Raw genomic sequence first — 56,081 nt, 5'->3', positions numbered from 1 at the left:
CGGCTCTCATGGAGGTGCCCAGCGAATCTCCGATGTCCCCGATTCCGATCGTGTTAAGACCGCATACATGAAACAGCATCAATTTGTCCGAGAAAGGCGGCTCCGTCGAAGCGGTCACGTCACCGTCCCAAGTCATCGGAGCAGGCAGCCGGTTTTCAGCCAAAAACCGGTGCAATATTTCCATCTCTTTGTTCGCCAGCTCAATTCCCTTTGCCAGATATTGACGGACTTCGGCCGACCTGGCGACTTGACTGAATCCCGTGAGCAAGGCGCTGCCCATCCCGTTCGTCTGCATATTTCCATAAATGTTGGCAATTTCGATAGCGGTAAGCGGTCTGTCCTTTTCCTTCAGCAAATTGGACAGAAAACTCATCTTCCGCACAAAATCGACTTTTTGCGGAACGGGAATATAAGGCGCTCTAATATATAACCCTTTGGATAAAAGCATACCCGTCGCTTTATTGCACAGCTCCGCCGAATCCGTAAGGGCCATATTATAAAACCTGATCACATCATCGCGGGCGGCAAGGCTGAGTCCGAGGCTGTTCGCTTTCAACCCCGCCCTGGACATCTGCTTCAAATACTGAAGAAAAAACGTATCCGAGTACAATCTCGGGCAGTTCGGATTCACGTCTTCATCCGTAAATCCTTGCGGGACTGCGGCATTTTCGCTTTCCATGATTTTCTTAACCGTTTGAATATGCTTCTGGGCGACGCTCAGCGCGTAGTCGATGACAGGCTTGATTTCGGAATCTTCGACTTTTTGCGCAAAATATTTCAAAATGCAAACCGCCATCGTATCGTTCGTATATGAAATCCATAAATGGGCGATTTCCGCTGAAGTAAGCCGATTGTTATGTTCAGCTTCCATATGTACCTCCGGTAGTTCATGCTTGTCAAGCAAAGTATTCCCACCGGCTCCCCGGCGTATCCGGCCCCGTGGAAAAAAGCAAAAGACTCTCCGTCGGAGAGTCTGATTTCAGGGAAACAACTAAAAGTTACTTCCTCCCGTAATCCGCCTTGATTTCGCCCCACTTCCGCGTATCCCACTTCAGCACCTTGTTCGGATACGAGTTCGTTTGCAGCCATTGGACCGCCCTGTCGACGAGGGACCAAATTTGCTCTGTGGAGGCGTCGCGCACAAGCGTGCTGGCGACCGCTTTGTTTTTCACCCAGCTCAGCGCGGTGCGGGAATCGCTGTACACGGTCATGGAGCTGCCTTTTTTCTTGAGGTAGGCCAGCGCATGCACAATAGCCAGGAACTCGCCCATGTTGTTCGTTCCTTTCGGGATCGGATCGTGGGAAAAAAGCACCTCTCCCGTGCGCGTGCACACTCCCTTGTACTCCACAATGCCCGGGTTGCCGCTGCAGCCGACGTCGACGGAGATGCTGTCAAGCTCCACTTCCTGCGGCTCGCTTTCCGCCGAGGAAGCTTTCCTCCTGAGGCCGGCGCCGCCGGAACCCGGTTTTGCTGCGGTTTGAGCTGCAGCGAACGCCGCCTTCCAGCCCTTGGCATACATCGCCTTGGCTTCCGCTTCGCTTTCGAAAGATTTGAATTTCGCCTGCGGGTATCCGTTCGTTTGCGCCTGGCACTCCGCCCATGTCGTATAAATGCCCGGCCGCCTGCCTTCCCAGACGACGTAATATTTCGATTTGGCCACGATTTACGTCAACTTCCTTCCGCTTTCGCTTTTTTGAAAAAATCGATCAGCACCGCTCCGTATTTCATGAACTTCGCTTCCCCGATTCCCTTGATCTTCAGCATCGCGGCCGGATTCGTCGGTCGTACGTCCGCCAGCTCGCGCAGTGTGCTGTCGGAGAATACGACGTACGGCGGCACCTTCTCGCGCCGCGCGATGTCGAGCCGCAGCTGCCGCAGTTCTTCGAACATGCCGTCCTGCGCGGCCGGACGCTCTTCCACGCGACGCACCCGCTGCACGACCTTCGCCTGCCCGGTCAGCACGTCCATCGCCGCCTGCGTCAGCTTCAGCACCGGGTACTGGCCGTCGGTCAGCGCCAGGTACCCTTCGGCGGCGAGCATATTGATCATATCCGCGATGTCCTTTTCCGTGTACTGCTTCATCAAGCCGTACGTCGGCAGGCTGTCGAAACCGAGCTCCAGCACGCGTTTGTTCTTCGACCCTTTCAGCACCGAGGCGACCGTCGTCACCCCGAACCGCTCCCGCATCCGGCGGACGCAGGAGAAAATCATTTGTGCCGCCACCGTAATGTCGGTCAGCTCCGTGTCGCCGCTGCAGTTGCTGCATTTGCCGCACTCCTCTTCGGACATGTCGCCGAAGTAGCGGACGATGTATTTTTGCAGGCACATCGTCGTGTGACAGTAATCGATCATCTGGCGCAGCTTGCGCTGCTCATGCGTCTTCCGCTCGGGGTCCAGCGTCGACTGCTCGATGAGAAACTTCTGAATATGAATATCCTGCGGGCTGAACAGCAATATGCAGTCGCTCGGCTCGCCGTCCCGCCCGGCGCGCCCCGCTTCCTGGTAATAAGCCTCCATATTTTTCGGCATATTAAAATGAATCACATACCGCACGTTCGACTTGTCGATCCCCATTCCGAACGCGTTGCTTGCGACCATCACCTGCACCTCGTCGTACAGGAACGCATCCTGGCTTTCCTTGCGCTCCTTGTCCGTCATGCCGGCGTGGTAGCGTCCGACGGAGATGCGCTTTTTGCGCAGCAGCTCGTACAGCCCGTCGACCTCCTTGCGCGTGGCGGCATAAATGATGCCGGCCTCGCCCTTGCGCGCGCCGATGTAGCCGGTGACGAAATCGCGTTTGTTCTCGCCCTTCACGATGCCGAACGTCAGGTTGGCCCGGCCGAAGCCGGTCATAAATTGGTTCGGCTCGTGCAGCCGCAGCAGCTCGACGATGTCGCGGCTCACCTCGGGCGTCGCCGTTGCCGTAAATGCGGCCACGATCGGCCGCTTCGGCAACTGGCGGATGAACTGGTGAATCGCCAGATAGCTCTGGCGGAAATCATGCCCCCACTGCGATACGCAGTGAGCCTCGTCGATCGCGACGAGCGGAATTTCGAGCTCGCCCATCAGCTCGAGAAAGCGCTCCGTCTCGAGCCGCTCCGGCGCGATGTACAGCAGCTTGTATTCGCCGCGCGCCGCCTTGCGGATACGGGTTTCCGCCTGCGCATACGTCAGCGAGCTGTTGATGTAAGCGGCCGGGATGCCGTAGCTTTCCAGCCCGTCGACCTGGTCTTTCATCAGCGAGATGAGCGGCGAAATGACGATTGTCGTGCCGGGAAAAATCAGCGCCGGAATCTGGTAGCAGATCGATTTGCCGCCGCCCGTCGGCATAATGCCGAGCGTATCCTGGCCGCTGATGATGCTGCGGATAATATTTTTCTGCCCTTCGCGAAACGAGGGATAGCCGAAATACTGCTGCAGCAGAGATTCCGCCCGGGTAAGGCTTACTTGCTCGATTCCCATCCGTTCCATCCTTTCCTATAGTTCGCCGCGGCGGCGCCGCGATACGACCGGTTCGCCGTCCCACAGCACCTGCGTGGACGCCTTCCGGCTTTTCACTTCGGGCTCCTCCAGCAGCAGGAAAAAGTTTTTCGTCGGCAAATATCCGAGATCGTGCTTGGCCGACAGCTTGTCAAGATAAGGTCTCATGTCCTCGAGATTGCCCGACATGTTGTCTCCCTGATTCGAGAACGCGTACAAGGCGCTGGCGACCGGCACTCGTTTGACGCGATACCTCTCCACCGCCCGCAAAAAGAAATCCCAATCCCAATAATGGTACATCTCCGTATCAAAAGGGCCTAAAACGTCGTGCAGCTCCCTACGGTACAGGCATCCCGACGACACGAACGTCGAAAACCGGCGCATCGCCTCCACATCGTGCTCGTACGCGAACACAAACCGGTTTGTCGCCCGGCGCACGCCGTTCTCCACCACGTAGTCGAAAATCTCGACGTCCGAGTAAACGAGATCGCTGTCCTGAAGCTCCTTAAGCATCCGTTCGACATGGCCGGGCAGCAGCAGATCATCGTCGTCGCACAGCATGATGATCTCCCCCGACACCTCCATGAGGCCGCGGTTGCGGGCGTGAACGTGTTTCCGGTTGGAAGGCATGTCCACCACGCGCAGGTTCATCTCCGGATACAGCTCCCGCACAAAATCGACCCGCTCCCCGCCGTCGTTCACAACGATCACTTCCAGCCGCGAGTATGTTTGGCGCGACAGCGACTCGATCAGCTCACATAAAAAATCGGGCCGGTTATAGGTGGGAATGATGACCGAAACAAGCGGATTTTCCAACAGGACTCCCTCCCTGTATCCCACATCCGGCACATAGCCGGCCGATGGGAACTCATTTTGTTCCTATTATATATAAAAATGACCGGGAATCCCACCCGCAGTTATGCGAAGAGATCAAACCGGCCTTTTGATTTTTTGCAATTATTTCCATTTATTTGTAACACAATTGAAATGTGTATTTCATCTTGCTTTAATGTTCGTCGCCTATACTCATAAGTGACCCCCCTTTTTTAATATATATTCCTTAAGACCCGCGGGCCCGCTGCTTGTGGGTCTCTTTTTTTACCCTTTTTGGGATGTCAGAAAAATTTACATTGGTTTCCATAAATCGGGACATCCGTCCGCCGCCTATGGTAATATCGTTATATACCGCGCTATTACAACAGCTTGAAAGAGGTGCCCGCATGTATATCCTCCTCGTTGACGACATCCCTTTAATCGGCAGAATTATCCGTCAGGAGATCGAAGCGTTGGACCGAAAGCTGCTTCATGCGTTAGACGGAATCGAAGCGAAGGATTTATTGGTCCGTCACGCCTCCCAAATCGAGCTTATTTTACTCGACTGGAACTTGCCGGAAATCGATGGCCTGCAGTTTTTGAAAATGCTGAAAAGCCATCCCTCATATAAGAACATCCCGGTTATTATGCTTACGGCCGAAGATAAGAGGCCGAACGTGATTCAAGCGTTTAAAGCCGGGGCTTCCGATTATTTGGTCAAGCCTTTTTCACGGGAAGATTTAGGTCAAAAGATCATGAAAGCGTTAAACCTGCCCCGGCAGCCCCAATAAGGCGGCTCGTTACCGTCCGGCATCGCACCGAATCGACAATTGGGCAGCATATGAAGCAAGCCGGCCGCTCCCGCTAAGGGACGGCCGGCTATGTTCGATTCCGCTCCTCTCTCCATTTCCGTCCCCAGCCGCGCATTTCGCGAAGAACGCGGCGAAAGTCTTCGTTGGAAAGGGCATTGGTAGCGGTCCAATGAATTTTCATGATTTTGTTTTAAGCCTTGCGAGAGAGGTATATTACAGCAAAAGAGACAACAAGTTCTGGTAATGTAAGATTGTATGTCATGCCCTTAGATAGATATGATCAACTCTTTGAACTTAAGGATAAGCATATAGGAAAAATCTACGAAATAGCTGAGGAGTACATCATCCTTAATTCTAGAATAAGACAGGGAACTAGGGAATCTGCTTTTGCTTTCACCATTTCAAGATCATACTAATTCATCGTCTCTACTTCATTGCATATAGGGCCCCTGTGGCGCAAACGCCTGATCAACTTCATCGGTTGATAATACACCTGATGCTTTCGTCTGCAGTAAAAAAGGCTGCAGATCTGCAGCCTTGCTTAATTATTGGTATACGTTACCAGCCCCATAAACACCATTGGTTGAGCTAGGATTTGTAATTTTCAAATACACGCCCGATTCTTTTTCAAATGTACTGATAGTTTCATAATACCAAGTACCTTTTTTTCTGTAGAAATCTTGAATTATCTTTTCACCTTTTACATCATCAGAGAATACACCTTTTTTAACAATTTGGTAAACCACTGTTACCTTGGTGTTAGTAGATGGGAGCTCTTGCCAGCCATTAATTCCTACTGAATAGCCTGTCATATCAAAAGATGAATCACTGTAAGCTGTATGAGTGCAACAACTACCTTGTTTAGCAAGATCGAACTCATAATAAGCAACAGCTGTGGATAAAGTACTCATATTTGGATTTGAAGATTTTTTTTCAGATGTATCATACACAATGGATTTCTCATCTCTCGTACTTACATCACCTATAACTAACTTCCATGTACTATCCATGTCTTTAACTACAGGAAGTTCAACCGACTCCACTCTTCCATCGTTCTTTCTTTTTAAAGATATAGTGGCCTTAATTGTTTCACCGGTTTTTTTAATATTTTCCAACTTTGCATCATTAAATTCGTTATTGCGAAGAATCACATTGTATTCACTTTTTTGTTGTTCTGACGAAGTAAAACGTTTGTCAATTACCCATTTTACCATTTCTTCCGGATCTTGTTTTTCAACAGCTTTAATGTAACTATTGACCGTTGATTTTGCTAGTTGTACATCTGTCTCAGAAGCATTGGTTTTCTGAGGGGAGATAACTAATGTTGAAAAAATAAGAGCTAGTGTTGCAATTCCTGTAAAACCACGCTTTACAATTTTCATATTTTCAATAACCTCCTAAAATTTTATTCAATTAACATTATAAACCATTTCTATAAAATGTAAATATATTCTTTTATATCAAATTTATTGCTATAGGATAAATTCTTGGGTACTATAAAATTATTAAATCTAGGCGGTGATGAATTAAGTGGCGCTTTTAAAAGATAGTGAGGAGAAGGAAAAAATGTATGCTCTTCATATGAATATCTGGGAAAAACTTCTTGAATTTGACGAGTCAGATGCCGAAACATACCTCGAGAATTTTTTCAACTCCCTTGACAAACCAATATTAAGCTTCTTTGATAAATTAAAGAATTTACTTCGAAAGCGGACATTTTGGATCTCTATCATTCTAGGTATTACTATTCCGCCCCTATTATTTATATTTTTTGTTTACATTGCTTTATGGATTGAATGAATGGATGAAGATTATCGACCGATCTCTAGCCCAACTTTCCGCGGAATTTTTGCGAAAAAATATTTTTTTCGCTCATTTTTGCCCTAATCGAGAACAAAAATCCTTGATTTCAGCGGGTTCATAACTTAAGAAATCAGCGATTTGCAAAAGTAGTGACCTACCGTTTATTTCCATCGACTCTTTCGTAAATAATGAAATACTGAATGCATCAGAATTGCTCGGAAATTAATAGGTTGTAGTGACCAATAAAAAAATGAAAATCCAGTCGAATCAAGGATTAGCGCCGATAGTGACGGAAAGTTGGGCTAGAATTCATTAAGATGGTTCTAGCCGGTCAGGGAAAGGCCGCGGTAGAAGCGGCGAGATTTGCCGGGTTGACGTAGGCCGTAGCGTAGCAGTGACGGAACAGAAGGGGAAGCTGCGCGGTCCAAGGTGGCTTGCCGCGGTGGGGCAGATGTCCGGGTTTACGGAGGTCCAGAGCCGGTAACTCTTTATACCAGGGCCCCGGAATCGAAGGTGCAGATGATCGCGGTGCGGGATATCAGCGCGCTCGCTTCTCTCGTTTTTGCCGATTCTGGAACGTATATCGGAAAAAATCTGGAAATTGCCGGCGATGAGCTGACGATTGCTGAGGCTTTAGAGGCGATTCAGCGCGTTTACGGCGTCCCCGTTAGCTACAAGGCGCCAAATGTGCGGCAGGACGGCGGCGATGAACACGACGGCGTCAAAGCGGCCGCTTTTTTCGACAGAGAAGGCTACCTTGCGGACTTGCCCGCCCTTCGCCAAATATATCCGGAGCTGCTGGATTTCCCCTCATGGCTGGCGCTGTTGAAAGACGGAAAGTTATACAGCAGTTAAGTTAAACGGAGCGTGCCTCACAAGAGGACACGCTCCGCGTGCGTATAGACGTTCAACTTCCGGCCGCGGACAAAACCGACGACGGTGATGCCCAAATCGTGAGCGAGCTTCAGCCCAAGATCGGTTGGCGCCGATTTGGACAGCAGGATGCCCGCACCGATTTTGGCCGTCTTGAGCAGCACCTCGGACGAAATCCGGCCGCTGAACGCGATCACCTTGTCGCCGGTCGGGATCCGCTCGCGCAGGCAGTGGCCGTACAGCTTGTCGAGCGTATTGTGCCGGCCGATATCGGTCCGCACGGCAAGCACCCGGTCCGGCGTGCAGAGCGCCGCATTATGCACGCCGCCGGTGCGGAGAAAATCGCCGGAGCTCGTCTGCAGCGCCGCCATCAGAGCGAAAATTTGCTCCGGCGCAATACGGGTCCGCGATGTCACGGTTTTCGCCGTACGGACGTCGCCCGCGAGGTAAAACTGCCGGCTTTTGCCGCAGCACGACCCGATAAACCGCTTCGAGGCCAGCTCCATCGCCGCCTTGGCCGCTTCCGGCTGCGCGTGCTCGGCGTATACGAAGCCTTTGCCCGCGTCGAGCGTGAGCCGAGCCAGGTCGCCTGCGGTGCGGATGACGCCCTCGGAGGCGAGAAAGCCGACCGCAAGGTCTTCGAGGTCGCTCGGCGTGCAAACGATCGTCGCAAACTCCGTCCCGTCCACCTTAAGGGTGAGCGGAAATTCGGCCGCGACCTCGTCCTCCGCTTCCAGCCAGCCGCCGGGCTCCCCTCTCCCGCCTACATCTCCTTCCGCTTCGGCCGGCGCTTCGTATTTGCGGACCGGCCACGCCGCGGATGCGGCTGTCCTTGCGGCGGCGTACGGCTCGGAGCAGATGCTGCCCGGTTCGCATGGTCCCGGCTGCTTTTTTACGGTTGTTTCAGCTGCGTCATACTCCCCTTCCACCGCACTCACTCCGTTTCCGTCTCCAATTCTTCGATGCGCCGCTCCACATATTTCGTATCCTTGTGAGCATGATATGTCTCCGCCTTCTCCACGACCACCGCCGTATTGTACTCGGGGATGCCGGCATACTGCTCGTACACGCCCTTCGGGATGAGGGCGTTGCCCTCCGGCCAATGCACCTCGATGTTGCCCGGCCGCACATCGTCCAGCTTCACGCGTCCGTGGAACGTGCCGTGCGCGTTGTAAACGACGATGGCTTCGCCGGCGGCCAGCGACAGCGTGCGGGCATCGTCCGGATGCATGAGCACATCGTAGCGGTCCGCCGCGTTGAAAGGATCGCGCTCACTGTAAATCATCGAGTTGAACTGCTTGCCCCGCCGCGTCGTCACGTAAAAATGCCCCTCCGGCTTGCGCAGCTCCGGCAGCTCGATCGGCAGCAGCCGGCCCCGCCCGTCATCCGTCGGACAGACGCCGTCCTCGCACAGCCAGGCGCCGCCCCACTGGAATACGTCACCGCGCTTCGACAGGTGCTGGATGCCGTCATAGCTCGGCGCCGCTCTCGCGATCTCCCGGCGTATATCCGCCGCACTTGCAAAAGCGATGAGCTCCTTGCGCTCCGGCTTCACCCGGGAGGCAAGATCGATATAAATCTGCCATTCGGCGCGCGCTTCCCCGATTCGCGGCCCTTCGATCTCCGGCGAAAAATAGACCATCCGCTCCGTCGACGTCGATGTACCGCCGCCCGGCTGCTCGTAGCGCGTCATCGCAGGCAGCACGACGACCGCTTCGCGTGCGTCGACAAGCGTCGACGTGTTGAAAATGATGTCCTGGTGCACCCGGACATCGACTGCTTCGAGGCAGCGCCGGACGAACTCGGGATCCGGCATCGTTTCGAGGAAGTTGCCGCCGGACGTGTAAAACAGCTTCAGCTTCCGCTCGTGCTCTTCCGGCAGCAGCGCATTCTCCAGCGACACGCCGACGATGTCGCCCTGCCATGCCGGCAGCTTGAAGCCCCATACGCCTTCGATGCGCGCGATGTCGGCGCCTTTAAACTCGCCACCCGGCAGGCTGAACGGGTCGGCGCCCATCTCGCCCGAGCCCTGCACGCCGCTGTGGCCGCGGATCGGCATCAGGCCGCAGTACTCGCGGCCGAGAAACCCGCGCAGCAGCGCGAGATTCGCGACCTGCGAAATGTTGTCGGTGCCGAAGCGGTGCTGCGTCAGCCCCATCGACCACACAAACACCGCCGACTTCGCCCCGGCGAGCAGCTTCGCAAACCCGGCGATCCGCTCCCGGCCGAGGCCGCTCGATCGCTCCAGCGCCGCCCAATCCTGCGCGAGCACATGCGCGCGCAGCTCCTCCAGCCCGCTCGTATGCTCGCGGACGAACGTCCAGTCGATCGCGGAGCCCGGCCCCCGCTCCTCCATCTCGAACCACACCTTCATGACTCCGTTCATGAAGGCGATATCCCCGCCGATGTTCACCTGCACCACATCGTCGGCCAGCTTCGTGCCGAACAGCGCGGACTCCGGCACGGACGGGATCCAGTACCGGTCCATCGACGGCTCGCGGTACGGGTTGATCACAACGATCTTCGTCCCCCGGCGCTTCGCGGCGTACATATATTTTGTCGATACCGGCTGGTTGTTCGCCGCCACGCTGCCCCAAAACACGAGCACGTCGGTGCCGATCCAGTCCTTGTAGCTGCACGTCGACGCACCGACGCCGACCGACCGCTTGAGGGCCGTCTTCGACGGCGAGTGGCAGATGCGCGACGCGTTGTCGATATTGTTCGTCCCGAGAAACCGCGCCGCCTTGGCCGCGACGTAATACGACTCGTTCGTAATGCCGCGCGCGGTCAAATAAAACGCGAGCTGCTTCGGATCGATCGCGCGGATTTTCGCGGCGATGAAATCGAGCGCCTCGTCCCACCTGACGCGGCGGAACCGCCTCTCCCCGCGCCCGCGCATGAGCGGATACGGGATGCGGCCGAGCTTCCGCAGCGCGGTGCTGTCCATCCGCCGCAGGTCGTCGATGTCGGCGTGCAGCGTCTCCGGCTTCATCGCCGACATCGTGCTGAGCCGCAGCACGTTCAGCCGCGTCGTGCATACGTGCGGCCCGGCGAGCGTCTGATCGTACAGGCCGGACACCCCGAGCGCGCAGCCGTCGCACACGCCCTGCGTCAAAATACGGAACGCGTACGGCAGGTTGTCGCGGTTGTCCCAGACGATTTTCGCCGTCTCGCGGATATGGTGCGGCTTCACCTTGCCAAGCCCGAACGGCACCGCGCTCACCCAGAGCGACGGGTCCGGCGTTTTCGGCAGCTTGATCGGCCCGGTATGCTTCGTTTTCCCCATAACGTTTCCTCCCGCTTGTGCACCGGCCCTCCGGACAGGGAAGCCCCGGCTAACAAAAAACCGCCGCAAAACAGTCCTCTGGCTTCATCGCAAAAAGACGGTTTGTACGGCGGTTAGTCTGTAACAGGTTCGCTGTCCGAGTGCCAACTGCACTATTATTCGATTGGTTTGAACTTCATCTCGATGTCCCGGTCGAATACAAAAATCGACATGCCGAGATCTTTATCGATGTCGATATCCACGAACAGATCGACGAACTTTGCGCCGAGCAGTTCCTCCATCTCCACCGGATGGTGCTGGCGGTACATCATCTTCACCATCTCCGTGCGGGCGGCGCGGACCATCTGCTTGCCGTCGCTGGCGGAGGCGATAAATTTTTCCACGGGAGACAAGTTGCCTTCCATCTCGCAAATCGCCCAGCACTTGCAAAAGGTCGTCGTAATCTTGGCCGGCCCTTTGCCCATGTGCCGCTTGCGGAACGCCTTGACCAGATTGCTGAACTCGGCTTCCATTTTGTTCATGCTTTTGCATCACCCAAACTTGAGCCATTACGGATACGTCCATCTTATCAAGAAAGCGCCGTCATGACAATATTTCACGCAACTTCCGCGCCCGTTTCGGGAGCTCCGCCGGAATCCAAACCCGCTTCAGGGCCCATTTACCACTTACCCTGGCTCTTCGGCCACCTATATAATAGAGTTACTAGTTTTGCAGAATCCCGATCGAGACGCAACGATTGCATCGCTTTAAACTACGATAAAAAGGTGGTGAACCCGCCATGAATCGCCGTTTTGTAACGATCCCCTTGACGGTGCTGACGGTTGGCCTGACTTTTCTGTTGGCCGCCCGCACCGATGTCGACGCCATCAAACCGTCTGCAGGAGCCGACAAAGCTGCGGCTACATCCGCAGCTGCCGCCAACACTGCCACACCGGCATTCGCTGCACCCGCGGCCCCCTCGGGTTCGCCCGATGCGGGCTCGACGGCTGCCGGAAATACGACGCCGGACACCTCGAACCGCACGGAATCGAAACAAGCAAACGAATCGGACTTTATCGGTCCTGTGCTCCTTATAGGACCTCCCTATACCGCAATCGAAGCGGCGGCTTCCGGCTCTGCGCCTGCTGCCCCCAACAGCGGCGCACCGGCAACCGCACCCGCCGAAGCAGCAGCAGCTCCGGGCCCCGGTTCCGGCAAGACTGCCCGGAGCTCCGGCTCCGCCGACAGCACATCCGCTGCCGGAAGCGGCGCGGTTCCCGCATCCGTCTCTTCCTCCCGAACGGTGCTCGGCTATTATGTAAAGTATTCCGATGCGGACAAGACCAGCTATAAAAGCTTGTCCGCCAATCACAGCTATCTGAACGAAATTTCGACGGCTACTTTTTCCCTGGACGGCAGCGGCGGCATCGTAGGGAGCGCGCCTGCGGAAGGGCTTAAGGCCGCAGACAGCTTCGGGATTCAATCGTATGCCGCGATCACCAACATGGTGAACGACCAGTTCGATCCGGACATCGCTCATGCGATTTTAACGAATGCCTCCGCCCGCACTGCGGCGCTGGACCATATCGAAGCCGTCGTTTCCGGCAGCGGATATAAAGGCGTCAATCTCGATATCGAAAACATATTGCCCACTGACCGGAGTTCCTTTACCTCTTTCGTCAAGGAGCTGTCCGACCGGATGCATGCCAAAGGGCTGACGACGATCGTGTCCGTCCCCGCCAAAACGACCGATTCCATTAGCGCCGCCTGGGAGGGCGCATTCGATTACGCAGCTTTGGGTGAGGCTGCCGATTATATTCAGCTGATGACCTATGACGAAAACGGCCCTTGGGGCCAGCCGGGTCCTGTCGCCGGATTGCCTTGGGTGGAGCGCGTCATCCAATATGCGGTAAGCCAAATTTCGCCGCACAAGCTGTACATCGGCCTGCCGTCTTACGGCTACGATTGGAACGCCGTTCCCGGCGCCGAAAATAAAGGCTTATCGTGGAGGCAGATTCCGTCCATTTTAGCCCAAACGGGAGCCGCCCCACAGTGGGACGACACGGAAAAGTCGCCGTTTTTCACCTATACGGCAGTCGACGGCTCACAGCATACGGTGTGGTACGAGAACGCGGACAGCATTCAGGCCAAAACGAGACTGGCTGTCAAATACGACTTGGCCGGAGTATCCGTTTGGCGACTGGGCCAAGAGGATGAAAGCTTTTGGAAAGCGGTGCGGGCCGGTTTGCACTAATATCCCACCCCTCTATAAAAAATAGCATAATATGGGAATGTCGGTTTGTTTTATACGATATAGCCGGGAGGTCAATTCATGGCGGAGCAAGTGATCGTATCCGAATATAATCCCGAATGGGCTCTAGAATACGAGCGGGAGAAAGACAAAATCGCCGCAGCGCTTGACGATATTCGCTTATCCGTCGAGCACATCGGCAGCACGTCCGTTCCCGGGCTCGGCGCCAAGCCGGTCATCGATATGATGGTAGGCGTGGAGCATCTGGACCTTATAGAGCAGAGACATATAGACGCCTTAAACCGCATTGAATACGAGTACGTACCCAAGCCCGATTTTCCGGAGCGGAGATTTTTCCGCAGAGGCGCCTGGAGAGCGGGAACGCATCATTTACACATTTATGCATACGGCGGCGAAAATTGGACGAGCCAGCTTTTATTCCGCGACTATTTAAGAAGCCATGAGTATGCGCTGAACGAATATTACAAACTGAAAAAGCAGCTGGAAATAAGGTTCAAGCACGATAGAGCCGGCTACACCGAAGCGAAGGCTTCGTTTATCGAACATATCATTTCCCTGGCGAAAAAAGAACGGAACCCCGGGAGCCCGGGCGGCACGGAGGGGTAACGGATGCAGATACGCAGTTCGGTATGCGCGCTGATTATCAGGAACAACCACGTTTTAACCGTGAAGAAACGGGACGACGACTCGTTCGAGCACATTTTGCCGGGCGGAGGACAGGAGTTCGGCGAAACGCTCCCGGATGCCCTGCGCCGCGAAGTTCGCGAAGAAATCGGCGCGACATCCGCGATGTCAAATTGCTGTTCGTCCGCGAATATATCGGAAAAAATCACGAGCATTTGCAGCGGGATCAAGCTTTGCATATCGTCAGCCACATCTTTTTATGTGACATTGCAGAAGAAAATAAGTACCCGCTGCAGCCGGATCCAGATCAGGTTGGCATAGAGTGGCTGCCGATCGGCGAGCTTCACCGCTACAATTTCTACCCCAAGGATCTTATCCCTATCCTTAGGAAGCTGCAAACCCAAACATTCGATGTGTACATCGGCGATATCAATTGATCACCGGAAAGGATGAAACAACAGTGGCATGGACTGCGATTTACGAAAGCGAGCAGGTAAGCCTCGTTGCGGATCGTGAGCACGGGCAGGCGCTGCTCGAAGTATCGAGCGGCGGCTACCGGCCGAGGTATATGACGCTGCGCATGAACGCGGCCGAACTCGACCTGCTGATTGAGGCGCTCCAGCGTGCGAAAGCGGAAATAGTTCAATAAGGGCATAATAATGCCCGGGAATGCTCCCTTAGGATAGCTTCCCGGGCGTTTTCCTTGGCGCCGGGCTTATACGTTGGATCGCCAAATGATGGCACGTACGTCACGCATAGCAGGCTAACGGTTGCTGCCGAGCTTATTTGGCTCAAAAACGTCATTTTTACATTGTAACGGTTGTGGTAGAGCTTATTTCTCATCTTGTACCACTCAAAACGATGAAAGTTCACAAATAACAGCTCTGGCAACCGTTACCGTTCTGAAATCAGCCATTCGGCCCAAATAAGCTCCGCTGCAACCGTTACGCTATGCACGCATGTACCCCATGAGCAGAAACCGATCGTTTTATCGACCGCTGCGCCAAACGCATTCCGCTCCAAGCAGCTTCACCATTTATAACCTTTCGGCGACAAGCCGAAAATCGCTCACGAAATGCGGAAAAAGCACCGGACGGCGCCTGACCGCAAGCGGATGATAGCTTACGGCGACCGGGAAACCTCCCGTCTCATGCCACCGGCCCCTCATGTGCTTCACTTCCGCCTCCGGATTTTGAAAAAACGACTGCACGGCTACGTTGCCGAGGATAAACAACAGCTTCGGCCGCTTGCCTTCGAGCTGCTCCCGCAGGTGAACCGAACATGCCGCTCTCGCCGCTTCCTTGTTATACGCCCGGATCGGGCGGCATTTGAGCAAATACGTCACATACAGAAGGGACAAGTCGATGCCGACGGCCGCGGCGCCCATCTGCAGCGTTTCCCGCGTTCCACAGACAAACGGGTTCCCTTCCTTGTCCTCTCGCGCTCCGGGGTTGTCGAGCAGCACGAGCACCGGTGCTTCCGGATTGCCCTCCCCCCAGATGACGCGGGTACGCTGGCGGTGAAGCTCGCACCGCTCGCAATGAACCGCATGCTCCGGCGGAGCTTCCTCCGGCAAAATAACAGGCGAAAAAGCGGTCACCTGCGCATCCTCCCCATTTTCGAATATAGGTAAAGGATGATCATCCGGCGACCGCCTTATGCAATTGCGTTATCCCTTTAGTTACTTAAACGCTTCGGCGAATTTATTGACGACCACTTTTTCGAACGGAACGTTAATCCCTTCGAAGGTCACATTCATATCGTAGCCTTTTTTGCTGATGACCGGGCTTTTTGCAAAAGCGCTGTAATTGTTTTCGAATGCGATATCAAACACTTTCGGATCGAGATCGCTGAACGATTTTCTTAAAATTTCTTTCGCCCCGGCTTTATCCTCCGCGATGAATTTTTCCGCCTTGCCGATGGCATTCGTAACCTTTTGCAGCAATTCCGGGTTTTTATTGATAAAATCCTGTTTGGCCAAAAGAACGCTGTGCGAGAAACCGTCCAACTCCTTGATTTCGCCCTTCGACAAATTGATGAGCATCATCCCGTTATCGGTCGCGGCCGCCGTATCGGATGTCGGGGATGAGAAGCAAAACGCCTGAATCTGGTTGTTCGTAAACGCCGGGAGGAATGCTTCCGCGTTGCCGAGCGGAACAAGCGTCACGTCTTTATCCGGGTTCAAATTTTGCGATTTAAGCAGGTAGCGGACCAATTTATCGTTGCCGCTTCCCGGCGTATTAATGCCGATGGTCAAACCTTTCAAAGCTTTGATCTTCTGATCGATGGGCGAATTTTCGTTAATGCCCAGCTTGGCCGCCACATCTTTGCGAATGACGATATTGGATGCATATTGATTGATCAAGGACGCGAATGCCTGTATGTTTTGGCCTTTCTCGTTCACATCCATCACGACCGAAAGCCCCGTGGCGCCGATTTGCGCCCCTCCGCCGGCAATGGCGGAAATGACTTTGGGCGAACCGCCCGCGATGGACACTTCTACGTCCAGCCCTTCTTCTTCGAAAAAACCTTTCCCTTTGGCGATATATATGGCGGAAAACAAAAAACCTACCGTGGATTGAACAAGCGTCACTTTCTGTTTCTTGCCCGGTTCGGCCGAAGATCCGGCAGCTCCGGCAACGGGAGAGTTCGCCGCTTTATTGCCGCAGGCCGACAACAGCAACGCGCTGCACAGCAAAATCGCGCCGAATATTTTCATTTTTTTCATGTCGGGTCCCTTCCTTCCGTTTCTATTTCAATTCGTGTTCGGGGATTTCCAGTGAAGAAACTTTTTCTCAAACAAGCTTAATAACTCAACTTTCGCACCTTGAAAATCTAACCTAAGCCAGATGTGGTGCGGGTTGCGGACGATTAATTCTTTGAGTTGACAGAAAAAACACCTTTCGTTTGGTAAAATGGAAATTGTCCAGATCCCCATTCCAAACAGAAAGGTGCGTATCTTCATGGTACACCAGAACGCTCTGTCTGAAAAGAGTTTGCATCGAATTACATCGTTGTTTGTTACTTTAAAAATCGGCCACTTGCTGCGCCAGGCCGGCATTCGCAAGTCGTTCGGTATGCCAGCGCTGGAAGTTTTTCAGCTTCTGTTCACGCTTGTTTTCCAACAGCGTAATTGGTATCGCCTGTTAGAGAGTGAGCGCTCCTCGGTGCCCGGCAAGGACGTCATCTATCGTTTTCTTAACCATTCCGGCTTTGCGTGGCGTAAATTCCTTCATAGCCTAAGTCTCTTGGTTGTTCGGCGCTTCGAATCTCTCATTTCAAGTTCTCGTACTCGCGTGTTTATCGTAGACGATTCTGTTTTGAAGCGAAATCGAAGCAAGAAAGCAGAACTGTTGGCTCGCGTTCATGATCATACGACAGGTCGATTCGTCCGCGGTTACAATATGCTCACGCTGGGTTGGTCGGATGGCTTCAGTTTTGCTCCCATCGATTTTGTCATGCTCAGTTCCGCTAAGATCACCAACCGTTTTTGTGAAATAAAAGATAACTTGTCGAAGCGGACTCAAGGATATAAGCGTCGCTTGGAAGCATTCACCCGTAAGCCAGATGCGGTCGTAGAATTACTCAAACGTGCGATTCGGGCTGGTTTTGCTGCTGATTTTGTGCTCATGGATAGCTGGTTTACGCAAGCGCCACTTTTGCGAAGCCTTATGTCGGAAGGGCTTCACGTCATCGGGATGATCAAGGACATGAAGCAGCGCTATGTCTTGGGTGAAGACCTCGTCACGTTGAAGGAGCTTTACCAAAGGCTGCCGCGATCGACCAAAATAGATGTACTCGGCTCGTTTCTTGTTCAAACAGCTTGTGGACTGCCAATTCGACTCGTATTTGTGCAAAACCGTAACTGTCGTAGGGAATGGCTTGTTATCTTGAGCACCGATACCGAACTGAGCGACACGGAAATCGTGAGGATTTACGGAATGCGGTGGAGCATAGAAACCTTCTTTAAATTCACTAAATCCCATTTGAAGCTTGGGACGGAGTTCCAAGGCAGATCGTTCGATTCGCTGATTTGCCATACGACGATTGTGTTCAGTCGTTACTTGTTATTAGAATGGGAACGTCGTGCGAATCAGGATGCTCGTTCACTTGGAGGTCTCTTCTTCCTATTTGCAGACGAAGTTCGGGAACTTGACTTCAAATCGGCGCTACAACAAATCGTGGTGTTCTTCTTGGAGTTGACCAAAACCAAGACGAAAAGGGAGAGGTCTGCACTTATTTGTCAAGTCCAACAATGGATTGCTGGTTTGCCCAACTATATCAAGGGTTTACTGACTGATCTTAGCTGCGAAAGTTGAGTTAATAAGTAATTCAAAAAGCTGGAGACGATCATGAGCACGATCAGGGCGGCAAAGGTGCCCGCCGTATTGTACTGCCCCGCCGAATACTGTATCAAGTACCCGAGCCCCCGGTTGGAGGCGGTAATCTCGCCGACAATCGCACCCAGCAAAGCATAAGGAACGGACATTTTGAGCCCGACGATGATCCAGTTCAAAGCGGAAGGGAGAACGACCTTCACAATAATTTGCCGTTCCGTCGCCCCCATAATTCGGATGCTTTCCAGCAAATCGTTATCGACATCTCTGACACCGGCAAACGTATTGATGAACACGAGGAAAAACACCGTCACCGCCGAAAGCATGATTTTCATTTCGATGCCGATGCCGAACCACAAAATAAATAATGGGGCCAAAGCGACTTTCGGCAAGCTGTACAAGGCCATGATGAACGGCTCGAAAATTTTCGACCCGAACTCCCAGCGCCCCAGGCAAAAGCCGACGACCCCTCCGGCGGAAGCGCCTAAAATAAAGCCGAGCAGCGTTTCCTCCGCCGTGATGGCCAGGTGAAAAAACAGATCGCCGGTCACGATCCATTTTTGCAGCGCTTTCAAAATATCGAGAGGCGTGCTGATCCAAAACTTATCGACGATCGTTCCCGACGCATACTGCCAGACGGCCAGCACAACAACCAACAAAACGAGGCGGATCGACGTTAATTTGAAAAATTCGGCCCTTTTTTTATTTTTTGCTGAATTTTCGTGGGAATCCTCCATGACGATTCGGCTTTCAGTCAGTCCTGTACTCATCTCGCCGCTTCAACCTCCATCTCAAATTCGTTTTTCAATGCGTTCCAAAGCTTCGTATGCGCTTTCAAAAATTCCTCGGAAGTCCGTACGTTGATGACGTCCCTCGGCCGTGGAATATGAATCTCTTCCATAAACTTGATCGTTCCGGGGCGTTTGCTGAATACCGCGACCCGGTCGCCCAAAATGACGGCTTCGTCGAGATCGTGCGTAACAAAGATGATTGTTTTTCCCGTTTCCTTCCAAATTTCAAGCAGCTTATCCTGTAAAATCAACCTCATCTGAGCGTCGAGTGCGCCAAACGGCTCATCCAATAGAAGCGTTTCCGGGTTGTAGGCGAGCAGTTTCGCCAGGCTGGCTCTTTTCCGCATTCCTCCGGACAGCTCCTGGGGATAATGCTTCTCGAACCCTTTGAGGCCTACCATTTCAATATAATGATCGCATATTTTTTCTCTCTCTTTTTTGTCTACCCCTTTGATTTCCAATCCGATGGCAATGTTGCTTTTTACGTTTCTCCATGGCAAAAGATTGTCTTTTTGGGTCATGTAGCCGACGCTCGTATTGATTTTGTCCACCTGCCTGCCGCGGTAGGTGATCGTCCCGCCGTCCGCTTTCATAATGCCCGCGCACATGTTTAGCACCGTCGATTTTCCACAGCCGCTCGGACCGATCACCGTGAGAAACTCGCCTTCTTCCACGGTCAAGTTAATGTTGCGCGAAGCCCAGAAACGCTCCCCGCCCCGCTCAAATTGCTTCGAAACGTTAGAAAACTGAATTAGCGTCATAGTTCCCCTTCTTTCCCTGGATGATTTGAATTAACCGGAAGCTAATTTCTTGTCCATATTAGCATGGATCGCGAAAGTCCCGACACTGTTTTTTTGCAAAACGGATACGGGGATATGGGCATAACCTTCCATTAATCTCCTCGCCGTTCTTCCGCTCGCCGCCCGCGTCACGGTCCATGATTCGCCGCTTCGTTCGATCGAAGCTTCCACATACAGTACTCCGGAAGGATGCCCGATTCTCAAACAACGATTGCCCGGGGAGACGAGCTGATTCGGAATCGTTCCGGGAATTTGCGCCGCGGCTGCCAAAGCCAATCCGCCGCTCACCGCATAAGCCCGATGCAGCGCCCCCATGGAAATATACCTTGATGCGATGTCCGCTTCCCCGCCGTTTACAACCTTGCCGCCGCTTGACACATAACGGCTTGAAGGTGCGGTCATCGCAATTTTCGGAAGCGCGTGTGAAATCGGGGATACCGCATCTCTTTCTTCTTGCCGGATAAGCCCGATCCTGATGCCCGCTTCGACCCGGATTTCCTCGAGCGTATTCAGCAGTTCCCGGTTCCCGTTAACTTCATCCTGCAGCTCCGTTCCTTTTAACCCGAGATCGCAGGCTCTTACGAAAACGACTACGTTCGCGCAATCGACAACGCTGACTTCGAATTGCCGCCCGTCCTTCAGCCGGATCACATCTACGGGACGGCCGGTAGGAAGCAGCCTCCCCGTAAAGGCCCCGCCCGAATCGGGAAAATTGATCATGATCTGGGCGGAAGTTCCGGGAACGCCGTCAATAACGAAGTCGCCGTCATACTCGATTTGTCCGTCCTTAACGGGAATTTCCACAATGATCATCTTGCCCGTGTTCGTGTTATAAATGTTTACCGGAGTAAAAGGTTCCTGAAGCCTTACATAACCTTCCTCCGCCGCATAAAGTCCGACGGCGCTGACGAAGTTTCCGCAGGTGACGTTGTAATCGATCATCTTCTTCTCGATGCTGACTTGACCGAAGGTGTAATCGATGTTCGCTTCCGGGAGTGAGGGCGGACCCACTATGGCGAGTTTGCTGGTCAAAGAAGTGCCTCCGCCCAGCCCGTCGATTTGGCTCGAATCCGGACTGCCGTACAGCCGCAGAATCACCTCATCCCGCAGAAAAGGATCCGCCGGAAGATCCGCCTTGCGCAATATGAGCCCCTTGCTCGTGCCCCCTCTCATAATAACCGCGGGAATTTTATGGATTTGCCCATAATCGTACATTGCGCTTCCTCCCATTCTGACTTGCCTTCATGAGCTTAAAGTACCACGGTCTTTGGAATAAAACAAATATTTAATATTTATAAAAATCAATAGAAAAATTTGATTCCTGAACCGATCTCCATTACAATGAAAGACAGAATCTTGGAGAGGAACCGGGGTGTTTGACGGTGGAAGAAAAAGACTGCATCTTGCTGCAAACCTTGTTCGAACAGCAAAACTTGACGAAAACCGCGGAAATTTTGTACGTTTCCCAGCCCTCGTTAAGCTACCGTATACAGCAATTGGAAAAGCAATTCGGCATCACCATCATGCACCGCGGAAGAAGAGGGATTGAATTCACCCCGCAAGGCGAATATTTGGTGAAATATGCCAAGGACTGCATGCAGCAGCTGCAAAAAGTAAAAGAGCATCTGCTGAGCATGGACAATAAAATATCGGGGACGTTAAAAATCGGAACCGCCAGCAGTTTGGGACGCTACAAGCTTCCCGGGCTGCTGAAAAATTTTCATACGGAATATCCGGATGTTGAATTTAAAGTAACTTCAAGCCGCAGCTCGGAGCTGGTCAACTCCGTCTACAAGCAGGACGTTCATATCGGTTTTATTCGCGGAGATTATAATTGGCCCGAAGAAAAACATCTAATCATGACGGAAAATATTTTTATCGTTTCCAATAAGGAAGTCACCTTGAGCGAACTGCCCGCACTTCCGAGAATTATATACAAAACGGACATATCCCTGGAAGCCGTGTTTGATAATTGGTGGAAGGAGACCTTTTCCGCTCCCCCAACTATCATGATGGAGGTGGATCATATGGAAACCTGCAAAGAGATGGTGTCGAGCGGGTTCGGATATGCGATTCTCCCCAACATCGTTTTGGGAGACAACGAGTACAAATATCGCATCCAGCTGAGGACCAAACACGGGGAGCCCATCCTGCGCAAATCGTGGATGATTTACCGGAAGGATTCGCTACAAATCACGCTTATCAAAGCGTTCGTCGATTTTATCAAAGGGTTGAAATTAATGTAACCCTTATTGCTTTCAATCGTTTTCGATAAAAAATAATTATATCAAAAAGAAAAACCTGCTTAAACAGCAGGTTTTTTCATTGACGGACTCCGTTCATATCGGCAGCAGCCGAACTTCTTCGCGCTCTCCGAGCTGCTTCACCATATCGTACCACCGCTGCGGCTTATCCTCATGCACGGAGTAATAAGTCGTCAGAAACCGCTGCACCAGTTCCCCCGGCAGCGCATCCAAACCTTCCTCGTAGCTCAGAAAGCAAAGGTCCAGCCCCCCGACAGCTTCGCCGTCAAGCTGCCACGACGGATGCACGTAGTCGATATCGAGCTTGCGATAACCGATATGGGCCAGCACCTCGCGCCGGACGAACGGGTCCATCGGCTTGATGCCTCCGAACGAGTGATCCTCCACCAAATACGGGTTATATATTTCCGCGAACATGCCTTTCCAAGGGGCGCCGCTTTCGGCGACGACCTGCAGCAGGTCGCGCTCGCGCTGCTTCACGAGAAACGGCCCGATTCCGAGCCCCTCGCGGCCGATGATCGTAAAATCCGTCATCGCCACCCGCAGCTCCGGATAATACCGGTATTCGGTCGCGCCGACTACTTTACCGTCCTCCACAGCGACAAAAACGCGGATGCCCGGGTCCTGCAACGGCTCTTTCCACAACGAGAATTCCAGCACTTCCTCCGGCGGGAACACCGTTTTCATCAAATCGTGCATTTGTTTAAACAAAGGATCGTCAATACTTACAATACGGATGTAGTCCACCTTTTCCCCTCCTGCGCCTCGGTTTTACACAGACCATTGTATCAAAAGCCGGGCCTATTGCGAAATGCTTCTCCCGCGCTAGCGCCATTGACATAATATTGAAATATTTACAAATAAATTTCTTGACTTCTTAACTTATCATTTTATGGTTACTATGATAAAATAGAAGGATAAAGGAGTTGATCGCGATGGCGAAATCCAAAACGGAATCGTGCATAAAACACGCGTTATGCCCCAAGCTGGAAACGGCATTGCAAATATTAAGCAAAAAATGGAGCGGTCTGATCATTCATGCCCTCATGGACGGACCTAAACGATATAAAGATATCGCCGAGTTCATCCCCGGGATCAGCGACCGCATGCTGTCGGAGCGGTTCAAGGAGCTCGAGGAGGCCGGCATCGTCGTACGCCACGTTTATCCCGAGGTTCCGGTACGGATCGAATACGAGCTGACCGAAAAAGGCAAACATATGGACGGCATTTTGAACGAAATTTCCAAATGGGCCGACCAGTTCTGCTAATCGGCGGTTCGTATAAAACCGACGAATGAGCCCATTCCGCCAAGGGAACGCTATCTACTGCCCTGAATGAGGGGCAGGAGGTGAGCTTCGGATGACCGGACGCAACAGCAAGCCCGATAATACAGGCCCGGCAAGCCAGCCGTCCCGGTTGGACCAGTTCGGAGATAAGATCGCCGAGGATACGGTCCCAAAGGACGGTACGCACAATCCGCCGCGGAAATAATGCGCACAAAAAGAGCTGTTACCGACTTGTCGGTGACGGCTCTTTTTGTTTGCCTCGTGCAGCTCAAGTTTAAATAGCCCAAGAGGGTCATTCTAAGATTCGTTACGCATTAATACTTTGAATAATGGGTTACCAAGACTCCTTTTGGGGATACATTCCGAATTTTTTATGAATAGGGGGAACATGGCCTGATTTCCTACATTAGTTTACTTGGCGTCGCTGCCGTAACTATTTATTGTATTTTTGTTACATATCGTGTACGTCAAAAGATAACCTGTATGACCGGAATGATCGTTGCCATGACGGTCGGCATGATGGCAGGCTTAAATTTAGGTACGATACTAAGCATTCTTCTTCAAGATTTTGTTTTATCTACGATCGTTTCCGTTCTCATAGGAATGTTCATCGGTTATTGGACAGGCAAACCGGTTAGTCTAATGGCATCCATAGACGGTATGCTGGCCGGACTCATGGGCGGGATGATGGGCGCCATGCTTGGTGAAATGGTGAACAGGCCTAACACGATAACGGTCTTTGTGGATATCATCTTCCTTTTCGTCATATTGATCCTTTTCCAAATGATTCATGAAGAAACCGGAACCAAAAAAATCATAGGTCGGATGGGTAATGCCGGTTTTGTCACCATCGTTGTAGGAATTGCTGTTGTGGGCCTTTTGTTAAAACTCGAAAACAACAGCGCCCCGGAGATAAAAGATTCCAATGAACACATACATATTCAATCGACATCGGCATCCGAGCCGATAGAGGAAAATAACAACCGCAAATTGAAGTAGCCATTCAACCTGCAGAGCCGCTGATTAAGCGGCTTTTTTTCATGTTGTCGAACACCGCGAGCTTTCCCGACTTGTGCCGTTTTTGTCAAACTTTCCAATTATTATAGCCCTAATGAGTTATTATCCGGTCACGTTCATTAAGCTATGATGACATATGGACGTCCAACCATCTTAGGAGAAATCAATTCATGATACTTTCGGGAGGTTTGCCATGCTGAAAACCGGCAGCTATATTCGTTTGTGGCGCTGGCATTTCTATGCAGCATTATTTATCACTCCATTATTGATCACATTAACGTTAAGCGGTATCGGTTATTTATTTTATACCGATGTGGAAAACAAAGCTTATGCCAGTCTGTTTTTTGGAGAAGGTGGAGAGACCAGGCAATTAACGATCGATGAAGGTATTGAGAAAACACTGAGGCAATACAAAGGCTACTCCATCTCCAAGGTCATCGTTTTGGATGAGCCGTACAACACACGCTTAACGCTAAAAAATAACGAAGGCAACCAGCAATATGTATTTTTGGATAATCATTATGAAACCATCGGCAGTCAGGATGCGAAATATACGTTTTCAAATGTGATGAGAGAAATACATAGTTCGCTTTTTGTAGGCGGCACGGTTGTAAATTACTTGGTTGAATTAGCCGCATGCTGGGCGATCTTTTTAATGTTTTCCGGCATTTACATGACATTCAAGGGGAGGGCGCTGAAGAAGAAACCGAATCCGACGAAGCGGCAAAGAAATAGAAAATGGCATGCATTCATGGGAACGATTGTTACGATCCCCATGATTCTCATTATTTTTACAGGTTTGCCTTGGTCGGCTTTTATGGGGGATATCCTATATTCTGCCGCGCAAAAATATCCTTCTTTCGGGTTTCCCGCAATAACGCAACGGCCGCCAACTTCGGACATGAGTGAAATTCCATGGGCTACCCGGAAAAATGATGCCCCCTCCTCAAACGCATCCGCTCCACATCATGGCAGTATGCCGGGAACGTCGCTTAACGACGGAATGATAAGCATCCAACAACTGATGAATGAAGTGGAGAAAGCACAAATTTCCAAACCGTATTCGATTATTTATCCAACGCGCGAAGATGATGTATTCATCATTTCCAAGGGGAGCAATACCGGAGTGACAGGCTTAGACGTAAGCCCTTATGACGAAATGACAGCTTATTTCGATCAATACAGCGGAAAGTTGATTTCGAAGGTAGGTTATGCGGACTATGGCCTTTTAGCAAAATGGTTTACTTGGGGCATCCCGTTGCATGAAGGTCATCTATTCGGTTGGCCGAATAAACTGATCAACTTGGCTGTTTGCCTTTCCTTCTTACTCGTCATTTTATGGGGAATTACCACGTGGCTATCCCGTATAAAAGAAGGTAAAATCTCGGCTCAACCGGCAGCTTCAAACAGTTTTTCATTTGGCCTTACCGTCTTTATGGTGATTTTAGGACTTGTCATGCCGCTATTTGGGATTTCTTTAATGCTTGTTGTTATTATTGAATGGATTTTGTACATCAACACGAAAACCGGCAAATCAAAAAAAGCGACCGTATGAAAAATATGGTAACATTAACTCAACATCAAACCGTTCAGACAACGGCCATAAAAATGTAGACGGAAATCAAAATGAAGGAGTCAGGAAACATGATTGTCGAACAATACGCATTTTGGCGCCGTATTGACGCGCCCGGGCACGATGCCTGCCGGCTGATTCGGCATGACCGCGGCTGGACGCTTCAAGGAACTGCCATATACCGCCATGCAGCCGGCCCCGCCTGCCTGCATTACCGCACTTCATGCAATTCCGCCTGGGAAACGACGGAAGGTGAAGTGCACGGCTGGTTGGGCGACCGGGAAATTCAGTATCGAATCACAAGAGAGGGAACGGTTTGGAAGCTGAACGGCGCGGCGATCCCCGGGCTTGAACCGTTCGTCGATCTCGATCTCGGCTTCACCCCCGCCACCAATCTCCTGCCGCTGCGCAGAGCTCCCATTCCGCTGAATCAATCCGCCGATATGTCCGCGGCCTGGTTGGATGTGGACAGCGGAACGCTGAAGGCGCTGCCGCAAAGTTATAAGCGCCTCTCCGAAACGATCTACGAATACAAAGCTCCGACTTTCGAATATGAAGCTTTGCTCGAAATGGCGCCGAACGGCTTTGTTCGGCAATACCCCGGACTTTGGGAAGCGGAGCCGGAAATGCATTCCGGCGGTTAAATTTCAATCGCCCATGTTCCGCCGCACACAAAAACCCCCTCCAAACCGTTTTGTTTGGAGGGAGGTGTGCACGAACCCGTATTCATATCGGCCCGGTTTAAGCCTGCCTTGCCTCCAGCCGCTTCGCAACGACGGACAGCAGGAAGTTGACCGCAAAATAGATCAATCCGGTCAGCAGCAAAATCGGTATGACGTTGTTCACATCCCGCGCTGCGACGATCTGCGCGTTGTGCATCAGCTCGGCGAGTGAGATGATAACCGCCAGGGACGTGTCCTTGAGCAGCGAGATGAACTGGCTGACCATCGGCGGCATCATGCGGCGCAGCGCCTGCGGCAGGATGACATGCCACAGCGCCTGCACGTAGGTAAGGCCCGATGAGCGGGCCGCTTCCATTTGGCCTTTTTCGATCGAGTTCAGTCCGCTGCGCACGATCTCCGATATCATCGCCGCCTCGAACACGGTCAGCGCCGCGATGGCGGCATTTTGCACGCTCATCTTGATGCCGATCTCCGGCAGCGCGAACCGGGTAAAAAAGATGATCAGCAGCAGAGGCAGGTTGCGGACGATTTCGACAACCAGCGCCAGCACCCACGAAACGACCGGTATCCGCGCGTAACGCAGCGTCCCGACGACGCAGCCGATCAGAAAGCTGAGCACGATCGCCACAACAGCCACCTGCAGCGTCACTGCCAGCCCCTGCATGAGAAACTTGAGATTTTCCGGAGCATATGCCTGAGCAAAATTCACTGTGCGGCCCCCCTTTCTTCAACACTTTCCCGTATTGATTCCGGATGCTTCCTTAATGGTGGCGAGCCATCCGTTTTTCCAAATACCGTACGCCGAAGCTGATCGGGATCGTCAGCACCAAATAAAACAGCGCAACAAATATATACACGTCAAACGTCACAAACGTCCGGGTCGAGATGATATCCGCGTAATACATCAAGTCGAGTCCGGCGACAACCCCGAGCACGGACGAGTTTTTCACGAGATTGAGAAATTGGTTGCCAAGCGGCGGAATGACCACCCGGATCGCCTGCGGCAGCACGATATAACGCATCGTCTGGATATACGTCAAACCCGACGAGCGGGCCGCCTCCGTCTGTCCCTTCGCTACCGCCTGAATGCCCGCGCGCACCGCCTCGGCAATAAAAGCGGCCGTATATACCGTCAGTCCGATCGTTCCGGCGACGAAGCCGTCCAAAGGTCTGCCGAGCGCCGGCGAAGCGAGGAAGAAGAAATATACAACGAGCAGCAGAGGAATATTGCGGATAAATTCGACATAAACGGTGCCGAGCCAGTTCAGCGCTTTGACCGGCGCGATCCGCATGACGGCAATGATCGTGCCCAGAACAAAACTCGCGATCAGCGCGATCAGGCTGACTTCAATCGTGCCCAGAAATCCTTTCATAAACGTATCCCAATACTTGATTAAAATGCTCCAATTGATCACAGACCCGTCCCTCCTTTCCGGCAAAACGTGCGCCCTTACAACGTAAGCAGGATGAGCCCTGTCAAGCGGCTCATCCTGATCCTATGGACGCTTATTTGCTCGGCTTCTCGCCGATCCACTTCTCATACATCTTGTCATATTCGCCATTCGACTGCATTTCCTTCAGCATATCGTTAACCACCTTCAGGAACCCGCTGTCGCCTTTGCGCACGGCCATGCCGTACGGCTCGTCGGTGAACGTTCCGCCCACGACGGCGTAGTTCGGATCCTGCTTGGTCATGCCGTACAAGATCGCATTGTCCGTCGTCAGCGCATCGCCCTGCCCGGCCTTCAGCGCCGTAAAGGCATCCTGATAGTTTTCAAACTCCAGCACGGTGGCGTCCGGCGCTTTGGCGCGAATATTTTGCGCGGAAGTCGAGCCTTTCACCGTCAGCACCTTGGTGCCTTTCTTCAAATCGTTGATCGATTGGATCGGGCTGCCCTTCTTGACGAGCAGCGATTGGCCCGCTTTGAAGTACACGTCCGTGAAGTCGACCTGCTGCTTGCGCTCCTCGTTGATCGTCATCGTGGCGATGATGATGTCGATCTCACCGTTTTGCAGCATCGGAATTCTCGTCTTCGAGGTCACTTCCTTCAGTTCCAGCTTGTTCTCGTCCCCGAGCACCTTCTTCGCAATCGCTTTGGCCATGTCGATATCGAAGCCCTCCACATTGCCGGACGCGGGGTCTTTCAAGCCGAACAGCTTCGTATCGTATTTAACCCCGGCCACGAGCTTGCCGCGCTTCTTGATATCGTCGATCGTCTTGCTTCCGGAGCTGGCCGTATCGGCGGGCGCTCCTCCTTGCGGCTGCGCCGCTTGATTGGTATTGTCCTTCGTTCCGCAAGCGGTCACGAGAGATACAGCCAGCGCGAGCACCATGCTCGCCTTCCACATTTGTCCCAGTTTCATACCCTTTTTCCCCTTTCTTATTTACGATATAAATATTTAGTGATGTAAAAGTCGGCTGAGGAACGTGCGCGCCCGCTCTTCCCGCGGATTCGCAAAAAATTCGTCCGGAGCCGCCTCCTCCACAATCTGCCCCTGGTCCATAAACACGACCCGGTCCGCCACCTCGCGGGCGAAGCCCATTTCGTGGGTGACGACGACCATCGTCATCCCTTCCTGCGCCAAATTGCGCATGACATCGAGCACCTCGCCGATCATCTCCGGATCGAGCGCCGACGTCGGCTCGTCGAACAGCATGATCTTCGGCTTCATCGCCAGTCCCCGGGCGATCGCCACCCGCTGCTGCTGCCCGCCGGACAACTGGGACGGGTACGAGTTCGCTTTGTCGGGAATGCCGACCTTCTTCAAGTAAAACATCGCCGTTTCGATCGCTTCCTCGCGAGGAACGCCGAGTACCTTGGTCGGAGCGAGCGTAATATTTTCCAGTACGGTTTTATGCGGATATAAGTTAAAATGTTGAAATACCATGCCGATGTCGCGCCGCAGCTTGTTGATATCCGATCTGCGGTCATTGACGGCGACGCCGCCCACCGTCAGCTCTCCGTCCGAGATCGTCTCCAGCCGGTTGATGCAGCGAAGCATCGTGCTTTTGCCGGAGCCGGACGGGCCGATGACCACGACGACTTCCCCTTGCTTGATCGTAAGATTAATGTTTTTAAGCACATGAAACTGCCCGTAATGCTTGTTCACATTGCGAAATTCAATCAAGATGTCACACCCCTTTCTGCAAAGATTTCCATGTCATAATTTGGTTATATATATGTAATTAATTATGACATACTAATCACATGCGGTAATTGTACAACGGTAAATTGGTTTTTTCAATACTTTTTTCCACTCCCACATGTCCTTACACTATGTTTACCCTGAACCCGATACATATATTCCCTTAAAATAGCGTTTCGGCAAACGCTCTCAATTTTGAAGGAACGGCAAGCAGAAAAATCCCCGGTTGTCCGCAATTAACCCGGCGCGGTTTACAGCAGCAAAAAAGCCGCACCCTTTTGTTAAAGGGGCGGCTTTTTTGCTGCCGGCCTATTCTATTAAAGCTCCTGCAGCTTTTAAAACCTGCTGCAGCTCCGCCACATCGATGTCGGCGGGTGCGACGCCACGTTTCACGGCAATGCCGGCGGCCGAGCCGGCCGCCTGCCCGGTCGCCATGCAGCTCGGCGTCAGACGGGTCGTCGCCAGCGCCTCGTGCGAGGTCGAGATGCAGCGGCCGCCGGTCAGCAGGTTGCCGACCTGCTTGGGCAGCAGGCAGCGGTACGGGATGTCGTACGCCCCGTCCCCCTGCACCCACGCCGCCGTTACTCCTTTGCCGGACGGATCGTGGATATCGATCGGGTAGCCGCTGCGCGCGATCACATCGGCAAAGCGGCGTCCCTGCACGACATCGTCCACCTGCAGCGGGTATTGCCCGTCGATGCGACGCGTCTCGCGGATGCCGATCTGGGCGCCGACCGAGGAGATCGATGCCTTTTCAAAGCCGGGCAGGTTGTCCCTCATAAACGCCGCGACCATCAGCACCTGCTTGCGTCCAAGCTCCTCGGCTTCGGTCAAATCCTCCACGTCGGTGCCGTCAAGCCCCTGCACGCGGGTCGTATTGACGAGCACCTCGTCCTCCGCCGGCCCGGTAAAAAACAGCACCTGATCGCGGTTGATCGGCAAATTCGCCGCCTTCCAATGCTTGTAGAAGCCGAGTACGCCCGACAGCGGCAAATGCGACAGCTCGGCGAACGGCGTTTTTTTGTAAAATTCGTCCGGATGCTCCAGCATATATTCCTTCACCCGCTGCAAATCGACGCCGCGCATGCGAAACTTCATCGTCATCGGCTGCGTCAGCTTGTCGCCGTCGCGCCCTTTCAGGCAGGGAGCCCCGGCCAAATAAGCGACATCGGCATCGCCGGTCGTATCGATAAACACTTGCCCCCGCACATCGATGCGGCCCGACTTCGACGTGAGCTGCACCGATTCGATGAGCCCCTGCGCGGTGTGCACCCGGTCGACAAAGCTGTGCAAGATCAGCTTCACGCCCGCTTCCTTCAGCATGTCGAGCGCAAGCACCTTATACACCTCCGGGTGATACGGCGTAATCGTGTGCACGAAGCCGACGGTGTCGCGCACATGTCCCGGAGACGCCCCCTGCTGCATAAGCCGGTCGATAATCTCCTGGGCAATCCCGGCAATCACCTGCTTGCCCCCGGTCGTATGGAACGTCATCCACGGGTAAACGAGCGCCGCGGTCGACATCCCCCCGATAAAGCCGTATTTTTCGATCAGCACGGTTTTCGCCCCGCTTCGCCCGGCCGCAATGGCCGCATTGACGCCCGCCGGACCGCCGCCCACCACAACGATATCCGCTTCGATTGTTTTGTCCATCGGTTGATCTCCCCTTCGTACGAATCGTTTGGTTCTCATTATAAAGTGCGGGGAGGTTTCCATTTAGTTTAAAATTGGTTTAAAATTAAAGCTAATCATCATGCCGGGAGGTGGCGCCGATGCCGCGAAAACGCATTACGCTGCAGCACCTGGCGGACGAGCTGGGGCTGACGATTCAAACCGTTTCCAAAGCTTTGCGCGGGCTTCCCGGCATGTCCGAAGAGACGCGCAGCGAGGTTGTCCGGCTCGCGCGCAAGCTCGGGTACTTGACGAAGGATCAGAAACAATCGCTCAGTCTGGAGCGCATTTCGCCATATCCGCTCATGCAGCGTCGGTTCGTGCTGATCCAAAACGAGCAGTCGCTGAACTTCAACCGGCTGCTGCTGCAGGGGCTCCACGAACGGTTTATGGAGTTCGGCCACCTCGTGCAGCCGCTGCTCGTCCCGCCGGGGCTTACCCCCAGGCGGTTCGAGGCTTGGGCGGAGGAGCAGGGGCTGGACTACGCCGAGGGAGTGTTTATCGCGCCGCGCATGGGCGGAGACTGGCTCGAGCGGAAGCTGCTCGCGCTGCCGATGCCGCGCATCATGCTCAATTTTCCGCCGCCGGAATCGAGAGTGGACAGCGTCATCTGGGACGTGTACGAGGCTATGTACCAGGCGGTGCGGCATCTGATCCGCCTCGGACATCGGCGGATCATGTACGTCGGCGACGCGGAGAGCCAGCGCGGCTTCGTGCTGCGCTGGCAGGCGTTCGCCGAAGCGATGAAAGAGGCCGGGCTGGCCGCGCCGCCCGAGGAGCACTGCCTGCGGCGCGAGGCCGGCGGCGGCTGGCTCGGCGATTTCGCCGAGCTGTACCGCCGCGCGCAGCCGACGGCCGTGATCTGCGGCATCGACGAGGAGGCCGCGCCGGTTTATTTCCGCCTGCGCGAGCTCGGCGCCGCGGTGCCGCAGACGTGCTCGTTCGTCGCGCTGCTGAACGAGCAGACGGAGCAGCTGCCGCTGTGCACGCGGCCGCAGCTGCTTATTCGCGAGGCGGGCTACCGCGCCGCCGACCGGATGCTGTGGCGGCTCGCCAACCCGCAGCTGCCTTACGAGCACATCCGGCTGCGCGGCGAGCTGTTCGTCGGCCGAACGACGCAGAAGCTGTAGCCGCGGAAGGCGGCGGCTCGCTCCGGTGGGCGCGGGGTATGACCGATGACCCCGCTTCGCCGGGGCTCATATGCCGGGCTTTTGTCCGAAACCCGATTCGCCACAAGCCGCCTTCGGGCATCATCTTCCAGACGGACACTGCTTCCGTTATTAAGCTCAATTCGACGCTTTTTCGGGCTCATCGGACATACGTTCCGTTATTCGTACTAAAATAGCGCCTTTTGTGATCGTTTGCAGCAAATAGCGCATCCTCGGTCCGGGAATCACCGCCGGCAAGCCGATCCAGGCAAATAGCGGCTTTTCTATCCGCATGGCTGTAGTCCTCCCCCTGATCCGGATTTCTTGTGCCCCACTAGCACCCTCCCCATCAAATCCGCTTGTTTGCCGCTTTCTGCCAACCGCCGCCGCCGCAACAATTCCACCGTCCACTCCGCCTCTCCTTGCCGCCCATGCATATTTGCGCCGCGCTTCTGAAACGATAACTGGGCAAGCAACTTTTTCAAGTTAGGAGGCTCTAGACATGGGGCGGGACGATAATCAGTACACGCGCGACAAAAACAAGCAGGCATCCCCGCAAGCGCCGCGCCGCGAAATGGCTTCGCAGCAGCCGGACACGGAATGGGCCAACGAGCTGGGAGAGAAATATGAGTTGGAAACGAGGCCCGGCTTTCCGCCTACCGGCGTAAGACGGAAGGATTAACCCGCAGCCACATCCAAAAAAAAGGACACATGCCATGTGCACCCAAAAAAGCGCACGGAACCTGTGTCCTTTTTCTATGGGCCGCTCATCCGGCCATCCGTTGCGCCGCACCCTTACACGGTTTATGATGTGGATATAAGCATTCCGTCGAAAGGAGATGCCGTATGGCCGATCATAAACACCGCGGTTACAAACCCGCCCCGCCGGACGGACGCGAACGGGCGTTTATCCCGCTGCCCGCGGATACGCTGGAGGATAAGGAAGCGAAGCTGGCTGCGGAAAACCGGCTCCGCAGCTGGGTGGACGAAGCGTACGAGGAGTTTGAGAAACGCGGCGGTTTCGACAATCTTCCGGGCAAAGGCAAGCCGCTGGAAGTGCCGACGGGCGACGTATGGGAGTCGATTTTGAAGCAGGCGAACGTGCCGCCGCCGTGGATCTTGCTCAGGCAGGAAGTGAAAAAAGGAATGGAAGAGATGCTGGAGCTGCTTCAGCGCACGCCGGAGCATCCTCACATCGACGAGCTGATCGCCGAGATCAACAAGCAGATCGAGGAGCTGAACCGGCAGGCTCCGAGCTTGTCGCTGCACCGCCGCAAAGTGACCCGGGAGACGATTGCCGCAGAGTATGGACGGTGGGTATAGACGTTCGGCCATTCAACAGCGGCTCCTGAAGGCGAGACCGGCCGCGCCGCCTAGTCCAGCGAGAAGCGGTACCCGAAGCCGCGCATACTCGGCACCCTCGGTTGCAAATAGACTTTAAACGCCAGCGACCGCGTTACGCATTTTCGAACATGGACAACGCGTACCTTTTTCCATAAAGAAGATCATACTGCACCATCTGGTAGTCGCGCAGCAGCTCCTGCTGATCCGCATTCAGATGCAGGGACGGCTGTCCCGCCTTGTCGATATATACGCTTCGCGTCAATCCGGGCAGCTGCTGCCGCACCGTCTCCAGCATTTGATAAAACGGCGGAAGCTGCAGTCCGGCGAGCCGGAACAAAAGCGGGCCGAAAAACGACGGCGACACGGTGCCCAGACGTTCCTGCTGCAAATGAAAATTCGCCGCTACGAGCAGCGGAGTTTCGTGCATAAACTGCTGCTGCTGTTCTTCGGACATGCCTGCCGTTCCTTTCTGGAACGTCGCATCGTCGAGAGCGGGCAGATGGTCTCCGAATACAAGGACAATCGTCGGCCTGTTGACGTCTTGAATCGAGTCGACCAAATATTGGATCGCCTTGTCGGTCGCCGCCGCGTTGTAAGAGTAGCTTTCCAGCTCTTCCTGCGCATTTCCGGACAACCCGCTCGCGGCAATGCGATCCGGACTTTGTATGGGCAAATGGTTTTGCATCGTCACCAGATGGACGAATTGAGGGCCGTCCCCGGAGTGAAGCACATCGACCACTTGCTTGACCGCCGACATATCGGAAATAAAGCCCCCTTCGCCCAGTTTGTCTTTATAAGCGATGTCATCCTGCGTAATAAACCGGTCGAAGCCCAATGTCGGGTAAACGCGATTGCGATTGTAAAACGTTCCGTCAAACGGATGCACCGCCGTCGTGTTATAGCCTTGCGATTTCAGGATGCTGACAATCGACGGGAAGCTGTTTTGTTTGACCAGAAGCTGCTGGTAAGGGGTTGCCCCTTCGGTTAAGAACGACATGGAAAGTCCGGTCAGCGCCTCAAACTCCACATTCGACGTTCCTCCGCCGAACATCGGGGACAGCGCATATCCTGACGGATAAGTTTCCTGGTATTTATGCAAACTACTCATTGGATCTTCGCTGAAAGTTATGCCGGAAAGCCTCGTCGGGTCGAATAAAGACTCATCCATCACGTAGACGATGTTCGGCTTATCCGCCGGGCCTGCGGCATCCTGCGCCGGGGTTGAATACTTTTGCGCTATTTGTTCTACGGCCGCCTCGCTGTAGCCGGGCGGTTCGTTTTGCATTTTGGCGCCGAAATTTTGCAGGAAAGCGATCATAAATCCGTTGAGCAGGTAATTTTCTTTCTGGTTCCAGTTATGGTCCACGACCCCCATCTTCGAAAGCGGCTTGGCAAATACGGCGTTTTGCATATTGAAGCAGAAAAACACCGTAAAAGCGAAGACGGCGATGCAGCAGATCCGGTAAGGCATGTTCTTCTTCGCTCCCGGAATCTTCAAGGTGCCGATCAGGATCAGCACGGCAAGCACGATGGCGGCAATGACCTTGCCGGGAGACGCAATATTCCGGGCGATGTTCATAAGCTCCGACAGATGCCGAAGCTGATTTAAATCCCACGGATAAATCGGCTCTCCCAGCAGCTCCAGCTTGTGATACTGGCTGAACGTCAGCGCCCCGAACGCGGCTGTCGCCAGCCCTATCGCAAAATAAGTATTGTTGAACAAGCCGTCCAGCCCCAGAATAATGGCAAACAAAATCGCTACGGACAGCGCGTACAAAGGCTTATGATCGTTAATCCAATAAATAAAGTTGTCCTGGAACGGTTTCAGCGATGCATATTGAAGCGACAAAGCCAGCACATTGGCCGTCAAAAAGGATAGAAGCAGGCTCCATATCCCATTTGATCGTTTCATCTTATCACCCTCCTTTTGGCTAACAACCCCCGTGTCTTTTGTCCGCAGTTCAAAAAAAGGCAGAAGAGCCCTCTTGTGACAGGCTCCTCCATAAAGTTGCGGACTCAGTTTTTACAATTTCATAATATTATCTTTACATGAAATTAACATTAATGCCGGCTGAATGATTACTGAAAGTTAATTTCCTTATTTCGGAAAATTACCGCATGCAAAAAATCCCGGCGCGGCCGAAAACGGCTGCAGCCGGGATGTCCGGGGCGGTCGGCCCCAAGCTCAACCCAATTATTCGTTTGTCCCTTTCGTACTCTCGTAAAGCTGCCGCACCTGCGCGTCCGTCAGCGCGTAGTTGTACAACCTCACGTCGTCGATGGCGCCGATCCAGGCTCGTGTATCTCCCGATTTCGGCTTGCCGATTCTGAGTACGTTCGTTCCGTCAATATTGTACACATCCGTAAGCAATCGCCTTCTCACTTCTTGCCCATCGATGTAGATTTTCGCCAGATTGCCCTTCCTTTGGACGGTCACATGCGTCCAGCCTCCCGCTTTAACCACGACGCCGTCGGTTCCTGTCAAAGCCTCCGCTCCGTCACCGCCGACGCGGAAGTTCATTTTGCCGAACCCTTGAGTCCGAACATACCAGCCTCTGGCGGCTGCCCCTACATCTCCGTACCAAAGCAGCGTCATAATGTCGTCGATCCGGTCCGGCTTCACCCATAAGGAAGCGGTGAATTCCCCTTTGCCGAATGCGAGACCTTCACCGTTTTTCACATCGACATAACCGCCGTTAAACTGCAGCGCCTGACCTGCTTTGCCCGCTACCGGAACAGTCCCGTTTGCCAGACCGTCGTTATGTTTTCCGCTCACGTCGGGCACCGTGCCGTCCGGTCCGATCTGGTCGAAGCTCCAGTGGCCGACGAGCTCTCCCTTCGGCAGCGTTTTGCGGACGGTGATCGCGTATTCGGCGAGACGTTTTCCTTTCGGCGATTCCACCGTCACGTTCACCCGCGTATCCCGTTCCGGGGCAAGCCGGACGATTTCGGCCTCCCCTCTGGCCACGGCGACTCCGTTCACCTTAACAACAGCCTCCGAATGCATCGGCAGTCTCGGCGCCAGCCCGACCTCCGTCACATCCTCCCTGACGTTCAGCGTGTAATCGAAGATGCCGGCGGACAACTTCGGACTAAGCTCGCCCGTATCCGTCTCCAGGCTCTCCAGCTGAGTGCCGTCGGTCAGCCACTCCAGATTCATCCGCGCGGCCCGGATGCCGTACCCTTTCTCGTACAGCACATGAATCGTTTGGTCCGGGGCGACGGCCACCTCGGAATACGCGCCTTGGCCCGGCTGAACGGATTTGCCGTACGCCCATGTTTTCCCGTCGTCCTCGCTCATGCGCAGCGTAATGTTTTGCCGGTCGGCCGGATCGTTGGCATTGATGAACAAAATGCGGTTATGCCCCTTGCCGCGGCCGAACGAATATCGGGCCGAGCTGCCGAAATTGCCCGGATCGATCAGCGTTTCGTCCAGCGTCGGCACACTCCAGCCATCGATCCCGGTGGCACTGACCGTGACGGCCCGCCGCTTCGCCGAGTTGCGCATATTGAGCATGACCGAGCCGTCCTGCAGCTCGACCGCCGTCGTCTCGCCCGGACTTCTCACCTCCGGCGTATCGTAAACAATCTCTCCCGCCTGCCACGACTGGCCGTGGTCATCGCTGTACACCGTCGCTACGACGGAAGGGCTATGGCTCGTATCGGTCGCTCCGTTCGCCAGCCATACCGGCGCCAGCAGCCGGCCGCTGCGCAGCTCGATGCCGTGCCCCGGCCCCGCCGCGATCACCTTCCAAGGAAAAGGCTTCGGCTGCTGGCCGTCTTCGCGGAACCGGTTCATCGTCGTTTGCGTGATATTCACGGGAGCGGACCAGGTCTGCCCTTCGTCGGTGCTTGCCGCATAAAACATCTCATGGTAATTTTTGCAGTACAGGAAGTGCACAACATCTCCGTCCTGCTCCGCTATCATCAGCGGATTGTTATAAGTGATGTTTTCGGAAGGCGCATTTTTCACCACCACCTGCAGCGGCCCCCACGTTCTGCCCCCATCCGCGCTTCGTTTCACGACCAAATCGATCTTGGCCCAGTCGCTGGCCGAATTTCTCGCCTCCGCATAGGCGATCAGCGTCCCTTTTCGCGTCACAACAAGCCCCGGGATACGTACGACGGGGTAACCTCCTTCGCCCGGTATAAACAACTCCTGCTCTGCAAACTGCGGTTTTTTCGCCACGTGCCCCTTCTCCTTCTTCAATTCTTCTGCAGCCCCGATGTTCTCAACTCCTCCGATAAGCATGACTGCGGCCAGCACAGCGGCAGCAGCTCTTTTCCAAATGGCGGACAGCATACCTTATTCCTCCTCGATAATCGGGATTCGGCGACCTCTACAATGAAATGATCCGGATTTACCTGGCTTTGTTCTGCTCGATGTATCTGTTTAATTTTTCTTCGTTTTCGCGCAGCACCGTGTTGATGTCCTTCTCGCCTTTCACAATCGGAGCGATGGACGCCCCGCCCATCATTTTTTGCGCTTCCTCGTCGTACCTGCTGACCGGATAAGCTTTGGCCGGCTGGGACAGGAAGGCCGCCTTCAGGTTTTTCCCCTGGAGGCTCGGGACGGCTTGCCCGAACTGCTCTTCGATGCTTTTGCCGGTCAATACCGGAAACCGCGCATGTCTGGCCATATCCGTCTGCACTTCCTCCGAAAGCACCGTCGCAATGACCTGGAACGCCTGATCTTTATATTTGCTCTGCCTTGTGACGTGCAGGATCCATTCGTCGACACCCATCGACGTGTTCGGCGACTCCGGAAATTGCGGATACTGCACCATATCCCAGTTCAGCCCCGCCGCATCCTTGAACAGCGGCAGCCGGTTAAGGCCCGGCAGCATGGCAAGCGTCTTGTCCTTCATAAACTGCGTTTCCGCAGCGGCGCCCAGCTTGTACTCTCCGTTACCGGGAATCGTGTAGACCGTTTTCAGCAGCTCATACACCCTTCTCCAGCCGTCGCTGTTTACAAGCGCCTTCTCCGTTTTCGGATCGACCATGCCGAGGCCTTTGGCCGAGGCGACGCGGAAGGAATAGTCCGGCTCGAGGCCGCGGTAACCGACCCCGCCGTCCGTTTTCGTCAGCTTGCGGGCGAGCTCGACGGTTTCGTCCCACGTCATCCCGTCTTTCGGATAAGGGACGCCGAACCGGTCGAACAGATCCTTGTTGTAATAAAGCGCGTGAAAATGCATCGTCCACGGGATGCCGATCAATTGATCGAAGCCGCTTGCGCTTTTTACCGATTCGACGGCGGCTTTGTTCAGCTTGGTCAGATCGAAGCCGAACTTGCGGATCAGCGGTTCCATGTCGTCCTGCAGATCCAGCGTCGTCAGGCGGTGAATGAGCGGATTGGCCGTCATGACCAGGTCGGGAGAGATCCCCGCCGCGACCACTTTGTCCAGCGACTGGTCTTTGGCCCCCGTATCGATAATTTCCAGCGTGATGTGCGGATATTTCTTTTTCACCGGCTCGATGATGTATTTATCCAGCTCGCCCGGTCCGAACCAGCCCTTGGTGACGGCGAATTTGAGCGTGACCGGTTCGTTTGCCGGCTTCGCTTGCTCCTGGCGGCCCGCCTCTCCATTCGGGCCCGTTTGCGGAACGCTCGCCCCGCCGGAGCATCCTTGCAGCGCCATGAGCAGCAGCGCGAGCGCCGCGACGGTACCGGCGCTTTTTTTCATGAGCATGTGTGCACTCCTTTCTTTGCAAGCTGGAACCGGACTCCTTGCAAGACCGAATTGTTTCCGCTTTCAATTCATGACATCCTGCCCCCTTCCGCGCTTATTTACGACGATTTTACTGCTTTCCGCCGCTGTGTTTATTGCAGTATTTAATCCGAATATTTCATTTTTCGAAAATAAATTTCCAGTTATAATGAGGGAAAGCCAGGCTGCAAATGGAGGGAGAATATGTATCCGCGATACTATTTCGAGTACCCGAACATGAACACCCGCTTTCCTTTTTATATGAAAAAGAAACGGTATACGAACGCGATTCCACCCCATCGGCACGATTTCATCGAGTTTTCGCTTGTGCTTGAAGGGCGCGGCAGCGAGTTCATCAACGGGGTCGAACACGTGATGCTGCCCGGTACGACGGTGCTTCTTCTCCCGCACCAAATTCATCATTTCCGTTCGCACCCGGACGATCCGCTGCTCATGTTCATTTGCAATTTCGGCACGGAGCTGCTGACGGAAGGCCCCGAAGCGGCGTGGGGGCTGCGCGATTTTATATTGGGCCGGGACCAAGCTCAAGCCGCGTTTGTCCATTTGGAAGGGGAGAACCGGGAGGAGGGTATACAAATTTGGGAAAAGCTGTTCAAGGAATATGAGCGCTCATTGCCGTGGAAGCCGATCGTGCTGAAGTCGCTGCTGCTCGAAGCGTTGGCCTTATTCGCTCGCAGCGGCAAGATTGCCGCACCGGAGGACCGGAGCTTCTGGGACAAACCCGCATCCAAAACAGCGAAAGGCATCTGGCCGATTGTCCAATACGTTCATGAGCACTACCTGGAGCCTTTGACGCTGGAGACGCTGTCCAAGCAATTCGGGGTACATCCGGTGCACATCAGCAAAATGTTCGGCGAGCAATACGGACTCCCGTTCGCCATGTTTCTTCGCGAGCTCCGCATTCGGCATGCCTGCAGCCTGCTGCTCACCTCCGACATGCCGATCGCGGAAGTCGCGTACGAATCGGGCTTTTCCTCCTATCCGACGTTTTCCCGTACTTTTCTGCGAATCAAAGGGACCACCCCCCGCGAGTATCGGGAGAAGCGGAATTGGTAGTAAAAACTCAAAAAAGCTTGAACCGGGGCATCCCTGCTTTCCGGTTCAAGCTTGTATCCTGCTTATGGCCAGCCGCGCATTTACGGCATTACATCTCCCGAATTCGGACCCAGCGTCTGGCCGGTGAACAGATTGCCGTCCGGCTCGGACGCGAGCAGAACCGCCGTCGGAGCGACCTCTTCCGGCAAACCGAAACGCGGAATCGCCAGCTCCTTCTTTTTCCGCTCCTTCCATGCGGGATCGATCCGCTCAACCAGCCTGGTCTCAATCGGGCCGGGCGCAATACAGTTAGCCGTAATGCCGTACCGGCCCAGCTCCAGCGCAACCGATTTGGTAAAGCCGATTACGCCCGCTTTGGCAGCGGCATAATGGCTTAATTCGTAACCTCCCTTTTGCGCGATTTGGGAAGCGATGTTGATGATTCGGCCGTAGCGACGGTCGATCATATGAGGAACAACGGCCCTGGTCATCAGGAAAACGGACTTTAAATCGACCTCGATCATACGATCCCACATTTCGACGGACATCTCGTGCACCAGGCTTTGCGTCAGGATGCCCGCATTGTTCACCAGGATATCGATCCGTCCGAACCTGGAGATCGTCCGTTCGACGAAGCCGCCGACGAAAGACTCGTCGGTAACATCCCCTTGGACGGCCATTACCTGGCACCCGCAGCTCTCCAATTCCCGAATGACCGCATCCACTTCCTCTTGCGGCTGGTTGTAATAATTGATCGCCAGATCGGCGCCTTCTTTGGCGAAGGCCAAGGCGATAGCTTTCCCGATCCCTTCACCCGCTCCGGTGATGACGGCGGTCTTGCCTTTTAAACGCATATGCCACTCCCCTCCCCTGATGTCCGCTAGAAATGAATAACCAGCTTAATGACGCCGTCCTTCTGGTGCTCGAACAGCTCGTAGGCTTCAAGCGCTTCGTCGATAGGCATCCTGTGGGTGATCATGCTGTTCAGAGACAAACGATGGTGCTTGACAAGCCGAATGAGCTGCAGCATCCGTTCCCGCCCTCCGGGACAAAGCGTGGTGACGATCCGGTGATCGCCCATCCCGCCGGCGAACGTCTCGATCGGAATGGTCACATGCCCGGAGTAAATCCCGACGCTGGAAACCGTGCCGCCCCTCCGTATGACCTTCATGCAGTTCTCGAACGTCGTCTGGCTGCCCAGCGCTTCAATCGCCACATCCGCTCCTTTGCCCTCGGTCAGCTTCATGATCTCTTCGACCACATCGATCTTGCGAAAATCGAGCACCGCATCGGCGCCCATTTTTTCCGCGATCTTCAGACGTTCCGGATTGCCGTCCACGCCTATGACAAGGCTTGCTCCTTTCAGCTTGGCGCCCGCAATGGCGCAAAGCCCTACAGGGCCGCAAGCGAAGACGACAACCGTATCGCCGACCTGAATATCGGCTTTCTCCGCCGCAGCGATTCCTGTCGAACCGATGTCCGACACGAGCAGCACGTCTTCGTCGCCAAGCTCGTCCGGCACCTTGGTCAAGTTAAACTCCGGGAACGGCATTTTGAAATATTCCGCATGCGTTCCGTCGACCGTATTTCCGAGCCTCCAGCCTCCGGGATGCCGATGGTCCCCCTCCGGCCCAATACACTGGGACGATAATCCTTTCTGGCAGTAGTAACACTGTCCGCAAGGCGTACAGGAGCCGCACATCACCCGGTCGCCGACCCGGAACCCGCGAATACCTTCGCCGATTTCGTGAATTACGCCCACATGCTCGTGCCCCAGCACCCGGCCCTCATCCACCGGATGCTCGCCGTGCAGAATGTGAATATCCGTACCGCAAATCGTTGTCGAGGTAGTCCGGATGACCACCTCGCCCGGGCCCGCCTTCGGAATCGGCTTATATTCCAGCACAGGCTTCCCTATTCCGCGAAACACAACGGCCTTCATCCAGCCGTCCGGGGCCGGCACCCCTTTGATCACTTTCTCAGCCGTATAGTCCGCTATCGTCATAACGTTTTCTCCCCCGCTTCCTTAGGCATGAATGATTTCCATCTTCGACAAATCCGCTTTGGCGCCCAAAATCGCCTGAAAGGAATGAAGCGATTGAAGCAAAGCGTCCGCCTCAACCGATTTCATGATAAAGACCACTTGGGACCGCCGTTCGCATGATTCCGGCCAGGCAGACAGATGTTCGGGCGGGTGGATGATATGCTGAACCCCGTTAAGCAGGACCGGGCCCGGGCCCCCGACATCAAGCAGCCCCTTCACCCGCATGATCTTGTCTCCGTGTGCATGAAGCAGCATGCTGAGCCACAGTCCGAACGCATTCCAATCGATCGGCCGGTCGAAGGTTAGCGATAAGGAGCGCGCAGCCTGCTGCGGGTGGGAGGGAGCGGGCGCCGGCAGCCCTGCGCCCCAAATCAAGTCCCTCCCCGTCCCCGGCCCGGAAAACAAACGTCCGGCATCCGTCTCCCCATATACGGCAATGGCGATTTCAGCCAATGGATTGAGCCGAGAGATCTCGCTCATCACCTCGGCCTTGGTTTCCTCCGAAACCAGATCGGTTTTCGTAATGACGATCCGGTCCGCCGCCGCCACCTGCTTCGCGGTTTCCGGATGCCGCTCCAGATGAAGCCCGGCGTTTACGGCATCCACAACGGTAATGATCCGCTCGACTTCGTAATGATGCTGCAGCACGGGGTTGGACAGAATCGTGAACAAAATCGGCGCCGGGTCGGCGAGCCCGCTCGTCTCAAGCACGACCCGCTCCAGACCGGGAATTTCGCCGCTCTGATCCTTGTTCAGCAGATCGGTCAATTCCTTGACCAGGTCCTCCCGCACCGTGCAGCATAGACAGCCCCCGCTGATCAGGCGGGCCCGCTCATCAACTTGTCTCAGCAGATGGTGATCGAGTCCCACTTGACCGAACTCGTTGACCAGAACGGCCGTATTGCGCAGGGAAGGATCCTTCAGCATATTCACAAGCAGCGTCGTTTTGCCGCTTCCGAGATATCCGGTTACGATGGTTACAGGCCGTTTCATGGCTGCCGCCCCCTTCTTTGCTGTGCTTAATCGCCGGCCCCGTTCAAGTAAGCGTTAAGACCGGGATCGAGCGGGTCCAGCGGCCTTCCGGCGAGCTTCTCCGCCTGGGCCCATAGCCCGCCTAAATCCTGTACGATTTCCGAGCGCCCCTTCTTGTCGCGGACGATAAATTTAACCCCGTTCCAGTCCTCGACCTTCAGTCCGTAATACGCAAGCACCCGGTTCGCCAGCCGGATGCGCCGATGGCGCTCCCGTGGCTCCGATCCGGAAGATGCCGCCGCACCGGTCGTACGTTTACGGTCCGTCCAATGAATTTGCAGTACCGACTCTCCGCAAAGCACGCACATAGGATCCGCCCCTCGCCGGTTCTATAGGTTCCTTGGAAATCTTTCTTTATAGTCCCTGGCGATTTCGTCAAAAGTCGCCCAGCGCACGCCCTCGTGGCTGTTGATATATTCGATGATGCGCTCATGCATCATAAGCACCTGAGGCCTGCCGCTGACGTCGGGATGGATCGTCATCGTAAATACGGCATAATCGTTCTCCCGGTACACCCAGTCGAACTGGTCCTTCCACATCTGCTCGATATCTCTCGGATTCACGAAGCCGTGGCTGTTCGGCGATTTCTTAATGAACATCATCGGCGGCAGATCGTCCAGATACCAGTTGGCCGGAATTTCGATCAGATCCGTTTCTTGCCCCCGAACCAACGGTTTCATCCATGTCTCCGCCGGCTGCTCGTAGTCGATATTGGTCCAGCTGTCCCCCACCCGCACATAGTAAGGCGAAAAATCGTTATGCATCAGGCTGTGATCGTACATAATGCCGTGCTTGAGCAGAAGCTCGTTCGTAATTTTGGAAAATTCCCACCATGGAGCTACGTATCCGGTGGGCCGCTTACCCGAAACCTTCTCGATGAGGTCGATACATTTGAGCAAAATGGTCTCTTCCTGCTGCGCCGTCATCGCGATTGGGTTCTCGTGGGAATAACCGTGCAATCCGATTTCATGCCCCGCTTCGACGACCATTTTCGTCTGCTCCGGGAAGGTTTCGATCGAGTGGCCGGGAATAAACCACGTCGTTTTCAAATTGTACTTGTCGAACAGCTTCAGCAAACGGGGCGTGCCGATCTCGCCGGCAAACAAACCGCGGGAAATATCGTCCGGGGAATCCTCGCCGCCGTACGACCCGAGCCAGCCGGCTACCGCGTCCACATCCACGCCATACGCTACCAATATTTCTTTTTTCTTCGTCATGTTCGAGCAGCTCCTTATCGGTTTATTGTGAGATTTCTTCCAATTCTTTGGACGGCGAGATTGACCTTGCTCCGAACATCAGGAGTCCCGACAGCACAAGCGGGATGACCCCGGCCAGGAAGATGGAGGATACCGTGCTGAAATGACTCAAAGCCAGCGTAAACACCAGCGATCCGAAGATCGCCCCTACCGGTCCCATCGCATTGATGAAAGCCGCTCCCGTCCCCCGGATCCGCGTCGGGAACGATTCTCCCATATAGGAATAGAGCGCCGCATAGGAACCGATCAGGAAAAATAATCCGACGCTGTAGGAAATCAGCACCGGCCAGTAGCCTTCGGCCAGGAACAGCATGAAGGAGAAGCCGAGCGCCGCCATGATCCAGGCGAAAATGATCGTTCCTCTTCTGCCGAATTTGTCGCCCAGGTAGCCATGCGTGATATACCCGACATAAGCCAGGCCGTTGGAGAAAATCAGCATAAAGAGCGAGTTGTCGAACGATATGCCTTTCCCTTCCGTAAGCACTGTAGTCGATAAGACGGAAAACATCTGGATCGCAAACCAATTGAACATATGCGCAATCCCCAGGAAAATCGTATGCTTGCGGATATCCGAAGCGAACAGCTGCGTCATCGACATTTTGGTCATTTTCTCGCTGTCGATGCCGTGCAGTTGACCGAGCTCCTTGGCCTCCTCCATTTTCCCCGCTTGAATCAGCTTCCGAACCTCGCGCATTTGCTCGTATTTGGGTGATTCCTTGAGCTTAATGCGCAGCAGCATGATGATGACGGCCGGAATCGTTCCGACGAAGAAGACCCCTCGCCAGCCGATATGGGGAAGCAGCTGAGCCGTGATAAAGGAAGCGAACAGCACGCCGATCGGCCAACCGCCCTGAATGAAGCTGTAGACAAACCCCCGCTTTTTGGCCCCGGATAATTCGGACAGGTACGTCGTATTGACCGCCTGCTCCGAGAAACCGAGCCCGGATAAAGCGCGCACGACGATCAGATAGAGCGGTCCCATCGTAAGTCCCGTAAGCCCCGAGCTTACGGCCGCCCCCGCCGTGGTCAGCATCAGCGCATTGCGCCGGCCGAAATAGTCCGTGATCGGACCGACCATCAGCGACACGATCAAGGTGGTCACCGACACCCACATGGCGATTTCGGCGCTCTTGGCCGTACTCCACCCGAACTCGCCGGACATGACGGGAAGCAGCGTTCCGAAAAGAATGAAATCATAGGTGGAGAACACCCAGGCAAAAAACGCCACAATCGATGCGTACACGATGCTGCCTTTCGATACCGTACCTTCTTCCTTCCTCACCTTCACCGTATCCGCCGTTTCCAGCCCTGCCCCTTCGACTTTCAATGCATTCGTTTCCATAGTTCCACCGCCTTTTCCTTCGTAAAATTAATGATGATACACGTCTTTCATCAATTGGCGGTTGAGGTCTCTGAGGTACGGAATTTTCCTGCGCTGGACGGCCACGAAATCCAGATCAATTTCGGACACGATGACCTCATCCGTCGCTTCGGCCTCTGCGAGAACCTTGCCGGTCGGATCGACAATCCGGCTTTTGCCGCCGAACTCCGTTTCGTTCTTCTCCGTTCCCGTCCGGTTGCACGCAATGACATACACTCCGTTTTCCAAAGCCCTTGACCGGCTCGCCACATCCCATGCGTAATAACGCTCTTTGCCGAAAGCCGAAGGGTAAGCGATGATATCCGCACCCTGTAAGGTCAAGCTTCGGGCCCCTTCGGGAAATCCGATCTCATAGCAAATTTGCAGTCCGAGCCGGGCGAAGCCAAGATCAAACACCGGCAGCTCCCAGCCTTTTGCGAATCGCAGATGTTCCTTATCCCACAGATGCGTTTTCCGGTACGAGCCGATGAAGCCTTCGGGACCGACTGCAAAAGCAGTATCGTACACGACGCCGTTCACCGCGCATTTCTCCAGGATACAGCCTACGATATAAACCTGATGCGTTCTGCATATCCTCTCCAGCCATTCCGTTGTCTCCCCGGGCACAGTCTCAGCCAGCTCCGGGTCTCTCTCCTCCACCCGGTAACCCGTATTGAACAATTCCGGCAGCACAATCAGCTTTGCCCCTTGTTCCACCGCCTGCTGAAGGAGCCTGTCGGCCTTCTCCAAATTGTTCCCTTTGCTGCCGAGTAAGCAATCCATTTGAACGGCCGCCACCTTCACGCCTTTACCCCTCCTCTAATGTAATATTTAGGTAAGAATTAATGACATAACGTGTTGCGTATGTCCTTACGCATATTAAAACACAGAGGACAAGAAAGGCACAATATAAGCGACTCGTAAAACCTATGCATTTACGCATAAGTCATGAAGGCATAAAACATAACATCAGAAATGTCGGTCTTCAAAAAGATTGCGCTTACATTTGATTTTTCGACTGTTCAGCCGAAATTTTCATGTCAGGTTGGGAAAAATGCAGATTTGCATAACTTTTAAAAAGCAGCGGGGACACGTCACTTGCCGTACTGCTGAAGCTTCCGACTTACCGTCGATTGATTCACGCCCAGCGCCTCGGCCATCTTGGTCGTTGAACCGTACTTCTCTTGGGCAAGCGTCAGCAATTCTTTTTCAAGCGATTCGACGGCTTCTTTGAGCGGCACGATCCGGTTGATTTGAATGAGCTTTTGGCCGGAGCGATTGGGGTCCATGTATTCGGGCAAATGCTCGATTTCAATCCATTCGCTGTCCACGGTAACAAGCAGACGCTCCACAATATTTTGCAGCTCGCGGGCGTTGCCGGGCCATTCGTAATCCTGCAGCGTTTTCAGCAAACGGGGGTTAAACTTCTTGCTGATGCCGTATTTTTTGTTGATGCGGTCCGCGAAATGAAGAATCAGCGGAATAACGTCCTCCCGGCGTTCGCGGAGCGGAGGAATAGCCATCGGCACAACGTTGAGCAAATAGTACAGATCTTTGCGGAACAGCCCTTTGCGGACTCTCTCTTCCAAATCGACGCTGGTGGAGGCGATCACACGCAAATTAAGCGGCGCCGTACCGGCGGCATGGGATACCTTCCTTTCCTGCATGGCGCGGTACACCTTCACCTGCAGGGACAGGGGGAGCTGATCGATATCGTCGAGAAACAAAGTTCCCCCGTTCGCCGTAACAAACGACCCCGAATGTCCGTTTACCGTCGCCTCCAAAGAGCCGAACAGCTCCATTTCGAGCACGCTTTCCGGAATGCCGCCGCAGTTCACGCTGATAAAAGGACCGCTTTCCCTCTCGCTCCATTTGTGAATCAGCGAAGCGATCAGCTCCTTGCCGACGCCGGATTCACCGAACAACAAGACTGTGGAATCCACCTTCGAGATCTTCTCGGCCAGCAAGATGACGCGCTTCATCTTCTCGCTGCGGTAAATGAGCTGATTGTCGATATCATTTTTGATCCGCAAATTCATCAGCTCCTGCCGGTACCCTTCCGACAGCTGCTTCATCGCGGTAAGCTCGTTTTTGAGCCGGCTGACCTCGGTAATGTCTCTCGAGGCGTTGACGACCCGGATGATTTGTCCGTTCTCGTCCATGATCGGAACGCCGACAACCATCAGGCGCCGTCCCGTCTTCGTGGTCTGCGTCATGGATATCTTTTCTTTCTTCTCCAGGACCAGCCGGGTGATGGAAGGCGAATACACACCTTCCTTTTCCAACTGATATACGCTTTTGCCGACTAATTCGCTTTCCTTATACCCCCAGAGCCGTTCGGAGGCCGAGCTGACCCTGAGCGTGATCCCTTGTCCGTCCGACACGTAGATGACATCGTACGAGATGTCGAAAATCGCTTTCAAATCGACATCCAGGTTTTTATAGGAATCCATTTGCTTGACGAGATGCTCGAACCGGTCCATTTGCTGAAAAACGATCAGAAGGCCGCCTTCGACTCCTTCGTAACGGGTGATTTGGGCGATAAAATGTTGATCCCCGAACTTGAACTGCCGAGGGCTCGAACCGTCACAAGCTTCTGCTGCGATTTCATCCGCAAGGATGGTGGGAAATGCGGCGTTCCAGCTTGCGCCCAGCATCTGCTCCCGGCTGCAGTATAATTCGCTGCAGGCAAAGCGGTTCAGCCACACCACATGTTTGTCCGCATTCAGAATGACAACCCCGAACGGCAATGTCTCCGCGAACTCTTTTTTGTCTTCCGATACCGAATCGGCCAACAATCTTATCACTCCCTGCCCATACGCCTTGTAGTTTTAGAAATCATAATATGACTTCCGAGCGAGCGTCAACCGGAAATGGCAATAGCGCCGGAACATGTACGGCACCGAACAAAAAAATAACCCGGAAGCGAACATACATTCTGTTCACCTCTGGGTTTTTGTGGTAGTATGGACAAGTACAATTGAATCTTGAGTGGGCGTGGTTTCCCTTCGAAAGGAGGTGAGACCATGGAGTTGAAAGACGCAATACCCATCATGATTTTATTCGCAACTTTTGTCATAGCTCTTTTAACATACATCGGGAATAACTACAAGAGAAAGTAAAAACCCACCCCAAGGTTCCAGCCGAAGGTGGGTTTTTGCCCTTTTAAACCGGAAGGGATAATCCCATCCAAGCCAATTGTATAGCCGAGTGTTAGCCTCACTCGGCTTCAATATATAAATAATACCATATATATAATTTATTGAAAACCATTTAAAGCAAATATTTCAACCCGCATCTTGCTGCTGCAACAGCACAAGGAGGTCGTCAAAATGGATTCTTTGCGTTACCCCATAGGGCCATTTGTACCGATTCCCGCTCCTCCCCCCGAAGAGCGGCAAACGTTCATCCGTCAATTGTCGGAAATCGTCCCGACTCTCAGAAATACGCTTCAGGATATCGCCCCGGGCGATTTGCACACCCCTTATCGCAAGGACGGTTGGACCGTACAGCAGATCGTGCATCATTTAGCGGATAATGATATCAACGCATACCTGCGTTTTAAAAGAGCGTTGACGGAAGATTCGCCAACTGCGAGTTCCTACCGCGAAGATCTTTGGGCGGAGCTGAGCGACTATAAGGATGCCCCTATCGAAATGTCGCTCGCGCTGCTGGAAGCGCTTCACAACCGATTTCTCGCATTGCTGCAAAACTTGCACCCGCTCGATTTCAGAAGAACATTACAAACCGAAGCGCTGGGCAAGATCACACTCGATACGGCGCTTCAGCGATTTGTCTGGCACCACCGGCACCATCTCGGGCAAATAACATCGTTCATTGACGCGCGGCAATTCGCTCATAGCCAGGATCGCGAAAAGCTGCCGGTCAAATCCGATGTCGTGCTGCTTAGAAGAACCGCGGGAAACGACCTCGATTATGTTTTGCAGACCGAGCAAGACCCGGAAAATCAGCCGTTTATTCTATCCTGGCCGCGGGAAAAGCATCTGGAAGCGATAGACAGCAGCGATCATCTTCACCTTATCATCGAATCGCCCGATGGCAGCCGCGTCGGTTATGTCATATTGGCCGGGCTGGAAAACCGCAACCACTGCACCGAGCTGCTGCGGATTGCCGTATCGGATAAAGGCCGGGGGTACGGCAAAGAAGCGATCCGGCTCATTCAGGAATATGTATTTGACAGCTTGAAGGCTCATCGGCTCTGGCTTGACGTTAAAGAACACAACCAAAGGGCTCGAAAGCTTTACGAAAAAGCGGGATTCGCCACCGAAGGAAAACTTAGAGACTGCATCCGAAATGGTGACTCCTACGAATCGCTGGTCATCATGGGGCTGCTCGAACCTAATTACAGGTTATTTAACCGGATCTGCCAAGGAGCTGAATGAATGTCCGATTACAATTGGGACGATAAAGTTAACTATCTGAAAAATACACACCCAAACAAGTGCTTGAAAAGATGATAGACAGCACCATTGACGGAGGCAAGGTGATCTGTTTCGAACCTCACTGGATTGGCAATATGTCGGGTTATTGCCTTGATGGCGCTGATCAATCCGGCATCGTCCCGCTGGGCAACCTGCAAAAGCTGTTTGAAGAGGATGCGCGCCGCACCGGGAAAGATGGAAACATCGGGATGAAGCTGCCGATTTACTTCAGCCAGCTAGGCTTGCACGATGTGCAGTGCAGGGTTAGCGATAAGGTGAATTTTTTAAATCCGCACGACCATTCACCTGCTCAGCATGATTTATACAAATCTCTCAAGGAAGAAGGGATCGGCACTACTCCCGGAGAACGCGAAAAATTCGTCCGGTTCCTCATGGACAGGGGCCTTTCTTCCGAAGAAGCCGTCCGGCAGTACGAAGCCGAGTTATTGCTTTCGCAAACCTTCCGCTCCGGCTCGTATCTGGCCTATGCGCCCAATATGAAAATAACGTTCGGCACCGTAAAGATCAATTTCTGACGGGCAATCCGCCCCACCGTACCCTATCTTGAGCCAAGGTCGGCCAAAATATGCAAAGACCGCCCATGGTAAGGCGGTCTTTTTCGCGCATTACAATATCAAAGCTCCGGCAATGCCGCACAGCACGCCGAGAACGACGACGGAACCGGCAACAAACCAGATGACCTTCCTCGGGAACGATTTGGAAATCATCAGCAGGGAAGGCAGGCTGACCGGCGGCAAAGTTAGCAGCAGCGCTGCGGCGGGGCCCGTCCCAAGCCCGAACGACATCATCGTCTGCACGATCGGAATTTCGCCGGCCGTCGGAATCACAAACAGCATGCCTGCGATAGCGAAGCCGATAATCACGAGCAGGCTGTTTCCTACCGTTTCCCCGACCGCCGGGAACATCCATGCGCGAGCGGCTCCAAGCACCAGAACAGCGATCACATAAGCCGGAACTATATGAAGCAGCATCGTGCCGATCGTCCGCCCCCATCTGGCCAGAAACGGCGCGGATTGCTCCGCCTTCGCTTCCGCTTCGTAAGAGCGGATGGCGTCCGGAACCCGGGCTGCAGGGGCGAACCGGTTGGCGAAGTAGCTGACGCCGAATGTAAGCAGAAGCCCGAAAACAAGCCGGAGCACCGTAAACTTCCATGACAGGACAAAGGTCATAAAGATCAAGGTAGCCGGGTTAATCGTCGGATTGCCGAGCCAAAAAGCAAGGCTCGCGCCCACCGAAACGTTCTTCTTGCGAAGGCCGACGGCGAGCGGAGCCGCGCAGCACGTGCACATCATGCCGGGAATCGAAGCAAGCCCGCCGAAGGCCGTGCTTTTAAAGCTCGCATTCCCCATCGTTCTTAAAAGCCACTGCGTCGGAATGAGCACCTGCACGAGCGAACCGAGAATAATCCCCAGAACCGCCGCTTTCCATACGGAAGTATAATACGCTTTCGCATACTCCCACGCGGCGGTCCAGGAAGGGGCCGGAGCCGCCGGATTTTTACCCGAAACGATCGAGGCCCCGATCGAATGCTTGACAGCCGCATCGAAGGCTTTATTCCAATACGGTACCCATTTGACATAGGTTAACCCGGCGACAGCGATCAGCACAAACACCACCGCCGAGATGATCATTTTTTTATTGACGGGTTCCCTTGTATATTCTGAACCTGTATGCTGCGACATAAGCTCCTCCAATATCAAATGTTTCGTCCTCGCTTTGGACATTATACACCTTCGGCTTCACAAGTTGAATCCCTTACAAAGTAATTCCACAAAGTGAAGTATCCCCTTTGCCAAGAAAAAGCACAGGCTTGCAGCCTGTGCTTTTTCACGGGAATATGCGCATGAATGGCTCTAAACTACGCTGGTTTTGCCCGTATTGCTGTCGATGACATCCGGATCGTTTACCGAGGAGATCGGGATATTGGCCGGAGACAAGTCGCCGTTTAATTCTCCGAACGCTTGGTTTCTTTTGTAGCTGAGAAACACATCTATGTTTTGCAGGGAGCCGAAGTTGACAACGCTCTGGTTATCTATGGTGTTTACTTTGAAGCCCAGCATGTTTATTTGGGTGGGTGTAAATGACAGCAAAATTATCACTCCTCATTTTATGATGCATAGTTACAGCAGGCTGATTTTGCCTGTAGGTGTGTCGATCAGGTCGCTGTCCGTTACCCATGATAGAGACATGAACATCGGGGAGGCATCGCCGTTTTGTTCGCCGATCCCTTGACTGCGTTTGTAGGACACGAACGTATCGATATGTTGGCTTGGGCCCATATTAAGCGTCGCCGAATGGTCTATCGCATTAACTTTATATCCGAGGACATTGATCGTGACCGGGGCAAAAAGCACCTGCCTCACTCTCCTCTGGCAATTGGAATTGGAAACGAATCGGATGTAAAGGTAGAGTTGGAATCGTTCAAGTCCCGATCGTCCACGTGGCTTCTTGTCGCTATGAATGCCGTTCCGTCTCCCATATTTTGTCCGAGCCCCATCGTCTTCTTATCCGAGTTGTGCCACTCCGCGAGTAAATTTTGTCCGACATTGATGGCCGAAGCATTTTCAAACGAATTGACTTTAATGATGCCGATATTGATCACAATCTGAGGAGGCGAAGCCGACATTTTCGAGCACCTCCGGATTAGCTTTTGTTCAATTTTTTGCTTGACAAATCCGCGATATCATCGTCCAGCACCAGGCTGATGGTATCGAAACGAAAGCAGCGATCGGCGAATTGCTGGCCGATGCCTTGCGTTTTTTTGGCACAGACGTTTCGGTTGATTTCCAGTGCAGACCCAAAGGAAATGGTGCCCAAATGATCCGCGTTATTGATTTTCATTTTTCCGATGTTGATTTCAGTCGGCACAAATACCATGGGCAAATTCCTTTCCGAAATTAGTATTTTTTCTATCTTATTCTCCGCACCTCGCAAGTATGAGCGGCAGGCCGCCAAAAAAATGTCCGCGGCTTGCTCCAATCGTTCCGGTTGGAATGAATTTTTCAAAAGAACAATATGATTTATTACAGTAGACTAGCCTATTCGCGGATCAGCGATGGGAGCTGATCCCTCACGGATAACTTTCACGTCGAAAGATGGTGCGATATGGACCCGGAAAAAATCAGCAAATGGATGGATATCGCGAAGCAATTTGCCGGCGGAGACTTCTGGACGGATATTTTCGAACAGCCTGCCTCCAAAAAAACGGAAGGCAAACCCCCGGCGGACGAACATCCGCAGGAGGCGTGGCCTCGGGTCGACATCCTTTGCCAGCAGCAGGATCTTCTCATTCTGATCGATTTGCCGGGTATCGCCAAAGAGGATGTCGAGCTTTCGCTCGCCGGAGAGCTGCTGCATATCAAAGGAACGGCCAAACCTCTGATTCCGGATGCTTCCCCTCTCGTTTCCGAGCGGCCGAGCGGCCCTTTCCAACGAACCGTTCGGCTGCCGGGTAAAGTGGATCCGGGAACGGTCCGTATCACCGCATCGTTCCACAGCGGGGTGCTCATCATCCGGATTCCGGCGGCAGCCGCTATGCGAACCAGCATCCCTATCGACTGACTTAAGCCCAAGGCCTATTGAAAAAAAGCGGCAGCAATCGATCAGAAACGGAGTGGTAACCGCATGTTCTTCGCACAATGGCTTCGCCAAATCATATCCGCAGCGGATACGGATAAAGCCCTCCTCGAACAACGGCTCGCCGAAGTGGAAAAGAAGCTGGCCTCCCTCGCCCATGAGGAGCCCGGGTGCGGGAAAGACCAATCCGCCCCTGCCATCGTTATCGAACAGCTGCATATCGACAAGCTGGTGGTGGAAAAGCTGGAGCACAGCAACAATTTCGGGGCGCTCGGCATTAAAGAGCTCGGGGGGAAATTAAACATCGGAGTCAACTATACGGGACCGATTCCAGAGAACATACAGGAGGAGATGTTCCCTTGGGTTAACAAGCCGGAATCGAAGCCGCCGGCCGCCGGCAAAGAAACCAAAAAGGACCAGACGGGCTCCGGTCCTGCATGCAACATCAGGGCGCGACCGGCCCATTAATTTAGCGGATGTATTTGGTCCGGTGCGTATATATCCAGTTTTTCTTCATCTCTTTGACCCAGCCCTCTTCCTTGCGGACGACATGCTCGGCATAATCGTCGAACGTTTCGAATTCCTCCGGGGTCGGCTCCACAAGCCGGCTGCCGGTAGGCAAATCATATTCGATCAGAATGCCGTATTTCGCCGCGATATGGTGCGTAATATGCATCAGCAGGAAATCCTCCCACGTGGTGGCGTCGAATTCCCGCCAAAACCTCCATCCTTTCGCTTCCTCCTCCACATTGATCCCATCTATGCAGAGCATCTCTTCCGGTTCGATCACAAAGCCTTCCGGCACTTTCCGGACCGTAAAATCCCACTCCTCCGCAAACAGCTGCAGCTCCTCTTCCATGGAAAACGCTTTAGAGGACAGCACGATGTTGGACATGTTCAACCTCCTTGATTTCGGCATCGCTATTCTGAATACATTCGCTGCGGGGAGCCGTTGTTCCTGCCGGCTGCACTTCCCAATAAAGCTTCCCGGACATACACCCGCTGGGCTCCGGCGGAATAGGCTGTCGTAAGCACGTTTTGCGAACGCGAACCTAAGTAAGGAGAGATCATATGCAGATACACGTGGTAAGGCCCGGCCAGACGATCTTTCAGGTGGCCCAGACATTCGGATCGTCTGCCCAAGCTATTGCCGAAGCCAACGGCATTAGCCCGGAAAGCACGCTGGTCGTCGGGCAAGCTCTGGTCATCCCCATCGTCGGGCAATATTACTGGGTCCAGCCCGGGGACAGCCTCTACAGTATCGCCCGGAGGTTCGGCATCCCGCTCCATAGACTGGCTGAAGTCAACCGGCTGGCTTCAAACGCCGAGCTGGCTGTAGGGACCCGGCTGTACATTCCGCCGGCAGGGCGCAGATCCGCCGAATTCAACGCCTACATCGAGCCGCGGGCGGAGGAGCTGTCGCCGAGTCTCACGCAGTCGCTGAACGAAGCGATCCCGCACTTGACATATTTGGCCCCGTTCAGCTTCCGGATCCGGCGCGACGGATCGCTGCAAGCTCCGCCGCTGGACAATTTGCGCGAGATCGCGAGCCGGCACAATGTGACGCTGATGATGGTCGTCA

60 protein-coding genes (2 of these 60 only partly in view) are annotated in these 56,081 nt (G+C 53.8%); 23 read left to right on the top strand and 37 right to left on the bottom strand.

The window, feature by feature from the left end:
- The 4 genes from MYS68_RS32035 to MYS68_RS32020 form a co-directional block, all read right to left on the bottom strand.
- On the bottom strand, positions 1-871 hold the 5' portion of the coding sequence (locus tag MYS68_RS32035) for a DUF3231 family protein (protein ID WP_248929672.1). 137 nt of this gene lie to the left of the window's left edge; only the first 871 of its 1,008 coding nucleotides appear in the window; its start codon is at positions 869-871; its stop codon lies off the left edge, out of view.
- 127 nt (positions 872-998) lie between these two features.
- Positions 999-1,661 (bottom strand): ribonuclease H, encoded by a 663-nt coding sequence (rnhA, locus tag MYS68_RS32030; protein ID WP_248929671.1) that lies wholly within the window; start codon positions 1,659-1,661, stop codon positions 999-1,001.
- Positions 1,662-1,669: 8 nt separating this feature from the next.
- On the bottom strand, positions 1,670-3,463 hold the full coding sequence (gene recQ, locus MYS68_RS32025; RefSeq protein WP_248929670.1) for a DNA helicase RecQ: 1,794 nt from the start codon (positions 3,461-3,463) through the stop codon (positions 1,670-1,672).
- Positions 3,464-3,478: 15 nt separating this feature from the next.
- A complete protein-coding gene (locus MYS68_RS32020; RefSeq protein ID WP_248931080.1) occupies positions 3,479-4,300 on the bottom strand; it encodes a glycosyltransferase family 2 protein in 822 nt (273 codons plus the stop codon).
- Positions 4,301-4,701: 401 nt separating this feature from the next.
- On the opposite strand from MYS68_RS32020, the gene MYS68_RS32015 reads away from it, so the two are divergent.
- Positions 4,702-5,085 (top strand): response regulator, encoded by a 384-nt coding sequence (locus MYS68_RS32015; protein WP_248929669.1) that lies wholly within the window; start codon positions 4,702-4,704, stop codon positions 5,083-5,085.
- A gap of 566 nt (positions 5,086-5,651) precedes the next feature.
- Here MYS68_RS32015 and MYS68_RS32010 read toward each other — a convergent pair.
- On the bottom strand, positions 5,652-6,488 hold the full coding sequence (locus tag MYS68_RS32010) for a hypothetical protein (RefSeq protein WP_248929668.1): 837 nt from the start codon (positions 6,486-6,488) through the stop codon (positions 5,652-5,654).
- Positions 6,489-7,428: 940 nt separating this feature from the next.
- On the opposite strand from MYS68_RS32010, the gene MYS68_RS32005 reads away from it, so the two are divergent.
- Positions 7,429-7,764, top strand: a complete 336-nt coding sequence (locus MYS68_RS32005; RefSeq protein ID WP_248929667.1) for a Rossmann-fold NAD(P)-binding domain-containing protein — start codon at positions 7,429-7,431, stop codon at positions 7,762-7,764.
- A 17-nt stretch (positions 7,765-7,781) separates the two neighbouring features.
- On the opposite strand, the gene fdhD is transcribed toward MYS68_RS32005, so the two are convergent.
- The 3 genes from fdhD to MYS68_RS31990 form a co-directional block, all read right to left on the bottom strand.
- Positions 7,782-8,519, bottom strand: a complete 738-nt coding sequence (gene fdhD / locus MYS68_RS32000; RefSeq protein ID WP_248931079.1) for a formate dehydrogenase accessory sulfurtransferase FdhD — start codon at positions 8,517-8,519, stop codon at positions 7,782-7,784.
- Between the two features lie 197 nt (positions 8,520-8,716).
- A complete protein-coding gene (locus MYS68_RS31995; protein WP_248929666.1) occupies positions 8,717-11,068 on the bottom strand; it encodes an FdhF/YdeP family oxidoreductase in 2,352 nt (783 codons plus the stop codon).
- Positions 11,069-11,223: 155 nt separating this feature from the next.
- Positions 11,224-11,589 (bottom strand): Na-translocating system protein MpsC family protein, encoded by a 366-nt coding sequence (locus MYS68_RS31990; protein ID WP_248929665.1) that lies wholly within the window; start codon positions 11,587-11,589, stop codon positions 11,224-11,226.
- A gap of 257 nt (positions 11,590-11,846) precedes the next feature.
- Between MYS68_RS31990 and MYS68_RS31985 the strand changes: the two genes are divergently transcribed.
- The 4 genes from MYS68_RS31985 to MYS68_RS31970 all read left to right on the top strand — a co-directional run bounded on the left by MYS68_RS31985 (position 11,847) and on the right by MYS68_RS31970 (position 14,592).
- Positions 11,847-13,301, top strand: a complete 1,455-nt coding sequence (locus MYS68_RS31985; RefSeq protein ID WP_248929664.1) for a glycosyl hydrolase family 18 protein — start codon at positions 11,847-11,849, stop codon at positions 13,299-13,301.
- A 78-nt stretch (positions 13,302-13,379) separates the two neighbouring features.
- Complete coding sequence (locus MYS68_RS31980) at positions 13,380-13,925, top strand: GrpB family protein (RefSeq protein ID WP_248929663.1); 546 nt, start codon at positions 13,380-13,382, stop codon at positions 13,923-13,925.
- 3 nt (positions 13,926-13,928) lie between these two features.
- On the top strand, positions 13,929-14,264 hold the full coding sequence (locus MYS68_RS31975; protein WP_248929662.1) for an NUDIX domain-containing protein: 336 nt from the start codon (positions 13,929-13,931) through the stop codon (positions 14,262-14,264).
- A gap of 139 nt (positions 14,265-14,403) precedes the next feature.
- Positions 14,404-14,592 (top strand): hypothetical protein, encoded by a 189-nt coding sequence (locus tag MYS68_RS31970; RefSeq protein ID WP_248929661.1) that lies wholly within the window; start codon positions 14,404-14,406, stop codon positions 14,590-14,592.
- Positions 14,593-14,979: 387 nt separating this feature from the next.
- On the opposite strand, the gene MYS68_RS31965 is transcribed toward MYS68_RS31970, so the two are convergent.
- The gene (locus MYS68_RS31965) at positions 14,980-15,543 is read right to left on the bottom strand and encodes a uracil-DNA glycosylase (RefSeq protein ID WP_248929660.1); all 564 of its coding nucleotides are present in this window, start codon (positions 15,541-15,543) and stop codon (positions 14,980-14,982) included.
- Between the two features lie 81 nt (positions 15,544-15,624).
- Entirely contained in the window at positions 15,625-16,671 is a 1,047-nt protein-coding gene (locus MYS68_RS31960; protein ID WP_248929659.1) for an ABC transporter substrate-binding protein, read from the bottom strand.
- Between the two features lie 235 nt (positions 16,672-16,906).
- Between MYS68_RS31960 and MYS68_RS31955 the strand changes: the two genes are divergently transcribed.
- On the top strand, positions 16,907-18,262 hold the full coding sequence (locus MYS68_RS31955; RefSeq protein ID WP_248928649.1) for an IS4 family transposase: 1,356 nt from the start codon (positions 16,907-16,909) through the stop codon (positions 18,260-18,262).
- Here the strand turns inward: MYS68_RS31955 and MYS68_RS31950 are convergent.
- From MYS68_RS31950 to MYS68_RS31940, 3 genes are read right to left on the bottom strand one after another with little or no spacing between them, the layout of a single operon-like run.
- Positions 18,220-19,050: an ABC transporter permease gene (locus MYS68_RS31950; protein ID WP_248929658.1), complete on the bottom strand. Its 831-nt coding sequence runs from the start codon at positions 19,048-19,050 to the stop codon at positions 18,220-18,222. The genes MYS68_RS31955 and MYS68_RS31950 overlap by 43 nt on opposite strands.
- Positions 19,047-19,832, bottom strand: coding sequence for an ABC transporter ATP-binding protein (locus MYS68_RS31945; RefSeq protein WP_248929657.1), 786 nt, complete (start codon positions 19,830-19,832; stop codon positions 19,047-19,049). The genes MYS68_RS31950 and MYS68_RS31945 overlap by 4 nt, the downstream gene beginning before the upstream one ends.
- 30 nt (positions 19,833-19,862) lie before the next feature.
- Positions 19,863-21,086, bottom strand: coding sequence for a 2-methylaconitate cis-trans isomerase PrpF family protein (locus tag MYS68_RS31940; RefSeq protein ID WP_248929656.1), 1,224 nt, complete (start codon positions 21,084-21,086; stop codon positions 19,863-19,865).
- Between the two features lie 167 nt (positions 21,087-21,253).
- Between MYS68_RS31940 and MYS68_RS31935 the strand changes: the two genes are divergently transcribed.
- A complete protein-coding gene (locus MYS68_RS31935; protein ID WP_248929655.1) occupies positions 21,254-22,117 on the top strand; it encodes a LysR family transcriptional regulator in 864 nt (287 codons plus the stop codon).
- A 93-nt stretch (positions 22,118-22,210) separates the two neighbouring features.
- Here MYS68_RS31935 and MYS68_RS31930 read toward each other — a convergent pair whose 3' ends face one another.
- On the bottom strand, positions 22,211-22,882 hold the full coding sequence (locus MYS68_RS31930; RefSeq protein ID WP_248929654.1) for a GNAT family N-acetyltransferase: 672 nt from the start codon (positions 22,880-22,882) through the stop codon (positions 22,211-22,213).
- A gap of 188 nt (positions 22,883-23,070) precedes the next feature.
- Here MYS68_RS31930 and MYS68_RS31925 point away from each other — a divergent pair, with 188 nt between their 5' ends.
- From MYS68_RS31925 to MYS68_RS31910, 5 genes are all read left to right on the top strand, one after another.
- Entirely contained in the window at positions 23,071-23,403 is a 333-nt protein-coding gene (locus MYS68_RS31925) for a winged helix-turn-helix transcriptional regulator (protein WP_275983583.1), read from the top strand.
- A gap of 91 nt (positions 23,404-23,494) precedes the next feature.
- On the top strand, positions 23,495-23,626 hold the full coding sequence (locus MYS68_RS38700) for a hypothetical protein (RefSeq protein WP_275983582.1): 132 nt from the start codon (positions 23,495-23,497) through the stop codon (positions 23,624-23,626).
- Between the two features lie 278 nt (positions 23,627-23,904).
- Entirely contained in the window at positions 23,905-24,420 is a 516-nt protein-coding gene (locus tag MYS68_RS31920; protein WP_248929653.1) for a hypothetical protein, read from the top strand.
- Positions 24,421-24,631: 211 nt separating this feature from the next.
- Positions 24,632-25,993: a PepSY-associated TM helix domain-containing protein gene (locus MYS68_RS31915; RefSeq protein ID WP_420852175.1), complete on the top strand. Its 1,362-nt coding sequence runs from the start codon at positions 24,632-24,634 to the stop codon at positions 25,991-25,993.
- A gap of 89 nt (positions 25,994-26,082) precedes the next feature.
- Positions 26,083-26,655, top strand: a complete 573-nt coding sequence (locus MYS68_RS31910; RefSeq protein ID WP_248929652.1) for a putative glycolipid-binding domain-containing protein — start codon at positions 26,083-26,085, stop codon at positions 26,653-26,655.
- Positions 26,656-26,752: 97 nt separating this feature from the next.
- Here the strand turns inward: MYS68_RS31910 and MYS68_RS31905 are convergent, their stop codons facing one another.
- The 5 genes from MYS68_RS31905 to MYS68_RS31885 form a co-directional block, all read right to left on the bottom strand.
- Positions 26,753-27,403: an amino acid ABC transporter permease gene (locus MYS68_RS31905; RefSeq protein ID WP_420852174.1), complete on the bottom strand. Its 651-nt coding sequence runs from the start codon at positions 27,401-27,403 to the stop codon at positions 26,753-26,755.
- A gap of 52 nt (positions 27,404-27,455) precedes the next feature.
- A complete protein-coding gene (locus tag MYS68_RS31900) occupies positions 27,456-28,109 on the bottom strand; it encodes an amino acid ABC transporter permease (protein ID WP_248929651.1) in 654 nt (217 codons plus the stop codon).
- A gap of 91 nt (positions 28,110-28,200) precedes the next feature.
- Positions 28,201-29,058 (bottom strand): ABC transporter substrate-binding protein, encoded by an 858-nt coding sequence (locus MYS68_RS31895; protein ID WP_248929650.1) that lies wholly within the window; start codon positions 29,056-29,058, stop codon positions 28,201-28,203.
- A gap of 36 nt (positions 29,059-29,094) precedes the next feature.
- Complete coding sequence (locus MYS68_RS31890) at positions 29,095-29,823, bottom strand: amino acid ABC transporter ATP-binding protein (protein WP_248929649.1); 729 nt, start codon at positions 29,821-29,823, stop codon at positions 29,095-29,097.
- Between the two features lie 327 nt (positions 29,824-30,150).
- Entirely contained in the window at positions 30,151-31,533 is a 1,383-nt protein-coding gene (locus MYS68_RS31885) for an FAD-dependent oxidoreductase (RefSeq protein WP_275983580.1), read from the bottom strand.
- Between the two features lie 80 nt (positions 31,534-31,613).
- Here MYS68_RS31885 and MYS68_RS31880 point away from each other — a divergent pair, with 80 nt between their 5' ends.
- Positions 31,614-32,642: a LacI family DNA-binding transcriptional regulator gene (locus MYS68_RS31880; RefSeq protein ID WP_248929647.1), complete on the top strand. Its 1,029-nt coding sequence runs from the start codon at positions 31,614-31,616 to the stop codon at positions 32,640-32,642.
- A 156-nt stretch (positions 32,643-32,798) separates the two neighbouring features.
- On the opposite strand, the gene MYS68_RS31875 is transcribed toward MYS68_RS31880, so the two are convergent.
- On the bottom strand, positions 32,799-32,954 hold the full coding sequence (locus MYS68_RS31875; protein WP_248929646.1) for a hypothetical protein: 156 nt from the start codon (positions 32,952-32,954) through the stop codon (positions 32,799-32,801).
- A 208-nt stretch (positions 32,955-33,162) separates the two neighbouring features.
- Between MYS68_RS31875 and MYS68_RS31870 the strand changes: the two genes are divergently transcribed.
- Positions 33,163-33,342 carry a YfhD family protein gene (locus MYS68_RS31870; protein ID WP_248929645.1) on the top strand — a complete coding sequence of 60 codons (180 nt, stop codon included), beginning with the start codon at positions 33,163-33,165 and terminating at the stop codon, positions 33,340-33,342.
- A 164-nt stretch (positions 33,343-33,506) separates the two neighbouring features.
- Positions 33,507-33,983 (top strand): DnaJ family domain-containing protein, encoded by a 477-nt coding sequence (locus MYS68_RS31865; protein WP_248929644.1) that lies wholly within the window; start codon positions 33,507-33,509, stop codon positions 33,981-33,983.
- 133 nt (positions 33,984-34,116) lie between these two features.
- Here MYS68_RS31865 and MYS68_RS31860 read toward each other — a convergent pair whose 3' ends face one another.
- From MYS68_RS31860 to MYS68_RS31850, 3 genes are all read right to left on the bottom strand, one after another.
- Positions 34,117-35,916, bottom strand: coding sequence for an LTA synthase family protein (locus tag MYS68_RS31860; protein ID WP_248929643.1), 1,800 nt, complete (start codon positions 35,914-35,916; stop codon positions 34,117-34,119).
- A 282-nt stretch (positions 35,917-36,198) separates the two neighbouring features.
- A complete protein-coding gene (locus tag MYS68_RS31855; RefSeq protein WP_248929642.1) occupies positions 36,199-38,307 on the bottom strand; it encodes a LamG-like jellyroll fold domain-containing protein in 2,109 nt (702 codons plus the stop codon).
- Positions 38,308-38,365: 58 nt separating this feature from the next.
- A complete protein-coding gene (locus MYS68_RS31850) occupies positions 38,366-39,694 on the bottom strand; it encodes an ABC transporter substrate-binding protein (RefSeq protein ID WP_248929641.1) in 1,329 nt (442 codons plus the stop codon).
- A gap of 222 nt (positions 39,695-39,916) precedes the next feature.
- Between MYS68_RS31850 and MYS68_RS31845 the strand changes: the two genes are divergently transcribed.
- On the top strand, positions 39,917-40,789 hold the full coding sequence (locus MYS68_RS31845) for an AraC family transcriptional regulator (RefSeq protein WP_248929640.1): 873 nt from the start codon (positions 39,917-39,919) through the stop codon (positions 40,787-40,789).
- 80 nt (positions 40,790-40,869) lie between these two features.
- Here MYS68_RS31845 and MYS68_RS31840 read toward each other — a convergent pair whose 3' ends face one another.
- From MYS68_RS31840 to MYS68_RS31805, 8 genes are all read right to left on the bottom strand, one after another.
- Positions 40,870-41,622 (bottom strand): SDR family NAD(P)-dependent oxidoreductase, encoded by a 753-nt coding sequence (locus tag MYS68_RS31840; protein ID WP_248929639.1) that lies wholly within the window; start codon positions 41,620-41,622, stop codon positions 40,870-40,872.
- 26 nt (positions 41,623-41,648) lie between these two features.
- On the bottom strand, positions 41,649-42,773 hold the full coding sequence (locus MYS68_RS31835; RefSeq protein WP_248929638.1) for a zinc-binding dehydrogenase: 1,125 nt from the start codon (positions 42,771-42,773) through the stop codon (positions 41,649-41,651).
- Positions 42,774-42,794: 21 nt separating this feature from the next.
- Positions 42,795-43,805: a CobW family GTP-binding protein gene (locus MYS68_RS31830; protein WP_248929637.1), complete on the bottom strand. Its 1,011-nt coding sequence runs from the start codon at positions 43,803-43,805 to the stop codon at positions 42,795-42,797.
- A 26-nt stretch (positions 43,806-43,831) separates the two neighbouring features.
- A complete protein-coding gene (locus MYS68_RS31825; RefSeq protein WP_248929636.1) occupies positions 43,832-44,152 on the bottom strand; it encodes a hypothetical protein in 321 nt (106 codons plus the stop codon).
- 21 nt (positions 44,153-44,173) lie between these two features.
- Positions 44,174-45,061, bottom strand: a complete 888-nt coding sequence (locus tag MYS68_RS31820) for a polysaccharide deacetylase family protein (protein ID WP_248929635.1) — start codon at positions 45,059-45,061, stop codon at positions 44,174-44,176.
- A gap of 22 nt (positions 45,062-45,083) precedes the next feature.
- Positions 45,084-46,442 carry an MFS transporter gene (locus MYS68_RS31815; RefSeq protein ID WP_248929634.1) on the bottom strand — a complete coding sequence of 453 codons (1,359 nt, stop codon included), beginning with the start codon at positions 46,440-46,442 and terminating at the stop codon, positions 45,084-45,086.
- Between the two features lie 27 nt (positions 46,443-46,469).
- Positions 46,470-47,264 carry a carbon-nitrogen hydrolase family protein gene (locus MYS68_RS31810; protein ID WP_248929633.1) on the bottom strand — a complete coding sequence of 265 codons (795 nt, stop codon included), beginning with the start codon at positions 47,262-47,264 and terminating at the stop codon, positions 46,470-46,472.
- A 290-nt stretch (positions 47,265-47,554) separates the two neighbouring features.
- Positions 47,555-49,258, bottom strand: coding sequence for a sigma 54-interacting transcriptional regulator (locus MYS68_RS31805; protein ID WP_248929632.1), 1,704 nt, complete (start codon positions 49,256-49,258; stop codon positions 47,555-47,557).
- 228 nt (positions 49,259-49,486) lie between these two features.
- Between MYS68_RS31805 and MYS68_RS31800 the strand changes: the two genes are divergently transcribed.
- The 3 genes from MYS68_RS31800 to MYS68_RS31785 all read left to right on the top strand — a co-directional run bounded on the left by MYS68_RS31800 (position 49,487) and on the right by MYS68_RS31785 (position 51,438).
- The gene (locus MYS68_RS31800; protein ID WP_338043637.1) at positions 49,487-49,582 is read left to right on the top strand and encodes a putative holin-like toxin; all 96 of its coding nucleotides are present in this window, start codon (positions 49,487-49,489) and stop codon (positions 49,580-49,582) included.
- Positions 49,583-49,792: 210 nt separating this feature from the next.
- Positions 49,793-50,863, top strand: a complete 1,071-nt coding sequence (locus MYS68_RS38965) for a YfiT family bacillithiol transferase (RefSeq protein ID WP_338043636.1) — start codon at positions 49,793-49,795, stop codon at positions 50,861-50,863.
- Between the two features lie 71 nt (positions 50,864-50,934).
- Positions 50,935-51,438: a hypothetical protein gene (locus MYS68_RS31785; RefSeq protein ID WP_248929631.1), complete on the top strand. Its 504-nt coding sequence runs from the start codon at positions 50,935-50,937 to the stop codon at positions 51,436-51,438.
- 90 nt (positions 51,439-51,528) lie between these two features.
- Here MYS68_RS31785 and MYS68_RS31780 read toward each other — a convergent pair whose 3' ends face one another.
- The 5 genes from MYS68_RS31780 to MYS68_RS31760 form a co-directional block, all read right to left on the bottom strand.
- On the bottom strand, positions 51,529-52,605 hold the full coding sequence (locus MYS68_RS31780) for a permease (RefSeq protein WP_248929630.1): 1,077 nt from the start codon (positions 52,603-52,605) through the stop codon (positions 51,529-51,531).
- Positions 52,606-52,776: 171 nt separating this feature from the next.
- A complete protein-coding gene (locus MYS68_RS31775; protein ID WP_420852173.1) occupies positions 52,777-53,013 on the bottom strand; it encodes a hypothetical protein in 237 nt (78 codons plus the stop codon).
- Between the two features lie 30 nt (positions 53,014-53,043).
- Positions 53,044-53,277 (bottom strand): hypothetical protein, encoded by a 234-nt coding sequence (locus tag MYS68_RS31770; RefSeq protein ID WP_248929629.1) that lies wholly within the window; start codon positions 53,275-53,277, stop codon positions 53,044-53,046.
- 5 nt (positions 53,278-53,282) lie between these two features.
- Positions 53,283-53,549, bottom strand: a complete 267-nt coding sequence (locus MYS68_RS31765) for a hypothetical protein (RefSeq protein WP_248929628.1) — start codon at positions 53,547-53,549, stop codon at positions 53,283-53,285.
- A 17-nt stretch (positions 53,550-53,566) separates the two neighbouring features.
- Positions 53,567-53,800: a hypothetical protein gene (locus tag MYS68_RS31760; protein ID WP_248929627.1), complete on the bottom strand. Its 234-nt coding sequence runs from the start codon at positions 53,798-53,800 to the stop codon at positions 53,567-53,569.
- 228 nt (positions 53,801-54,028) lie between these two features.
- On the opposite strand from MYS68_RS31760, the gene MYS68_RS31755 reads away from it, so the two are divergent.
- Together MYS68_RS31755 and MYS68_RS31750 are read left to right on the top strand one after the other, a co-directional pair.
- Positions 54,029-54,484 carry an Hsp20/alpha crystallin family protein gene (locus MYS68_RS31755; RefSeq protein ID WP_248929626.1) on the top strand — a complete coding sequence of 152 codons (456 nt, stop codon included), beginning with the start codon at positions 54,029-54,031 and terminating at the stop codon, positions 54,482-54,484.
- Positions 54,485-54,547: 63 nt separating this feature from the next.
- Positions 54,548-54,967, top strand: a complete 420-nt coding sequence (locus tag MYS68_RS31750; RefSeq protein WP_248929625.1) for a hypothetical protein — start codon at positions 54,548-54,550, stop codon at positions 54,965-54,967.
- Between the two features lies 1 nt (position 54,968).
- Here MYS68_RS31750 and MYS68_RS31745 read toward each other — a convergent pair whose 3' ends face one another.
- Positions 54,969-55,394, bottom strand: coding sequence for a hypothetical protein (locus MYS68_RS31745; protein WP_248929624.1), 426 nt, complete (start codon positions 55,392-55,394; stop codon positions 54,969-54,971).
- Between the two features lie 176 nt (positions 55,395-55,570).
- Between MYS68_RS31745 and MYS68_RS31740 the strand changes: the two genes are divergently transcribed.
- Positions 55,571-56,081, top strand: partial view of a glycoside hydrolase family 18 protein gene (locus tag MYS68_RS31740; protein WP_248929623.1) — the 5' portion only. It continues 773 nt past the right edge of the window; only the first 511 of its 1,284 coding nucleotides appear in the window; it begins with the start codon at positions 55,571-55,573; the stop codon falls past the right edge of the window.

The sequence above is a fragment of the Paenibacillus hamazuiensis genome (assembly GCF_023276405.1).
Taxonomy (GTDB): domain Bacteria; phylum Bacillota; class Bacilli; order Paenibacillales; family NBRC-103111; genus Paenibacillus_AF; species Paenibacillus_AF hamazuiensis.
Note: the sequence above shows the minus strand (reverse complement) of the source record. Positions and strands in the feature narration are given on the sequence as shown.

Coding starts and splice junctions, on each gene's coding strand:
- recQ (WP_248929670.1), bottom strand. CDS start 3,463: ATGGGAATCGAGCAAGTAAGCCTTACCCGGGCGGAATCTCTGCTGCAG.
- MYS68_RS32015 (WP_248929669.1), top strand. CDS start 4,702: ATGTATATCCTCCTCGTTGACGACATCCCTTTAATCGGCAGAATTATC.
- MYS68_RS32010 (WP_248929668.1), bottom strand. CDS start 6,488: ATGAAAATTGTAAAGCGTGGTTTTACAGGAATTGCAACACTAGCTCTT.
- MYS68_RS32005 (WP_248929667.1), top strand. CDS start 7,429: ATGATCGCGGTGCGGGATATCAGCGCGCTCGCTTCTCTCGTTTTTGCC.
- MYS68_RS31995 (WP_248929666.1), bottom strand. CDS start 11,068: ATGGGGAAAACGAAGCATACCGGGCCGATCAAGCTGCCGAAAACGCCG.
- MYS68_RS31990 (WP_248929665.1), bottom strand. CDS start 11,589: ATGAACAAAATGGAAGCCGAGTTCAGCAATCTGGTCAAGGCGTTCCGC.
- MYS68_RS31985 (WP_248929664.1), top strand. CDS start 11,847: ATGAATCGCCGTTTTGTAACGATCCCCTTGACGGTGCTGACGGTTGGC.
- MYS68_RS31980 (WP_248929663.1), top strand. CDS start 13,380: ATGGCGGAGCAAGTGATCGTATCCGAATATAATCCCGAATGGGCTCTA.
- MYS68_RS31975 (WP_248929662.1), top strand. CDS start 13,929: ATGCAGATACGCAGTTCGGTATGCGCGCTGATTATCAGGAACAACCAC.
- MYS68_RS31960 (WP_248929659.1), bottom strand. CDS start 16,671: ATGAAAAAAATGAAAATATTCGGCGCGATTTTGCTGTGCAGCGCGTTG.
- MYS68_RS31955 (WP_248928649.1), top strand. CDS start 16,907: ATGGTACACCAGAACGCTCTGTCTGAAAAGAGTTTGCATCGAATTACA.
- MYS68_RS31950 (WP_248929658.1), bottom strand. CDS start 19,050: ATGAGTACAGGACTGACTGAAAGCCGAATCGTCATGGAGGATTCCCAC.
- MYS68_RS31945 (WP_248929657.1), bottom strand. CDS start 19,832: ATGACGCTAATTCAGTTTTCTAACGTTTCGAAGCAATTTGAGCGGGGC.
- MYS68_RS31940 (WP_248929656.1), bottom strand. CDS start 21,086: ATGTACGATTATGGGCAAATCCATAAAATTCCCGCGGTTATTATGAGA.
- MYS68_RS31925 (WP_275983583.1), top strand. CDS start 23,071: ATGGCGAAATCCAAAACGGAATCGTGCATAAAACACGCGTTATGCCCC.
- MYS68_RS38700 (WP_275983582.1), top strand. CDS start 23,495: ATGACCGGACGCAACAGCAAGCCCGATAATACAGGCCCGGCAAGCCAG.
- MYS68_RS31920 (WP_248929653.1), top strand. CDS start 23,905: ATGACCGGAATGATCGTTGCCATGACGGTCGGCATGATGGCAGGCTTA.
- MYS68_RS31915 (WP_420852175.1), top strand. CDS start 24,632: ATGCTGAAAACCGGCAGCTATATTCGTTTGTGGCGCTGGCATTTCTAT.
- MYS68_RS31910 (WP_248929652.1), top strand. CDS start 26,083: ATGATTGTCGAACAATACGCATTTTGGCGCCGTATTGACGCGCCCGGG.
- MYS68_RS31895 (WP_248929650.1), bottom strand. CDS start 29,058: ATGAAACTGGGACAAATGTGGAAGGCGAGCATGGTGCTCGCGCTGGCT.
- MYS68_RS31885 (WP_275983580.1), bottom strand. CDS start 31,533: ATGAGAACCAAACGATTCGTACGAAGGGGAGATCAACCGATGGACAAA.
- MYS68_RS31880 (WP_248929647.1), top strand. CDS start 31,614: ATGCCGCGAAAACGCATTACGCTGCAGCACCTGGCGGACGAGCTGGGG.
- MYS68_RS31875 (WP_248929646.1), bottom strand. CDS start 32,954: ATGCGGATAGAAAAGCCGCTATTTGCCTGGATCGGCTTGCCGGCGGTG.
- MYS68_RS31870 (WP_248929645.1), top strand. CDS start 33,163: ATGGGGCGGGACGATAATCAGTACACGCGCGACAAAAACAAGCAGGCA.
- MYS68_RS31865 (WP_248929644.1), top strand. CDS start 33,507: ATGGCCGATCATAAACACCGCGGTTACAAACCCGCCCCGCCGGACGGA.
- MYS68_RS31860 (WP_248929643.1), bottom strand. CDS start 35,916: ATGAAACGATCAAATGGGATATGGAGCCTGCTTCTATCCTTTTTGACG.
- MYS68_RS31855 (WP_248929642.1), bottom strand. CDS start 38,307: ATGCTGTCCGCCATTTGGAAAAGAGCTGCTGCCGCTGTGCTGGCCGCA.
- MYS68_RS31850 (WP_248929641.1), bottom strand. CDS start 39,694: ATGCTCATGAAAAAAAGCGCCGGTACCGTCGCGGCGCTCGCGCTGCTG.
- MYS68_RS31845 (WP_248929640.1), top strand. CDS start 39,917: ATGTATCCGCGATACTATTTCGAGTACCCGAACATGAACACCCGCTTT.
- MYS68_RS31840 (WP_248929639.1), bottom strand. CDS start 41,622: ATGCGTTTAAAAGGCAAGACCGCCGTCATCACCGGAGCGGGTGAAGGG.
- MYS68_RS31835 (WP_248929638.1), bottom strand. CDS start 42,773: ATGACGATAGCGGACTATACGGCTGAGAAAGTGATCAAAGGGGTGCCG.
- MYS68_RS31830 (WP_248929637.1), bottom strand. CDS start 43,805: ATGAAACGGCCTGTAACCATCGTAACCGGATATCTCGGAAGCGGCAAA.
- MYS68_RS31825 (WP_248929636.1), bottom strand. CDS start 44,152: ATGTGCGTGCTTTGCGGAGAGTCGGTACTGCAAATTCATTGGACGGAC.
- MYS68_RS31820 (WP_248929635.1), bottom strand. CDS start 45,061: ATGACGAAGAAAAAAGAAATATTGGTAGCGTATGGCGTGGATGTGGAC.
- MYS68_RS31815 (WP_248929634.1), bottom strand. CDS start 46,442: ATGGAAACGAATGCATTGAAAGTCGAAGGGGCAGGGCTGGAAACGGCG.
- MYS68_RS31800 (WP_338043637.1), top strand. CDS start 49,487: ATGGAGTTGAAAGACGCAATACCCATCATGATTTTATTCGCAACTTTT.
- MYS68_RS38965 (WP_338043636.1), top strand. CDS start 49,793: ATGGATTCTTTGCGTTACCCCATAGGGCCATTTGTACCGATTCCCGCT.
- MYS68_RS31785 (WP_248929631.1), top strand. CDS start 50,935: ATGATAGACAGCACCATTGACGGAGGCAAGGTGATCTGTTTCGAACCT.
- MYS68_RS31780 (WP_248929630.1), bottom strand. CDS start 52,605: ATGTCGCAGCATACAGGTTCAGAATATACAAGGGAACCCGTCAATAAA.
- MYS68_RS31765 (WP_248929628.1), bottom strand. CDS start 53,549: ATGTCGGCTTCGCCTCCTCAGATTGTGATCAATATCGGCATCATTAAA.
- MYS68_RS31760 (WP_248929627.1), bottom strand. CDS start 53,800: ATGGTATTTGTGCCGACTGAAATCAACATCGGAAAAATGAAAATCAAT.
- MYS68_RS31755 (WP_248929626.1), top strand. CDS start 54,029: ATGGACCCGGAAAAAATCAGCAAATGGATGGATATCGCGAAGCAATTT.
- MYS68_RS31750 (WP_248929625.1), top strand. CDS start 54,548: ATGTTCTTCGCACAATGGCTTCGCCAAATCATATCCGCAGCGGATACG.
- MYS68_RS31745 (WP_248929624.1), bottom strand. CDS start 55,394: ATGTCCAACATCGTGCTGTCCTCTAAAGCGTTTTCCATGGAAGAGGAG.